This window comes from Hydrogenophaga crocea, from assembly GCF_011388215.1.
GTDB lineage: Bacteria > Pseudomonadota > Gammaproteobacteria > Burkholderiales > Burkholderiaceae_C > Hydrogenophaga > Hydrogenophaga crocea.
Window position 1 is genome coordinate 3,948,930 of the sequence record NZ_CP049989.1, and the last position, 53,571, is coordinate 4,002,500.

43 protein-coding genes and 5 tRNA genes (1 of these 48 cut by a window edge) are annotated in these 53,571 nt (G+C 69.4%); 33 read left to right on the forward strand and 15 right to left on the reverse strand.

The annotated features are described in order from the left end of the window. From trpD to gdhA, 25 genes are all read left to right on the forward strand, one after another. A protein-coding gene (gene trpD, locus G9Q37_RS18765; protein WP_166229669.1) for an anthranilate phosphoribosyltransferase crosses the window boundary here: on the forward strand, window positions 1–450 show its final stretch. It extends 600 nt beyond the left edge of the window; the window shows 450 of its 1,050 coding nt (coding positions 601–1,050); its start codon lies off the left edge, out of view; it ends in the stop codon at window positions 448–450. A 10-nt stretch (window positions 451–460) separates the two neighbouring features. Then, window positions 461–1,261, forward strand: coding sequence for an indole-3-glycerol phosphate synthase TrpC (gene trpC / locus G9Q37_RS18770; protein WP_166229671.1), 801 nt, complete (start codon window positions 461–463; stop codon window positions 1,259–1,261). Then, entirely contained in the window at window positions 1,258–1,947 is a 690-nt protein-coding gene (locus G9Q37_RS18775) for a uracil-DNA glycosylase (protein ID WP_166229673.1), read from the forward strand. Before trpC ends, G9Q37_RS18775 begins: the two co-directional genes overlap by 4 nt. A gap of 56 nt (window positions 1,948–2,003) precedes the next feature. Continuing rightward, window positions 2,004–2,089: transfer RNA gene (locus tag G9Q37_RS18780), tRNA-Tyr, on the forward strand. 29 nt (window positions 2,090–2,118) lie between these two features. Then, window positions 2,119–2,192 (forward strand) — tRNA-Gly (locus G9Q37_RS18785). Between the two features lie 57 nt (window positions 2,193–2,249). Then, window positions 2,250–2,324: transfer RNA gene (locus G9Q37_RS18790), tRNA-Thr, on the forward strand. Window positions 2,325–2,376: 52 nt separating this feature from the next. After that, window positions 2,377–3,567, forward strand: a complete 1,191-nt coding sequence (gene tuf, locus G9Q37_RS18795; RefSeq protein ID WP_166228711.1) for an elongation factor Tu — start codon at window positions 2,377–2,379, stop codon at window positions 3,565–3,567. Window positions 3,568–3,597: 30 nt separating this feature from the next. After that, window positions 3,598–3,673, forward strand: a tRNA-Trp gene (locus G9Q37_RS18800). Between the two features lie 146 nt (window positions 3,674–3,819). Continuing rightward, a complete protein-coding gene (gene secE, locus G9Q37_RS18805) occupies window positions 3,820–4,200 on the forward strand; it encodes a preprotein translocase subunit SecE (RefSeq protein ID WP_166229675.1) in 381 nt (126 codons plus the stop codon). A gap of 4 nt (window positions 4,201–4,204) precedes the next feature. After that, the gene (nusG, locus tag G9Q37_RS18810) at window positions 4,205–4,780 is read left to right on the forward strand and encodes a transcription termination/antitermination protein NusG (protein ID WP_166229677.1); all 576 of its coding nucleotides are present in this window, start codon (window positions 4,205–4,207) and stop codon (window positions 4,778–4,780) included. A 110-nt stretch (window positions 4,781–4,890) separates the two neighbouring features. After that, entirely contained in the window at window positions 4,891–5,322 is a 432-nt protein-coding gene (gene rplK, locus G9Q37_RS18815; RefSeq protein WP_137922451.1) for a 50S ribosomal protein L11, read from the forward strand. Further along, a complete protein-coding gene (gene rplA, locus G9Q37_RS18820) occupies window positions 5,323–6,018 on the forward strand; it encodes a 50S ribosomal protein L1 (RefSeq protein ID WP_166229679.1) in 696 nt (231 codons plus the stop codon). Window positions 6,019–6,267: 249 nt separating this feature from the next. Continuing rightward, the gene (gene rplJ, locus G9Q37_RS18825; protein WP_166229681.1) at window positions 6,268–6,774 is read left to right on the forward strand and encodes a 50S ribosomal protein L10; all 507 of its coding nucleotides are present in this window, start codon (window positions 6,268–6,270) and stop codon (window positions 6,772–6,774) included. A gap of 45 nt (window positions 6,775–6,819) precedes the next feature. Then, window positions 6,820–7,197, forward strand: coding sequence for a 50S ribosomal protein L7/L12 (rplL, locus tag G9Q37_RS18830; protein ID WP_166229683.1), 378 nt, complete (start codon window positions 6,820–6,822; stop codon window positions 7,195–7,197). A 262-nt stretch (window positions 7,198–7,459) separates the two neighbouring features. Beyond that, window positions 7,460–11,578 carry a DNA-directed RNA polymerase subunit beta gene (gene rpoB / locus G9Q37_RS18835; protein ID WP_166229684.1) on the forward strand — a complete coding sequence of 1,373 codons (4,119 nt, stop codon included), beginning with the start codon at window positions 7,460–7,462 and terminating at the stop codon, window positions 11,576–11,578. A 25-nt stretch (window positions 11,579–11,603) separates the two neighbouring features. Then, window positions 11,604–15,818 carry a DNA-directed RNA polymerase subunit beta' gene (gene rpoC / locus G9Q37_RS18840; RefSeq protein WP_166229686.1) on the forward strand — a complete coding sequence of 1,405 codons (4,215 nt, stop codon included), beginning with the start codon at window positions 11,604–11,606 and terminating at the stop codon, window positions 15,816–15,818. A gap of 127 nt (window positions 15,819–15,945) precedes the next feature. Next, window positions 15,946–16,539 (forward strand): LemA family protein, encoded by a 594-nt coding sequence (locus G9Q37_RS18845; RefSeq protein WP_166229688.1) that lies wholly within the window; start codon window positions 15,946–15,948, stop codon window positions 16,537–16,539. Between the two features lie 25 nt (window positions 16,540–16,564). Further along, a complete protein-coding gene (locus tag G9Q37_RS18850) occupies window positions 16,565–17,590 on the forward strand; it encodes a M48 family metalloprotease (protein ID WP_166229690.1) in 1,026 nt (341 codons plus the stop codon). Next, entirely contained in the window at window positions 17,587–18,930 is a 1,344-nt protein-coding gene (gene rsmB / locus G9Q37_RS18855) for a 16S rRNA (cytosine(967)-C(5))-methyltransferase RsmB (protein WP_166229692.1), read from the forward strand. The genes G9Q37_RS18850 and rsmB overlap by 4 nt, the downstream gene beginning before the upstream one ends. Window positions 18,931–18,955: 25 nt before the next feature. Further along, window positions 18,956–19,582, forward strand: coding sequence for a DUF4390 domain-containing protein (locus tag G9Q37_RS18860; RefSeq protein WP_240936432.1), 627 nt, complete (start codon window positions 18,956–18,958; stop codon window positions 19,580–19,582). Continuing rightward, window positions 19,579–21,822 (forward strand): sensor histidine kinase, encoded by a 2,244-nt coding sequence (locus G9Q37_RS18865; RefSeq protein WP_240936433.1) that lies wholly within the window; start codon window positions 19,579–19,581, stop codon window positions 21,820–21,822. The genes G9Q37_RS18860 and G9Q37_RS18865 overlap by 4 nt, the downstream gene beginning before the upstream one ends. A 27-nt stretch (window positions 21,823–21,849) precedes the next feature. After that, entirely contained in the window at window positions 21,850–22,593 is a 744-nt protein-coding gene (locus G9Q37_RS18870; RefSeq protein WP_166229694.1) for a response regulator, read from the forward strand. A 38-nt stretch (window positions 22,594–22,631) separates the two neighbouring features. Beyond that, window positions 22,632–22,707, forward strand: a tRNA-Phe gene (locus tag G9Q37_RS18875). A 106-nt stretch (window positions 22,708–22,813) separates the two neighbouring features. Next, the gene (locus G9Q37_RS18880) at window positions 22,814–23,860 is read left to right on the forward strand and encodes an acyltransferase family protein (protein WP_166229696.1); all 1,047 of its coding nucleotides are present in this window, start codon (window positions 22,814–22,816) and stop codon (window positions 23,858–23,860) included. A gap of 56 nt (window positions 23,861–23,916) precedes the next feature. Next, on the forward strand, window positions 23,917–25,260 hold the full coding sequence (gene gdhA, locus G9Q37_RS18885) for an NADP-specific glutamate dehydrogenase (protein ID WP_166229698.1): 1,344 nt from the start codon (window positions 23,917–23,919) through the stop codon (window positions 25,258–25,260). 17 nt (window positions 25,261–25,277) lie between these two features. On the opposite strand, the gene G9Q37_RS18890 is transcribed toward gdhA, so the two are convergent. Both G9Q37_RS18890 and G9Q37_RS18895 read right to left on the reverse strand, forming a co-directional pair. Beyond that, window positions 25,278–25,736, reverse strand: a complete 459-nt coding sequence (locus tag G9Q37_RS18890; RefSeq protein WP_166229700.1) for a hypothetical protein — start codon at window positions 25,734–25,736, stop codon at window positions 25,278–25,280. Further along, the gene (locus G9Q37_RS18895; RefSeq protein WP_166229702.1) at window positions 25,733–27,796 is read right to left on the reverse strand and encodes an ATP-dependent helicase; all 2,064 of its coding nucleotides are present in this window, start codon (window positions 27,794–27,796) and stop codon (window positions 25,733–25,735) included. Before G9Q37_RS18895 ends, G9Q37_RS18890 begins: the two co-directional genes overlap by 4 nt. 100 nt (window positions 27,797–27,896) lie before the next feature. On the opposite strand from G9Q37_RS18895, the gene G9Q37_RS18900 reads away from it, so the two are divergent. The 3 genes from G9Q37_RS18900 to G9Q37_RS18910 all read left to right on the forward strand — a co-directional run bounded on the left by G9Q37_RS18900 (window position 27,897) and on the right by G9Q37_RS18910 (window position 31,842). Beyond that, on the forward strand, window positions 27,897–28,859 hold the full coding sequence (locus G9Q37_RS18900; RefSeq protein WP_166229704.1) for an AEC family transporter: 963 nt from the start codon (window positions 27,897–27,899) through the stop codon (window positions 28,857–28,859). Between the two features lie 135 nt (window positions 28,860–28,994). Continuing rightward, window positions 28,995–31,154, forward strand: a complete 2,160-nt coding sequence (gene katG, locus G9Q37_RS18905) for a catalase/peroxidase HPI (protein ID WP_166229706.1) — start codon at window positions 28,995–28,997, stop codon at window positions 31,152–31,154. 238 nt (window positions 31,155–31,392) lie between these two features. Further along, window positions 31,393–31,842, forward strand: coding sequence for a DNA-binding transcriptional response regulator (locus G9Q37_RS18910; RefSeq protein ID WP_166229708.1), 450 nt, complete (start codon window positions 31,393–31,395; stop codon window positions 31,840–31,842). On the opposite strand, the gene priA is transcribed toward G9Q37_RS18910, so the two are convergent. After that, on the reverse strand, window positions 31,809–33,881 hold the full coding sequence (gene priA / locus G9Q37_RS18915) for a replication restart helicase PriA (protein WP_166229710.1): 2,073 nt from the start codon (window positions 33,879–33,881) through the stop codon (window positions 31,809–31,811). The genes G9Q37_RS18910 and priA overlap by 34 nt on opposite strands. Window positions 33,882–34,011: 130 nt before the next feature. On the opposite strand from priA, the gene G9Q37_RS18920 reads away from it, so the two are divergent. Continuing rightward, entirely contained in the window at window positions 34,012–34,215 is a 204-nt protein-coding gene (locus tag G9Q37_RS18920; RefSeq protein WP_166229712.1) for a hypothetical protein, read from the forward strand. Window positions 34,216–34,285: 70 nt separating this feature from the next. Here G9Q37_RS18920 and hemE read toward each other — a convergent pair whose 3' ends face one another. The 3 genes from hemE to G9Q37_RS18935 all read right to left on the reverse strand — a co-directional run bounded on the left by hemE (window position 34,286) and on the right by G9Q37_RS18935 (window position 38,354). Beyond that, the gene (hemE, locus tag G9Q37_RS18925; protein WP_166229714.1) at window positions 34,286–35,389 is read right to left on the reverse strand and encodes a uroporphyrinogen decarboxylase; all 1,104 of its coding nucleotides are present in this window, start codon (window positions 35,387–35,389) and stop codon (window positions 34,286–34,288) included. An 81-nt stretch (window positions 35,390–35,470) separates the two neighbouring features. Further along, the gene (locus G9Q37_RS18930) at window positions 35,471–36,091 is read right to left on the reverse strand and encodes a thioredoxin family protein (RefSeq protein ID WP_166229716.1); all 621 of its coding nucleotides are present in this window, start codon (window positions 36,089–36,091) and stop codon (window positions 35,471–35,473) included. 37 nt (window positions 36,092–36,128) lie between these two features. Beyond that, window positions 36,129–38,354 carry a protein-disulfide reductase DsbD family protein gene (locus tag G9Q37_RS18935; protein WP_166229720.1) on the reverse strand — a complete coding sequence of 742 codons (2,226 nt, stop codon included), beginning with the start codon at window positions 38,352–38,354 and terminating at the stop codon, window positions 36,129–36,131. Between the two features lie 171 nt (window positions 38,355–38,525). On the opposite strand from G9Q37_RS18935, the gene G9Q37_RS18940 reads away from it, so the two are divergent. Continuing rightward, entirely contained in the window at window positions 38,526–39,749 is a 1,224-nt protein-coding gene (locus G9Q37_RS18940) for an SAM-dependent methyltransferase (protein WP_205710677.1), read from the forward strand. Window positions 39,750–39,767: 18 nt separating this feature from the next. Beyond that, a complete protein-coding gene (locus G9Q37_RS18945) occupies window positions 39,768–40,592 on the forward strand; it encodes a creatininase family protein (RefSeq protein WP_166229723.1) in 825 nt (274 codons plus the stop codon). Here the strand turns inward: G9Q37_RS18945 and G9Q37_RS18950 are convergent. Continuing rightward, on the reverse strand, window positions 40,583–41,254 hold the full coding sequence (locus G9Q37_RS18950; protein ID WP_166229725.1) for a histidine phosphatase family protein: 672 nt from the start codon (window positions 41,252–41,254) through the stop codon (window positions 40,583–40,585). The two genes, G9Q37_RS18945 and G9Q37_RS18950, sit on opposite strands and share 10 nt — an antisense overlap. Before the next feature lie 237 nt (window positions 41,255–41,491). Between G9Q37_RS18950 and G9Q37_RS18955 the strand changes: the two genes are divergently transcribed. Then, the gene (locus G9Q37_RS18955) at window positions 41,492–43,780 is read left to right on the forward strand and encodes a hybrid sensor histidine kinase/response regulator (RefSeq protein WP_166229727.1); all 2,289 of its coding nucleotides are present in this window, start codon (window positions 41,492–41,494) and stop codon (window positions 43,778–43,780) included. A 6-nt stretch (window positions 43,781–43,786) separates the two neighbouring features. Here G9Q37_RS18955 and G9Q37_RS18960 read toward each other — a convergent pair whose 3' ends face one another. The 7 genes from G9Q37_RS18960 to G9Q37_RS18990 are packed head-to-tail and all read right to left on the reverse strand — an operon-like array spanning window position 43,787 to window position 49,709. Continuing rightward, on the reverse strand, window positions 43,787–44,785 hold the full coding sequence (locus G9Q37_RS18960) for a threonine dehydratase (RefSeq protein WP_166229729.1): 999 nt from the start codon (window positions 44,783–44,785) through the stop codon (window positions 43,787–43,789). After that, entirely contained in the window at window positions 44,782–45,462 is a 681-nt protein-coding gene (locus G9Q37_RS18965; protein WP_166229731.1) for a VOC family protein, read from the reverse strand. Before G9Q37_RS18965 ends, G9Q37_RS18960 begins: the two co-directional genes overlap by 4 nt. After that, a complete protein-coding gene (locus G9Q37_RS18970) occupies window positions 45,459–46,322 on the reverse strand; it encodes a PhzF family phenazine biosynthesis protein (RefSeq protein WP_166229733.1) in 864 nt (287 codons plus the stop codon). Before G9Q37_RS18970 ends, G9Q37_RS18965 begins: the two co-directional genes overlap by 4 nt. A 7-nt stretch (window positions 46,323–46,329) precedes the next feature. Continuing rightward, window positions 46,330–46,947 (reverse strand): glutathione S-transferase family protein, encoded by a 618-nt coding sequence (locus G9Q37_RS18975; protein WP_166229735.1) that lies wholly within the window; start codon window positions 46,945–46,947, stop codon window positions 46,330–46,332. Between the two features lie 4 nt (window positions 46,948–46,951). Further along, window positions 46,952–48,142 carry an aminotransferase-like domain-containing protein gene (locus G9Q37_RS18980; protein WP_166229737.1) on the reverse strand — a complete coding sequence of 397 codons (1,191 nt, stop codon included), beginning with the start codon at window positions 48,140–48,142 and terminating at the stop codon, window positions 46,952–46,954. Further along, a complete protein-coding gene (locus G9Q37_RS18985) occupies window positions 48,139–49,086 on the reverse strand; it encodes a DMT family transporter (RefSeq protein ID WP_166229739.1) in 948 nt (315 codons plus the stop codon). Before G9Q37_RS18985 ends, G9Q37_RS18980 begins: the two co-directional genes overlap by 4 nt. Window positions 49,087–49,094: 8 nt before the next feature. Further along, the gene (locus G9Q37_RS18990) at window positions 49,095–49,709 is read right to left on the reverse strand and encodes a LysE family translocator (protein ID WP_166229741.1); all 615 of its coding nucleotides are present in this window, start codon (window positions 49,707–49,709) and stop codon (window positions 49,095–49,097) included. A 121-nt stretch (window positions 49,710–49,830) separates the two neighbouring features. Between G9Q37_RS18990 and G9Q37_RS18995 the strand changes: the two genes are divergently transcribed. Next, complete coding sequence (locus tag G9Q37_RS18995) at window positions 49,831–51,231, forward strand: aminotransferase-like domain-containing protein (RefSeq protein ID WP_166229743.1); 1,401 nt, start codon at window positions 49,831–49,833, stop codon at window positions 51,229–51,231. 9 nt (window positions 51,232–51,240) lie between these two features. Here G9Q37_RS18995 and abc-f read toward each other — a convergent pair whose 3' ends face one another. Next, window positions 51,241–53,127, reverse strand: a complete 1,887-nt coding sequence (abc-f, locus tag G9Q37_RS19000) for a ribosomal protection-like ABC-F family protein (RefSeq protein ID WP_166229745.1) — start codon at window positions 53,125–53,127, stop codon at window positions 51,241–51,243. Between the last annotated feature and the right edge of the window lie 444 nt (window positions 53,128–53,571).

The window sequence follows — 53,571 nt, forward strand, 5'->3', positions numbered from 1 at the left end:
ATGGGTGTGTTCCACCCCGACCTCGTGGGCATCCAGGTGCGCGCGCTGCAGCGCCTGGGCGCGGAGCATGCGCTCGTGGTGTACGGCCGCGACGGCATGGACGAGGTCTCGCTGGGCGCGGCCACCATGGTGGGCGAGCTGCGCAACGGCGAGATCGTCGAATACGAGATCCACCCCGAGGACTTCGGCATGACCATGGCGGGCAGCCGAGCGCTGCGCGTGGAAACGCCCGAGGCCTCACGCGCCATGCTGCTCGGCGTGCTCGAACGCCGCGACGACCCGGCCCTGAAGGCCGCGAGCGAGATCGTGGTGCTCAACGCGGGCGTGGCGCTGTACGCGGCCAACGTCGCCACCGACATCGGGGCGGGCATTGCGCTGGCGCGCCGCACGCTCGAATCGGGCGCGGCCCTGGCCAAGCTCGAGCAGCTCAAGGCCTTCGCGGCCGCGTGAAGGAGCGGGCATGAGCGACATCCTGAACAAGATCGTGGCCACCAAGCGCGAGGAAGTGGCCGCCGCGAAGAAGAAGAAACCGCTCGAGGTGGTGCGGGCCGATGCCGAGAGTCGTGTGCTCACGCGCGACTTCGTGGGCGCGCTGCGCGCCAAGATCGCGGCGGGCCAGGCCGCGGTGATCGCCGAGGTCAAGAAGGCCAGCCCGAGCAAGGGCGTGCTGCGCGAGAACTTCATTCCCGCCGACATCGCGCAGAGCTACGCCGATGGCGACGGCAAGGTCAGCGCGGCCTGCCTGTCGGTGCTCACCGACCGCCAGTACTTCCAGGGCTCACCCGATTTCCTCAAGCAGGCGCGCGCGAGCTGTGACCTGCCCGTGCTGCGAAAGGATTTCCTGGTCGACGCCTACCAGGTCTATGAGGCGCGCGCGATGGGCGCCGACGCCATCCTGCTGATCGCGGCCTGCCTCGACGACGCGCAGATGGCCGAGTTCGAGGCCATCGCGCGCTCGCTCGACATGGCGGTGCTGGTCGAGGTGCACGATGGCGACGAACTGCAGCGCGCGCTCAAGCTCAAGACACCGCTGGTGGGCGTGAACAACCGCAACCTGCGCACCTTCGAGGTCTCGCTCGACACCACGCTGGGCCTGCTGCCCGAGCTGCCGGCCGACCGGCTGCTCGTGACCGAGTCGGGCATTCTCACGCGCGCCGACGTGCAGACCCTGCGCGCGGCCGGCGTGAACGCCTTTCTGGTGGGCGAGGCCTTCATGCGCGCCGACGAGCCCGGCATGGCGCTGGCCGAACTGTTCGCATGAGGCTGACGCACGCGGATCCCGCGCGCTGGCCGGTGGCCCCGGGCTGGGCGCCCGAGGTGGGCGCCTTCTTCGCCTCGCCGCGCGGCCAGGCGCTCACGCACTTCCTGCGGCAGCGGCTGCAGCAGGGCGCCACCATCTACCCGCCCGAGCCGTTGAGGGCCCTCGCGCTCACGCCGCCCGAGGCGGTGCGCGTGGTCATCCTGGGCCAGGACCCGTACCACGGCCCGGGTCAGGCCGAGGGGCTGGCGTTCTCCGTGGCGCCCGGTGTGCCCTTTCCGCCCAGCCTGCGCAACATCTTCGTCGAGCGCCAGCGCGATCTGGGGCTGCAACCGCCCCTGAGCGGCTCGCTCAGGCCCTGGGCCCAACAAGGCGTTTTGCTGCTCAACACCTGTCTCACGGTCGAAGACGGAAAGCCCGCCAGCCATGCCGGTCAGGGTTGGGAAGCGCTCACTGATGCGATCATCGCCCGGGTGGCCGGGCAGCCAACGCCCACCGCTTTTCTGCTCTGGGGCGCGCACGCCCAGAAGAAGGCCGCGCTCGTTGGCGGCCAGCACCGCGTCTTCATGGCCAACCACCCCTCGCCCTTGTCGGCACGCCGCGGGCCTGTGCCTTTCATCGGCTGCGGGCATTTCGGCCTGGTCAACCAGTGGCTGGCGGGGCAGGGACGGCCCGCGATCGATTGGTAACGTGCGGGATCTGGCCGACCGACATTTTTCCATGGCATAATCGTCGGCTGCGCTACGGAGGGGTGCCCGAGTGGCTAAAGGGGGCAGACTGTAAATCTGTTGGCTTACGCCTACGCTGGTTCGAATCCAGCCTCCTCCACCAAGCGCGATCCGAATGGCATGTCAGCCCGGGCGGGAGTAGTTCAATGGTAGAACCCCAGCCTTCCAAGCTGATGACGCGGGTTCGATTCCCGTCTCCCGCTCCATGCCGGCCGGGTGTTGTTTGAATGGTTTTCGAGCATCGGGCGCGTGCCCGGTGCTTCGCCCATGTGGCTCAGTGGTAGAGCACTCCCTTGGTAAGGGAGAGGTCGCGGGTCCGATTCCCGCCATGGGCACCAGTTGCTTGATCGTTGATCGGTATTTCGGCAATTTCGTTTTTGGAGCTGAAAAATGGCAAAAGAGAAATTCGAGCGGACCAAGCCGCACGTGAACGTGGGCACGATTGGTCACGTGGACCACGGCAAGACGACGCTGACGGCGGCGATCACGACGGTGCTGGCGGCCAAGTTCGGTGGTGCTGCCAAGGCGTACGACCAGATCGACGCGGCTCCGGAAGAAAAAGCGCGCGGCATCACGATCAACACCGCGCACGTGGAATACGAGACGGCCAACCGCCACTACGCGCACGTGGACTGCCCGGGCCACGCCGACTACGTGAAGAACATGATCACCGGCGCCGCCCAGATGGACGGCGCGATCCTGGTGTGCTCGGCCGCTGACGGCCCGATGCCCCAGACCCGCGAGCACATCCTGCTGGCGCGTCAGGTGGGCGTGCCTTACATCATCGTGTTCCTGAACAAGTGCGACATGGTCGACGACGCCGAGCTGCTCGAGCTCGTCGAGATGGAAGTGCGCGAACTGCTGAGCAAGTACGACTTCCCTGGCGACGACACCCCGATCGTGAAGGGCTCGGCCAAGCTGGCGCTCGAGGGCGACAAGGGCGACCTCGGCGAGCAGGCCATCATGCGCCTGGCCGACGCGCTGGACAGCTACATCCCCACCCCGGAGCGTGCCGTGGACGGCGCCTTCCTGATGCCGGTGGAAGACGTGTTCTCGATCTCGGGCCGCGGCACCGTGGTGACCGGCCGTATCGAGCGTGGCGTGATCAAGGTCGGCGAAGAAATCGAGATCGTGGGTATTGCGGCGACGCAAAAGACCACCTGCACGGGCGTGGAGATGTTCCGCAAGCTGCTCGACCAGGGTCAGGCCGGCGACAACGTGGGTATCCTGCTGCGCGGCACCAAGCGCGAAGAAGTGCAGCGCGGCCAGGTGCTGTGCAAGCCGGGCTCGATCAAGCCGCACACGCACTTCACGGGTGAGGTGTACGTGCTGAGCAAGGACGAGGGCGGCCGTCACACGCCGTTCTTCAACAACTACCGTCCGCAGTTCTACTTCCGCACGACCGACGTCACGGGCTCGATCGAGCTGCCCAAGGACAAAGAGATGGTCATGCCTGGCGACAACGTGTCGATCACCGTCAAGCTGATCGCGCCCATCGCCATGGAAGAAGGCCTGCGCTTTGCTATCCGCGAAGGCGGCCGCACCGTCGGCGCCGGCGTCGTGGCCAAGATCATCGAGTAATCGCCTGGGCAACCAGGGCAACAGCCGCGTAGGGGTATAGCTCAATTGGCAGAGCGTCGGTCTCCAAAACCGAAGGTTGGGGGTTCGATTCCCTCTGCCCCTGCCACCTGACAGGAACCGCATCCGTCCGATCCGATCACCTGTTTCGTGGATCACAAGCCCACCGAAGTCGCTGAGACCTCTGGTGGGCTTGCGTGTCTCATGCCCCCGGGGTGCGCACCCCGCGGTCCGAACAACCATCGTCTGAATCTCATGGCCTCCTCCGACGTTCAAACCGTTTCTTCTGGCGCCGACAAAGCCAAGCTGGGCTTGGCCGTGGCGTTGGTGCTGGGCGGTTTCGTGGCCTTCTACCTGCTGGGTGGCCGCGGCGCGTTGGCCCAGTGGGGCGCGCTGATCGTCGCGCTCGCCGCGGGCATCGCGGTGTTCGCGGTGTCCGAGTCGGGCAAGCAGCTGATCGCTTTTGGCCGCGACTCGTGGAAAGAGGTCAAGAAGGTGGTGTGGCCGGCCCGCAAGGAAGCCATGCAGATGACCGCCTACGTGTTCGTCTTCGTGGTGGTGATGGCGATCTTCCTGTGGCTGACCGACAAAACGCTGGAATGGGTCTTCTACGACCTGATCCTGCGCTGGAGATGACCCAATGACCGAACAACAGACGTCCGTGGCCCAGCTGGCCCCCGCCGAAGGCATGCGCTGGTATGTGGTGCATGCCTATTCGGGCATGGAGAAGGCCGCCGAGCGCAACATCATCGAGCGCATCAACCGCGCCGGCATGCAGGACAAGTTCGGCCGCATCCTCGTGCCCACCGAAGAGGTGGTCGAGGTCAAGAACGGCCAGAAGCGCACCACCGAACGCAAGTTCTTCCCCGGCTACGTGCTGGTGGAAATGGTGATGGACGACGACACCTGGCACCTGATCAAGCACACCAACAAGGTGACCGGCTTCGTCGGCGGTGCCAAGAACCGCCCCGTGCCCATCTCGGAAGAGGACGTTCAGAAGATCGTCAGCCAGATGCAGGAAGGCACCGACAAGCCGCGCCACAAGGTGGAGTTCGTGGTGGGCGAGTACGTGCGCGTCAAGGAAGGCCCGTTCACCGACTTCAACGGCACGGTCGAAGAAGTCAACTACGAGAAGAACAAGATGCGCGTGTCGGTGACCATCTTCGGTCGCGCCACGCCGGTCGAGCTCGAATTCAGCCAGGTCGAAAAGACCTGATCGTTTCCGGCGTTCGCGGGTCGGCCCGACGCGAGCGCCTTGATTTTTCCGGGTCCCCAAGCGCGAGGAGGTGGCTGATACCCACCGTTTGAACTCGCAGGAGCTGAAACATGGCGAAGAAAATCGTCGGCTTCATCAAGCTGCAGGTGCCAGCTGGTAAGGCCAACCCCTCCCCCCCGATCGGTCCGGCGCTGGGTCAGCGCGGCCTGAACATCATGGAGTTCTGCAAGGCGTTCAACGCCCAGACCCAGGGCGTCGAGCCCGGTCTGCCGCTGCCCGTGGTGATCACGGCCTTCGCGGACAAGAGCTTCACCTTCATCATCAAGACGCCGCCGGCGACGACCCTGATCAAGAAGGCCATCAAGCTCGACAAGGGCTCTTCGGTGCCCAACAAGAACAAGGTCGGCAAGATCACCCGGGCCCAGCTCGAGGAAATCGCCAAGACCAAGATGAAGGACATGACCGCTGCCGACGTGGACGCCGCCGTGCGCACGATCGCCGGTTCGGCCCGTTCGATGGGCGTGATCGTGGAGGGCGTGTAAATGGCCAAGCTCACCAAAAAGCAGAAACTGTCCGAAGGCAAGGTCGACAGCAACAAGCTGTACCCCCTGACCGACGCCCTGAAGATCGTTCAGGAATTCGCCACCGCCAAGTTCGATGAGTCGATCGACGTCTCGATCCAGCTCGGCGTGGACGCCAAGAAGTCCGACCAGGTGGTGCGCGGCGCCGTCGTGATGCCCAACGGCACCGGCAAGACCAAGCGCGTGGCCGTGTTCGCCCAGGGCGCCAAGGCCGAAGAAGCCAAGGCCGCCGGTGCCGACATCGTCGGCATGGACGACCTCGCCGCTTCGGTGAAGGCCGGCAACATCGATTTCGATGTCGTCATCGCCTCGCCCGACGCGATGCGCGTGGTCGGTACGCTGGGTCAGGTGCTCGGTCCCCGTGGCCTGATGCCCAACCCCAAGGTCGGCACCGTGACGCCCGACGTGGCCACCGCCGTGAAGAATGCCAAGGCCGGTCAGGTGCAGTTCCGCGTCGACAAGGCCGGCATCATCCACGGCACCATTGGCCGCCGCTCGTTCGACGCCGCCAAGCTGCAAGGCAACCTGCTGGCGCTGATCGATGCCCTGAACAAGGCCAAGCCGGCCACCAGCAAGGGTGTGTACCTGCGCAAGCTGGCCGTCTCGTCGACCATGGGTGTGGGCGTCCGCGTGGACACCCAGACGCTGTCGGCCTGATGGTTTGAAGAATTCGGGCGGCCTCGGCCGCCCGGGTGTGGTGGGTCCGGGGCGGGCGGCAACGCCGGCACCGGGGCCATCCAAGACCGTTGGCGTGGGCCTTCACGGGCCCACTTAATTCCCCACCGGGGGCCAACGCAGATGGCGATCCCGCCGCTGAAAGAAATCCCAGGGTTTCGGACATCGGTTGATCGCTGCAATGAGGCGTGTGAAGGGTGGCAACACCCCCGCACATTGAAGGAGTGAACCTTGAGTCTGAATCGCAGTGAGAAAGAAGCGGTCATCACCGAAGTGACCGGCCTCGCCGCCAAAGCTCAAACCCTCGTGATCGCGGAATACCGCGGCATCACGGTCGCTTCCATGGACAAGTTGCGTGTGACCGCCCGCAACAGCGGCGTGAGCCTGAGCGTGTTGAAAAACACCCTGGCCCGCCGTGCGGTCGCCGGCAGCCCGTTCGAGGTCGTGGCCGACAAGATGACCGGTCCGCTGGTCTACGGCTTCTCCGAAGACGCTGTGGCCGCCGCCAAGGTGGTGGCCGAGTTCGCGAAGACCAACGACAAGCTGGTCATCCGCGGCGGTGTCTACGCGGGCAAGGCGCTGGACGTCGAAGGTGTGAAGCAGCTCGCCAGCATCCCCTCGAAAGAGGTCCTGCTCGCGCAGCTTTGTGGCCTGCTCAAATCGCCGATCTCCCGCACCGCGGTGGTCCTCGGCGCGCTGGCCGCGAAAAAAGGCGAAGGCGAAACCGCTGCCGCCTGAGCGCGCGCAGTGTCCCCCCATTCAACCGATTGATAGGAAACCCAAATGGCATTCGATAAAGACGCATTTCTGACCGCCCTGGACAGCATGTCGGTCATGGAACTCAACGACCTGGTGAAAGCCATCGAAGAGAAGTTCGGCGTGAGCGCCGCGGCCATGGCCGCTCCGGCCGCCGCCGGTGGTGGCGCCGCTGCCGCCGCCGCTGAAGAGAAGACCGAATTCAACGTCGTGCTGACCGACGCCGGCGCCAACAAGGTGTCCGTCATCAAGGCCGTGCGCGAAATCACCGGTCTGGGCCTGAAAGAAGCCAAAGACCTGGTCGACGGCGCGCCCAAGAACGTGAAAGAAGGCATTGCCAAGGCCGATGCCGAAGCCGCCGTCAAGAAGCTGGTGGAAGCCGGCGCCAAGGCCGAGCTCAAGTAATCCGCTCGACCCCGCAGGCTGGAGTGCTCGAAAGGGCCTCCAGCCTTGTGTGCTTTCAGAGCACACCTGAAATGGACCTCGGCACGAAGCCCCGGGATCCCTTTCAAGTGTTTTCTGACCCCGACTGCAGAAGACCACTTGGTTCGGGCCCGCGTGCAATGCGCGGGCCGTCCGCCATCGGTTGGTAGAGGCCAGCCACCAAGCTCGTCAGCGCAGCGCGCCGCTGACCGACAGTCGCCAAGACCTCAAGCCCGGAGATCTCATGGCATCGAATTACTCGTACACCGAACGCAAGCGCATCCGGAAAAGTTTCGGCACGCGCGAGAACGTGCTGACCATTCCTTACCTGCTGCAGATGCAGAAGGATGCGTACACGGCCTTCCTGCAGGCCGACACGCCGCCCAAGCAGCGCACCGAAGAGGGCCTGCAGGCCGCGTTCACCTCGGCGTTCCCCATCGTCTCGCACAACGGTTTCGTCGAGATGAAGTTCGTCGAGTACAACCTGGCCAAGCCCGCGTTCGACGTGCGTGAGTGCCAGACGCGCGGCCTGACCTTCGCGTCGGCCGTGCGCGCGCGCGTGCAGCTCATCATCTACGACCGCGAGTCGTCCACCCCGCAATCGAAGGTGGTCAAAGAGGTGAAGGAGCAAGAGGTCTACATGGGCGAAGTGCCCCTGATGACCGACAAGGGCTCGTTCATCATCAACGGCACCGAGCGCGTGATCGTCTCGCAGCTGCACCGCTCGCCGGGCGTTTTCTTCGAACACGACAAGGGCAAGACGCACAGCTCGGGCAAGCTGCTGTTCTCGGCCCGCATCATTCCCTACCGCGGCTCCTGGCTCGACTTCGAATTCGACCCCAAGGACGTGCTGTTCTTCCGCGTCGACCGCCGCCGCAAGATGCCGGTGACCATCCTGCTCAAGGCCATCGGCCTGACGCCGGAATCGATCCTGGCCAACTTCTTCGTCAACGACCACTTCCGCATCATGGACAGCGGCGCGCAGATGGCCTTCGTGCCCGAGCGCCTGCGCGGTGAAGTGGCGCGCTTCGACATCACCGACAAGTCGGGCAAGGTCGTGGTCGCGAAAGACAAGCGCATCACCGCGCGCCACACGCGCGAGCTCGAGCAGTCGGGCACCACGCACATCAGCGTGCCCGAAGACTTCCTGATCGGCCGCGTGGTCGCCAAGAACATCGTCGACCCCGACAGCGGCGAGATCCTGGCCAAGGCCAACGACGAGCTGACCGAAGCGCTGCTCAAGAAGCTGCGCGCCGCCGGCATCCAGGACCTGGCCTGCATCTACACCAACGAACTCGACCAGGGCGCCTACATCAGCCAGACCCTGCGCATCGACGAGACGGTGGACGAGTTCGCCGCCCGCGTGGCCATCTACCGCATGATGCGCCCCGGCGAGCCGCCGACCGAAGACGCCGTGCAGGCCCTGTTCCACCGCCTGTTCTACAACCCGGACACGTACGACCTGTCGCGCGTGGGCCGCATGAAGTTCAACGCCCGCGTCGGCCGCAACGAAGCGACCGGCCCGATGGTGCTGTCCAACGAAGACATCCTGGCCGTGGTCAAGATCCTCGTGGACCTGCGCAACGGCCGCGGCGAGGTCGACGACATCGACCACCTGGGCAACCGCCGCGTGCGTTGCGTGGGCGAACTGGCCGAGAACCAGTACCGCACCGGCCTCGCGCGCATCGAAAAGGCCGTGAAGGAGCGCCTGGGCCAGGCCGAGCAAGACCCGCTGATGCCGCACGACCTGATCAACTCCAAGCCGATCTCCGCGGCGCTCAAGGAGTTCTTCGGCGCGTCCCAGCTGTCGCAGTTCATGGACCAGACCAACCCGCTGGCCGAGATCACGCACAAGCGCCGCGTCTCGGCCCTGGGCCCGGGCGGTCTGACGCGCGAGCGCGCCGGCTTCGAGGTGCGCGACGTGCACGTCACGCACTACGGCCGCGTGTGCCCGATCGAGACGCCTGAAGGTCCGAACATCGGTCTGATCAACTCGCTGGCCCTGTATGCCCGCCTCAACGAGTACGGCTTCATCGAGACGCCGTACCGCCGCGTGGTCGACGGCAAGGTCACGAACCAGATCGACTACCTGTCGGCCATCGAAGAGGGCAAGTACGTCATCGCGCAGGCCAACGCCGTGCTCGACAAGGACGGCCGCCTGACCGAAGAGCTGGTGTCCGCGCGCGAGAAGGGCGAATCGATCCTGACCGGCCCCGACACCATCCAGTACATGGACGTGTCGCCCGCGCAGATCGTCTCGGTGGCCGCCTCGCTCGTGCCCTTCCTCGAGCACGACGACGCCAACCGCGCGCTGATGGGCGCCAACATGTCGCGCCAGGCCGTGCCCGTGCTGCGTCCCGAGAAGCCCTTCGTGGGCACCGGCATCGAGCGCGTGGCCGCGGTCGACTCCGGCACCGTCGTCACCGCGAACCGCGGTGGCGTGGTCGACTACGTCGACGCCACCCGCATCGTGATCCGCGTGAACGACGAGGAGGCGGTGGCCGGCGAGGTCGGCGTGGACATCTACAACCTCATCAAGTACCAGCGCTCCAACCAGAACACCAACATCCACCAGCGCCCCATCGTGAAGAAGGGCGACAAGCTGGCCAAGGGTGACGTGATCGCGGACGGCGCGTCCACCGACCTCGGCGAGATCTCGATCGGCCAGAACATGCTGATCGCTTTCATGCCCTGGAACGGCTACAACTTCGAGGACTCGATCCTCATCAGCGAACGCGTGGTGGCCGACGACCGCTACACCAGCATCCACATCGAGGAGCTGGTGGTGATGGCGCGCGACACCAAGCTGGGCGCCGAAGAGATCACCCGCGACATCCCGAACCTGGCCGAGCAGCAGCTCAACCGCCTCGACGAGTCCGGCATCATCTACGTGGGCGCCGAAGTGCTGCCCGGCGACGTGCTGGTCGGCAAGGTCACGCCCAAGGGCGAGACCACGCTCACGCCCGAAGAGAAGCTGCTGCGCGCCATCTTCGGCGAGAAGGCGTCCGACGTGAAGGACACCTCGCTGCGCGTGGAGCAGGGCTCGCAGGGCACCGTGATCGATGTGCAGGTGTTCACCCGCGAAGGCATCCAGCGCGACAAGCGCGCCCAGCAGATCATCGACGACGAGCTCAAGCGCTTCCGCCTCGATCTGAACGACCAGCTGCGCATCGTCGAGGCCGACGCCTTCGATCGCATCGAGAAGCTGCTCGTGGGCAAGGTCGCCAACGGCGGTCCGAAGAAGCTCAACAAGGGCACCACCATCGACAAGGCCTACCTGGCCGACGTCGAGAAGTACCACTGGTTCGACATCCGCCCCGCGGACGAGAACGTGGCCGCCCAGCTCGAGTCGATCAAGAACTCGATGGAGCAGACCCGCCACAGCTTCGACCTCGCGTTCGAAGAGAAGCGCAAGAAGCTCACGCAAGGCGACGAGCTGCCCGCCGGCGTGCTCAAGATGGTCAAGGTCTACCTGGCCGTCAAGCGCCGCCTGCAGCCTGGCGACAAGATGGCCGGCCGTCACGGCAACAAGGGTGTGGTCTCCAAGATCGTGCCCGTGGAAGACATGCCCTACATGGCCGACGGCACGCCCGCCGACGTGGTGCTCAACCCGCTGGGTGTGCCTTCGCGCATGAACGTGGGCCAGGTGCTCGAAGTGCACCTGGGCTGGGCTGCCAAGGGCCTGGGCCAGCGCATCGGCGACATGCTGCAGCGCGAAGCCAAGGTCGCGGAGATCCGCCAGTACCTCGACACCGTCTTCAACCAGATGGGCAAGAAGGAAGACTTCTCCGCGCTGTCCGACGCCGAGGTGCTCGAGATGGCCGACAACCTGCAGCACGGCGTGCCCTTCGCATCGCCGGTGTTCGACGGTGCGTCGGAAGACGAGATCCGCGCCATGCTCAAGCTGGCCTACCCGGACGACATCGCCGCGCTCAAGGGCCTCACCGAGACCCGCACGCAGGCGCAGCTCTACGACGGCCGCACCGGCGACGCCTTCGAGCGCAAGACCACCGTGGGCTACATGCACTTCCTGAAGCTGCACCACCTGGTCGACGACAAGATGCACGCCCGCTCCACCGGTCCGTACTCGCTCGTCACCCAGCAGCCGCTGGGCGGCAAGGCGCAGTTCGGTGGCCAGCGTTTCGGCGAGATGGAGGTGTGGGCGCTCGAAGCCTACGGCGCCTCGTACATCCTGCAAGAGATGCTCACCGTCAAGTCCGACGACGTGCAGGGCCGCACCAAGGTGTACGAGTCCATCGTCAAGGGCGAGCACACCATCGACGCGGGCATGCCCGAGTCGTTCAACGTGCTGGTCAAAGAGATCCGCTCGCTCGGTATCGACATCGAACTCGAGCGTTCGTGATCCACTGAAGTAAAGGAAAGCTCACATGAAATCCTTGCTCGACCTGTTCAAGCAGTTCACGCCCGACGAGCATTTCGATGCGATCCGCATCGGCCTGGCCTCGCCGGAAAAAATCCGCTCCTGGTCCTTCGGTGAAGTCAAGAAGCCCGAGACCATCAACTACCGCACGTTCAAGCCCGAGCGCGACGGTCTGTTCTGCGCCAAGATCTTCGGCCCCATCAAGGACTACGAGTGCCTTTGCGGCAAGTACAAGCGCCTCAAGCACCGCGGTGTCATCTGCGAGAAGTGCGGCGTTGAAGTCACGCAGACCAAGGTGCGCCGCGAGCGCATGGGTCACATCGACCTGGCCGCGCCCTGCGCGCACATCTGGTTCCTGAAGTCGCTGCCCTCGCGCCTGGGCCTGGTGCTCGACATGACGCTGCGCGACATCGAGCGCGTGCTGTACTTCGAAGCCTATGTGGTGACCGACCCCGGCATGACCCCGCTGAAGAAGTTCAGCATCATGTCCGAGGACGACTACGACGCCAAGCGCAAGGAATACGGTGACGAGTTCGTCGCCAAGATGGGCGCCGAGGGCATCAAGGAGCTGCTGGAGAACATCGATCTCGACGTCGAGATCGAGAAGCTGCGCAACGACCTGACCGGCTCCGAGCTCAAGATCAAGAAGAATGCCAAGCGTCTCAAGGTCATCGAGGCCTTCAAGCGCTCGGGCATCAAGCCCGAGTGGATGGTGCTCGACGTGCTGCCCGTGCTGCCGCCGGACCTGCGTCCGCTGGTGCCGCTGGACGGCGGCCGCTTCGCGACCTCCGACCTCAACGACCTGTACCGCCGCGTCATCAACCGCAACAGCCGCCTCAAGCGCCTGCTCGAACTCAAGGCGCCCGAGATCATCGCGCGCAACGAGAAGCGCATGCTGCAGGAGGCCGTCGACAGCCTGCTCGACAACGGCCGCCGCGGCAAGGCGATGACCGGCGCCAACAAGCGCGCGCTCAAGTCGCTGGCCGACATGATCAAGGGCAAGAGCGGCCGCTTCCGCCAGAACCTGCTGGGCAAGCGCGTCGACTACTCGGGCCGTTCGGTCATCGTGGTGGGCCCGACGCTCAAGCTGCACCAGTGCGGCCTGCCCAAGCTGATGGCGCTCGAGTTGTTCAAGCCCTTCATCTTCTCGCGCCTCGAAGCCATGGGCATCGCGACCACCATCAAGGCCGCGAAGAAGGAAGTGGAAGCCGGCACCCCCGTGGTGTGGGACATCCTCGAAGAGGTCATCAAGGAGCACCCGGTTCTGCTGAACCGCGCGCCCACGCTGCACCGCCTGGGCATCCAGGCCTTCGAGCCCATCCTGATCGAAGGCAAGGCGATCCAGCTGCACCCGCTCGTTTGCGCGGCCTTCAACGCCGACTTCGACGGTGACCAGATGGCCGTGCACGTGCCGCTGTCGGTGGAAGCCCAGCTGGAAGCCCGCACGCTGATGCTGGCCTCCAACAACGTGCTGTTCCCCGCCAACGGCGAGCCCTCCATCGTGCCCTCGCAGGACGTGGTGCTGGGCCTGTACTACGCCACCCGCGAGAAGATCAACGGCAAGGGCGAAGGCATGATCTTCGCCGACCTGCCCGAGCTGCAACGCGCGCTCGACAACGGCGTGGTGGAGCTCACCGCGCGCGTGAGCGTGCGCCTGGTCGAGTGGACCAAGGACAAGGCCACGGGCGAGTTCGTGTCCAACCTCAAGCTGGTCGACACCACCGTGGGCCGTGCGCTGCTGTCCGAGATCCTGCCCAAGGGCCTGCCCTTCTCGGTGCTGGACAAGCCGCTCAAGAAGAAGGAAATCTCGCGTCTCATCAACACGAGCTTCCGCAAGTGCGGCCTGAAGGAGACCGTGGTCTTCGCCGACAAGCTGCTGCAGAACGGCTTCCGCCTGGCCACGCGCGCGGGCATCTCGATCGCCGTCGACGACATGCTGGTGCCGAAAGAGAAGAGCGGCATCATCGAGCGCGCCGAGTCCGAGGTGAAGGAAATCGCCCAGCAGTACGCCTCCGGTCTCGTGACCGCCGGCGAGCGCTACAACAAGGTGGTGGACATCTGGGGCAAGGCCGGCGACGAGATCTCCAAGGTCATGATGGCCCAGCTGGCCAAGCAAAAGACCACCGACCGCAGCGGCAAGGAAGTGGACCAGGAGTCGTTCAACTCCATCTACATGATGGCCGACTCGGGCGCCCGCGGTTCCGCGGCGCAGATCCGCCAGCTCGCCGGCATGCGCGGCCTGATGGCCAAGCCCGACGGCTCCATCATCGAGACCCCCATCACGGCCAACTTCCGTGAAGGTCTCAACGTGTTGCAGTACTTCATCTCCACGCACGGTGCGCGAAAGGGTCTGGCCGACACCGCACTCAAGACCGCGAACTCGGGTTACCTGACCCGCCGTCTCGTGGACGTGACGCAGGACCTGGTGGTGACCCAGCAGGACTGCGGCACCAGCAACGGCACCCTGATGCGCGCCATCGTCGAAGGCGGTGAAGTCATCGAATCGCTGCGCGACCGCGTGCTCGGCCGCACCACGGCCGAAGAGGTGATCCACCCCGAGACGCGCGCGGTGCTCGTGCCCGCGGGCGAGATGCTCGACGAGGACATGCTCGACACGCTGGAAGCGGCGGGCGTGGACGAGGTGAAGGTGCGCACCGCGCTGACCTGCGAAACCCGCTACGGCCTGTGCGCCAAGTGCTACGGCCGCGACCTCGGCCGCGGCGGCCTGGCCAACATCGGCGAAGCGGTGGGCGTGATCGCCGCGCAGTCGATCGGTGAACCCGGCACCCAGCTGACCATGCGCACCTTCCACATCGGTGGTGCGGCCTCGCGTGCGGCGGTGGCCTCGAGCGTGGAAGCCAAGTCCAGCGGCGTGATCGGCTTCAACGCCACCATGCGCTACGTGACCAACTCCAAGGGCGAGCTGGTGGTGATCGCGCGCTCGGGCGAGATCATCATCCAGGACGAACACGGCCGCGAGCGCGAGCGCCACAAGGTGCCGTACGGCGCCATCCTGACCATCAAGGCCGACCAGCAGATCAAGGCCGGCACCATCCTGGCCAACTGGGACCCGCTGACCCGACCCATCATCACGGAATTCGCCGGCACGGTGAAGTTCGAGAACGTGGAAGAGGGCCTCACCGTCGCCAAGCAGGTCGACGACGTGACCGGTCTGTCCACGCTGGTGGTGATCGATCCCAAGCGCCGCGGCGCCACCAAGGTGGTGCGTCCGCAGGTGAAGCTGGTCGACGCTTCCGGCAGCGAGGTGAAGATCCCCGGCACCGACCACGCCGTGACCATCGGCTTCCAGGTCGGCGCGCTGATCCAGGTGCGCGATGGCCAGGACGTGGGCCCCGGCGAAGTGCTGGCCCGCATCCCGGTCGAAGGCCAGAAGACCCGCGACATCACGGGTGGTCTGCCGCGCGTGGCCGAGCTGTTCGAGGCGCGTTCGCCCAAGGACGCTGGCATCCTCGCCGAGATGACCGGCACCGTGTCGTTCGGCAAGGAGACCAAGGGCAAGATCCGCCTGCAGATCACCGACCCCGAAGGCAAGGTCTGGGAAGAGCTCATCCCGAAAGAGAAGAACATCCTGGTGCACGAAGGCCAGGTGGTCAACAAGGGCGAGAGCATCGTCGACGGCCCCGCCGATCCGCAGGACATCCTGCGCCTGCTGGGCATGGAAGAGCTCGCGCGCTACATCGTCGATGAGGTGCAGGACGTCTACCGCCTGCAGGGCGTGAAGATCAACGACAAGCACATCGAGGTGATCGTCCGCCAGATGCTGCGCCGCGTCGTGGTCGAGAACCCGGGCGATTCGTCCTACATCGCCGGCGAGCAGGTCGAGCGTTCGGAGATCCTCAACACCAACGACGCCCTGCGCGCCGACGGCAAGATCCCCGCAACCTACAGCAACGTGCTGCTCGGTATCACCAAGGCCTCGCTGTCGACCGACTCGTTCATCTCCGCGGCGTCCTTCCAGGAAACCACGCGCGTGCTGACCGAAGCGGCCATCATGGGCAAGCGCGACGAGCTGCGTGGTCTGAAGGAAAACGTCATCGTCGGCCGCCTGATCCCCGCGGGCACCGGCATGGCCTACCACGAGGCGCGCCGCGCCCGCGAGAAGATGGACGACGAAGAACGCCGCGCCATCGCCGAAGCCGACGCGCTGTCGCTCGCGGCCGACCAGGCCGATGCGGCCGCCACGGGCGAAGCGGCCGAGTAATCCGCCGCGTTCGTCCGCAAGGCAAGGCCCCCGGTCGCAAGGCCGGGGGCCTTTCTTTCTGCGGCGCCGGGGCTTGCGGCAAGATCGCCGGCGCGCGCATGGCGCGCACACACGAGGAGTGGGAACGATGAGCGTTGCGCAATGGGTCTTGCTGGTGCTGGTGCTGGTCATCGGCTTCTGGGCCGTCGGGGCCTACAACCGGCTGGTGCGCCTGCGCAACGGCATCGCGAACGCCTTTGCGCAGATCGACGTGCAGCTCAAGCGCCGCCACGACCTGGTTCCCAACCTCGTGGAAGTGGCGCGCAAGTACCTCGCGCACGAAGCCCAGACGCTCGAGGCCGTGATCGCCGCGCGCAACCAGGCGCGCACCGCCGAGCAGGCCGCCTCGGGCGCGCCGCTGGCCGCGGGCGTCATGGGCACGCTGTCGGGCGCCGAGCAGCTGCTCGGCGGCGCGATCGGGCGCCTCATGGCGGTGGCCGAGGACTATCCCGAACTCAAGGCCGACGCCACCATGCGCGAGCTCAGCGAAGAGCTCGCGAGCACCGAGAACCGCATCGGCTTCGCGCGCCAGGCCTACAACGACCACACCCTGGCCTACAACGACGCGGTGCAGGAATTCCCGGCGCTGATCGTGGCGCGCCTGTTCGGCTTCACGCCGCAGGCCATGCTCGAATCGACCACCAGCGACGCCGAGCGGCAGCCCGTGCGGGTGCAGTTCTGAGCGGCCGCGGCCGGCCCGGCGCGCGATGCGTTTCTTCGAGTCCCAACGCGAGGCCCGCGCGCGCAGCCGGCGCCTGGTGCTGGCCTTCGGGCTCACGGTGCTGCTGCTGGTGCTCGCGGTCAACCTCGCGCTCGCGCTCGGCTGGTGGCTCAGCGGGGGCTTCTTCTTCTCCGGGCCGCTGCGGTTCCCGCGCCACTTCTGGGCCGTCAACACCGGCATGACGCTGTTCTTCGTGCTCGGGGGCTGGTGGCTCGAGACCTCGCAGCTGCAGCACCAGGGCGCGGTGCGGTTGGCCGAACGCATGGGCGCACGCGCGCTCAGGCCCTCGGGCGAGCCGGCCGAGCAGCGCTTTGCGAACATCGTGGACGAACTCGCCATCGCCTCGGGCCTGCCGCGGCCGCAGGCCATGGTGGTGGCGCGCGACGCCGCCATCAACGCCTTCGCCACCGGCTGGGACGCCGACGGTGCGGTCGTGGCCGTCACCCAGGGCGCACTCGACCAGCTCACGCGCGAAGAGTTGCAAGGCCTGGTGGCGCACGAGCTTGGCCACATCGGCGAGGGTGACACCCGGCTGAACCTGCGCCTCGCCGGCATGGTGTTCGGCCTCGAAATGGTCTACCGGCTCGGGCAGCGCCTGCTCGAACCGGACGAACGCGGCGGCCGCTTCCTGTGGGCCGTGATGGGTTTCTTCCTGATGGTCGCGGGCTGGCTCGGCTGGATCGCGGGCCATGCGCTGCAGGCCGCGGTGTCGCGCCAGCGCGAGTTCCTCGCCGACGCGCGCGCCGTGCAATGGACGCGCAGCCGCGACGGCCTGGGCGGGGTGCTGCGCAAGGTCATGACGCAGCAGCGCGAAGGCGTCGAAGCGCGCGCCATCGGCGCGCCGCTGCAGCACCTGCTGCTGGTCGGCAACGCCCCCGGCCGGCTCGACCGCTGGCTCGATTCGCACCCGCCGCTGGCCGAGCGCGTGCGCCGCATCTATGGCCGGCCCATGGGCCCGTTGCCGCTCGCGCGGCCCGAGCCCGTGGGCGATCCCACCGCCCACCCCGCATGAGCGCTCCGTCCGTTTCCCCCTCAGCCCCCACCCTGGGCCAGCAGCTCGCGCACACGGCCCGCGCCGTGCTCGCGGTGCGCCAGGGCCGCTCGCTCACCGACGCACTGGCCGATGTGCCCGCACCACTGCGCGCGGGCGTGCAGGCGCTGGCCTTTCACACGCTGCGCGAGCTCGGCACCTGCGAAGCCCTGGTCGCACAGCTCGCCGAGCGCGCGCCGCCACCGCCCCTGCGCGCGCTGATGTGCGCGGCGCTGGCGCTGCTGACCGCACCCGACGCGCCCGGCGCGCGCTACGCGGCGCACACCGTGGTCGACCAGGCGGTGCGCGCGGCGCAGCACGAGCCGCGCTGGCAGCGCCAGGCCGGCTTCCTCAACGCCTGCCTGCGCCGCTACCTGCGCGAAACCGAGGCCCTGCGCGCCGCGGTGGCGAGCGACCCGGTGGCGCAGTGGAACCACCCGCGCTGGTGGATCGAACGCGTGCAGCGCGACCACCCCGAGGCCTGGCGGGGCATCCTCACGGCCAACAACCACCCCGGGCCCATGACCCTGCGCGTGAACCGCCGCCGCACCACGCGCGAGGCGCTGGCGCAGGCGCTCGCGCAGCAGGGTGTGGCCAGCCGCGCGGTGGGCGACGACGGTCTGGAGCTTGCGCGGGCCCTGCCCGTGGAGCAGCTGCCCGGCTTCGCCGCCGGCGATTGCTCGGTGCAGGACGAGGCTGCCCAGCTCGCCGTCCCGCTGCTGCTGCAAGGCCTGCCCGCCGGGACGCGCCCGCGCGTGCTCGACGCCTGCGCCGCGCCCGGCGGCAAGACCGCGCACCTGCTCGAGCGCGCCGACGCCGATCTGCTCGCGCTCGACGTCGACCCGCAGCGCTGCCAGCGCATCACCGACAACCTGCAGCGCCTGGGCCTGCAGGCCGACGTGCGCTGCGCCGACGCCGCACAGCCGGCCACCTGGTGGGACGGCCGGCCCTTCGATGCCATCCTGCTCGACGCGCCGTGCACCGCCTCGGGCATCGTGCGCCGCCACCCCGACGTGCGCTGGCTGCGCCGCGACAGCGACGTGGCCGCGCTCGCGCGCACCCAGCGCGCGCTGCTCGACGCCCTCTGGCCGCTGCTGTGCGAAGGCGGTCGGCTGGTGTACGCCACCTGCTCGGTGTTCCGCGCCGAGGGCAGCGAGCAGCTGCAAGCGTTCCTTCAGCGCCACACCGACGCGCTTTCCGCCCCCGCCCCGGGCCACCTGTTGCCAGGGCTTCCCGATACGGTGGGGGAGTTCAACGACAATCGATCGCGTGGACCGGACGGCTTCTATTACGCCTGCATCGACAAGGCCCGCGCCCGCTGAACCCGGCCGAGCCGGCCGTGGCGGCGTGGTACGCACGCTGCATGCCGCGTGGCGCGCACTGGCGCTGGTCCTGCTGCTCGGCCTGCCACTGGCCTGGTCGCAGCCGCCCGAGGTCCGCCAGCTGTCGCTGCAGCGCACCCCCGAAGCCCTCTACCTCAACGCCCGGCTCGGCATCGCGCCGCACGGCGCGGTGCAGGATGCGCTGCTCAAGGGCGTGCCGCTGTACTTCGTGTGGGAGGCCACGGTGCTGCGCGAACGCTGGTACTGGACCGACCGCCGCGTCGCGGCGCAGCGCCGCGTGCTGCGCCTGGCCTACCAGCCGCTGACGCGGCTCTGGCGCGTGAGCCTGTCGACCGACAACGGCGGCGGCACCGGCGGCGCCGGCCTGCAGTACGCGCTGCACCAGAACCACGACACCCTGGAAGAGGCGCTGGCCGCGATCGGCCGCGCCTCGCGCTGGCGCCTGGCCGACGCCGGCCAGCTCGAACCCGGCGCCGAGCACCACGTGCAATTCGACTTCCGCCTCGACCTGACCCTGCTGCCGCGGCCGTTCCAGATCGGCCTGGGCTCGCAGGCCGAGTGGTCCATGCAGTTCAGCCAGGAACTGCAGGTGCCCAACGCGCCCACGGCCGAAACCGCGTCCGATTCGTGAACCCGCTGCACCCCCATTCCCCCAAGCCCGCGGCCCTGCGCTGGGCGGTGGTGGCCGGGCTGATCTTCATGACCGGCCTGGGCATGGTGCTGCTGTTCCTGCTCACGCTGGGCACGCGCAACAGCGCTTTCTACGAGCGCAACTTCGCGTTGCTGGTGTCCATCAACGTGGCCGCGGCCGTCGGCCTGGGCCTGGTGATCCTGTGGCTCGCGGTGCGGCTGTTCGTGCGCCTCAAGCGCGGCAAGTTCGGCAGCCGCCTGCTGGTCAAGCTCGCGGCCATCATCGGCCTGGTGGGGATCCTGCCGGGCCTGCTGATCTACACCGTGTCGTACCAGTTCGTGGCGCGCTCCATCGAGAGCTGGTTCGACGTGCGCGTGGAGAGCGCGCTGGCCGCGGGCCTGAACCTGGGGCGCACCACGCTCGACACCCTGGCCGCCGACGCCGCCAACAAGACCCGCGTGGCCGCCGACAGCCTGGCGCGCCAGAACAACAGCGGCGCCGTGCTCGCGCTCGACCGCGTGCGCGAGCAGCTCGGCGCCACCGATGTGGTGCTGTTCAGTGCCGCGGGCCAGCCCCTGGGCAGCGCCGGCAGTTCGCGCTTCGACATCGCGCCCGAGCGACCCTCGGCCGCCACCTTGCGCAACGTGCGCAGCAACCGCGTGCTGGCCCAGATCGAAGGGCTCGAAGACGCCGACGCGGGCGACCTGCAATCGGCCCTGGCCGCGAACCACGCGCGCGTGAAGGTGCTCGCGCTGGTCAATCCGCCCAGCTTCAGCTTCGACGCCGAGCCGCGCTTCCTGCAGGTGGTGGTGCCCTTGCCCTCGCCACTGATCATCGACGCGCTGGCCGTGCAGGCGGCCAACCGCGAGTACCAGGAACGCGCGCTGGCGCGCGAAGGCCTGCGCAGCATGTACATCGGCACGCTCACGCTCGCGCTGTGCCTGGCGGTGTTCGGCGCGGTGCTGCTCGCGGTGCTGCTGGGCAACCAGCTGATCCGCCCGCTCATCGTGCTGGCCGAGGGCATGCGCGAGGTGGCGGCGGGCAACCTCACGCCCAAGGCCGCGCTGCCCTCGCGCGACGAGCTCGCCGGTCTCACGCGCACCTTCGCCCACATGACGCAGGACCTGGCCGACGCGCGCGAGGCGGTGCAGCACAGCATGACCCAGGTCGACGCCGCGCGCGAAAACCTGCAGACCATTCTCGACAACCTCACCGCGGGCGTGGTGGTGTTCGACGAACAGGGCCGGCTGGTGAGCGCCAATCCCGGCGCCGCGCGCATCCTGCACGCCCCGCTCAACGTGCACCTGGGCGAGCCCATCACCGAGGTGCCCGGGCTCGAGGCCCTGGCCAGCGGCGTGTTGCAGCAGTTCGAGCGCTTCCTGGCCGAAGACACGCCGCACGAGGGTGGCTACTGGCTGCAGTCCTTCGAACTCAGCGCCGACAACCAGACCTCGTTCGACCAGACCATCACGCTGATCGCGCGCGGCGCACTGCTGCCGCACAACGAGCGCCTGCTGGTGTTCGACGACGTGACCGAGGTGGTGTCGGCGCAGCGCGCCAAGGCCTGGGGCGAGGTGGCCCGCCGGCTGGCGCACGAGATCAAGAACCCGCTCACGCCCATCCAGCTCTCGGCCGAGCGCCTGGCCATGAAGCTCGAAGGCAAGCTGCAGCCCACCGAGCAGGCCCTGCTGCAGAAATCGGTGCGCACCATTGGCGACCAGGTGGAGGCCATGAAGCGCCTGGTCAATGAGTTCCGCGACTACGCGCGCCTGCCCGCGGCGCAACTCACCCCGCTCGACCTCAACGCCGCGGTGCGCGACACCCTGGGCCTGTACGACCACGCGGCCGTGCCGGTGCGCTGCGAACTCGCCGACGACCTGCCCCTGGTGAAGGCCGATGCGCAGCAGCTGCGCCAGCTCATCCACAACCTGGTGCAGAACGCGCAGGACGCCATGGCCGGCCTGGCCGGGGCCGAGGTGCTGCTGCGCACCCGCCGCTCGGACAGCGGACAGTGGGTGCGGCTGGTGGTGATCGACAGCGGTCCGGGTTTTGCCGAGAACATCCTCAAGCGCGCCTTCGAGCCCTACGTGACCACCAAGGCCAAGGGCACGGGCCTGGGCCTGGCCGTGGTCAAGAAGATCATGGACGAACACGGCGGACGCGTGGACGTTGCCAACCGGATGACGGATGGACGCGTGATCGGCGCGCAAGTGTCGCTATCATTCGCAGTTGCAAATTGACAACAGGTCCCGAGGGAAAGCGCACGCATGGCAACGATTCTGGTGGTGGACGACGAACACGGCATCCGCGATCTGCTTTCCGAAATCCTCAACGATGAGGGCCATACCGTCGAACTGGCCGAGAACGCCGCGCAAGCGCGCAACATCCGCCAGCAATTGCGCCCCGACCTCGTGCTGCTCGACATCTGGATGCCCGACACCGACGGCGTCACGCTGCTCAAGGAGTGGTCGAGCACCGGCCTGCTGACCATGCCCGTGATCATGATGAGCGGCCACGCCACCATCGACACCGCCGTAGAAGCCACGCGCATCGGCGCCAGCGCCTTCCTCGAAAAGCCCATCACGCTGCAGAAGCTGCTCAAGGCCGTCGACCAGGGCCTGAACAAGGCCGTGCCGCCGCCCAAGGTGGCCGCCACGCCCTTGCTCGCGCCGCAGCGCCTGCCGGGCAGCGAGGTCACCGTGGAAGAGGCCATGACCATGACCCTGTCCGCGCACGCGGTCGGCCTCAATGGCGCAACGACCTTCAACGGCGCCGGCCTGGCCAACCTGCCGCTGGGCCCGCAACCGCAACAGACCTTCAACCTCGACAGCCCGCTGCGCGAAGCGCGCGACGAATTCGAGAAGGCCTATTTCGAGTACCACCTGGCCAAGGAGTCGGGCTCGATGACGCGGGTGGCCGAGAAGACCGGCCTCGAACGCACGCACCTCTACCGAAAGCTCAAGCAGCTCGGCGTCGACCTCGCGCGCGCCAAGCGCGGCCAGCTCGGCTGAGGCAGCTTCGCAAGCTGCTATACTCGCTGTCTTTCCAAGGCCCGGTAGCTCAGTTGGTAGAGCAGCGGATTGAAAATCCGCGTGTCGGTGGTTCGATTCCGCCCCAGGCCACCAGAATCCCCAGAACGCCCAGCCCATCGGTTGGGCGTTTTGTTTGGTGCCGCGGAAACGGGTGTGGACGCGGCGGCATCCCTCCTCCAGCTGTTCCTGTAGTCCTCGCATGGGTCGCTCGCTGTTGATCGACACGGTCAAGGCCGTGGCGTCGCAACTCATCGTGTTGCACCACCTCTCGCTGTACGCGCCCATGGCCGACTGGCTCGCGACGGCCTGGCCCGGCTTCATGGCCTTTCTCCACCAGGAGGGCCGGCTGGCCGTGCAGCCCTTCCTGGTGGTAGGCGGCTTCCTCACCGTGCACTCGCTGCACCAGCGCCACCTGCACTCGCCGCTGCCCCTGGTGTGGCAGCGCTACCTGCGCCTGCTGCCGCAGTTCCTCGTGGCCCTGGTGCTGGTGGTGCTGGCCACCTGGCTCATGGGCCAGGAGCTCGCGCACGAAGACTGGGTCTCGCCCCTGCCCACGGCGGGCGTGCTGATCGCCCATGTGCTGTTCCTGCAGGACGTGCTGGGCATTCCTTCGCTCACCGCTGGCGCCTGGTACCTCGCGATCGACCTGCAGTTGTTCGCGCTGTTCGCCGTGCTGGCCTGGTTCACCGCCCGCCTGGACGCGCCGCTGGCCAACCGCGTCGCGCCCGCGGTGGTGGCCGTGGCCACGGCCTTGTCGCTGCTGCTGTTCAGCCGCCGGCCCGCGCTCGACGAGTGGGCCATCTACCACCTCGCGGCTTACGGCCTCGGGGCGCTGGCCGCCTGGGCGCGCCTGCACCCGCCCGCGCGCGCCTGGTGGTGGGCCGCAATGGCCCTGGTGCTGGTCGACGCGAGCTGGGACCCGCGCCCGCGCCCCTTGCTGGCCATGGCCACGGCCCTGGCGCTGTTCGCGGGCTCGCACCTGCGCTGGACCGCCGTCTCGACGCCGTTGCGCCGCGCCATCGCCCACCTCAGCGACATGTCCTACAGCATCTTCGTCTGCCACTTCGCGGTCATCCTGCTCGTGAGCGGCCTGTGGAATCGCCTGGACCTGCACGGCGTGGGGCCGGCCCTGGCCTGGAGCGCGTTCGCCTGGGCCTTGTCCATCGGCGTCGGCGTGGCGGTGCAGCGGCTGTGCGATCGCTGGATGCTCAGGGGCCGGGCCCCGGCATTGGGCGCGGCCCGCTGAAGCGCGCGTGCAAAAATGGTGCGTTTTTCCTGTCAATGCACCATTTTGGAAATCTCTTGAAGTACGCGAGCGCCCACCAATTCCTGCAACACGTTGCCGCGCGCAACCCCGGCCAGCCCGAGTTCCTGCAAGCCGTCACCGAGGTGATGGAAAGCCTGTGGCCCTTCATCGAGCGCCACCCCAGGTACGCGGAGCACGGCCTGCTCGACCGCCTCGTGGAGCCCGAGCGGGTGGTGATGTTCCGCGTGTCCTGGGTCGACGACCACGGCGCCGTGCAGGTCAACCGCGGCTACCGCATCCAGCACAGCATGGCCATCGGCCCGTACAAAGGCGGCATCCGCTTCCACCCCTCGGTGAACCTGTCGGTGCTGAAGTTTCTGGCCTTCGAGCAGACTTTCAAGAATGCGCTCACCACCTTGCCCATGGGCGGCGGCAAAGGCGGCGCCGACTTCGATCCCAAGGGCCGCAGCCCCGGTGAGGTGATGCGCTTCTGCCAGGCCTTCGTGACCGAGCTGTTCCGCCACGTGGGCGCCGACACCGACGTTCCCGCGGGCGACATCGGCGTGGGTGGCCGCGAGGTGGGCTACATGGCCGGCATGACCAAGAAGCTCAGCAACCGCGCCGACTGCGTGTTCACCGGCAAGGGCCTGAGCTTCGGGGGCTCGCTGATCCGCCCCGAGGCCACGGGCTATGGCACGGTGTACTTCGCCGACGAGATGCTCAAGACCCGCGGCCTGTCGTTCCAGGGCCTGCGCGTGTCGGTGTCGGGCTCGGGCAATGTGGCGCAGTACGCGGTGGAAAAGGCCATGGCCCTGGGCGCCAAGGTGGTCACGGTGTCCGATTCGAGTGGCACGGTGGTCGACGAGCAGGGCTTTTCGCCCGAGAAGCTGGCCGTGCTCATGGACGTCAAGAACCACCACTTCGGCCGCGTGAGCGACTACGCCGCGCGCACCGGTGCGCACTTCGAGGCCGGCAAGCGTCCCTGGCACGTGCCGGTCGACGTGGCGCTGCCCTGCGCCACGCAGAACGAGCTCGACGCACAGGACGCTGCCCTGCTGATCCGCAACGGCGTGAAGTGCGTGGCCGAGGGCGCGAACATGCCTTCGACCATCGAGGCCGCCAAGGCCTTCGAGGACGCGGGCGTGCTGTTCGCGCCCGGCAAGGCCAGCAACGCGGGCGGTGTCGCCACCTCGGGCCTGGAGATGAGCCAGAACGCGCTGCGCCTGTCGTGGCCGCGCGAAGAGGTCGACGCCCGCCTGCTGCAGATCATGCAGGGCATCCACGCGGCCTGCGTGCGCCACGGCCGGCGCGCCGATGGCACGGTGAGTTACGTGGACGGCGCGAACATCGCGGGCTTCGTGAAGGTGGCCGACGCCATGCTCGCGCAGGGCGTGGTCTGAGGCCCGTCTGAGGCCGGTCAGCGCCAGCCCGACGCGCGTTCGAGCCGGAAGCGCAGGGCCGTGCCCTCGCCCCGGCCTTCGGCCGGCCGGCGCGTGCCGGTGATGCTGAGCCGGCCCGCGCAGTCCTGGGCCACGCCGTCCCAGACCGCGCTCATGGTCTTGCCGTCGTCGGATTCGTCGAGGTGGAACTCGCCCTCGGTGACGTCGCCCGACACCACGGCCGTCAGGTCGTTGCCCGCGCCGCTGCGGCGCAGCTCGCCGCGCACGCCCGCGGTGTATTCGGGGTGGCGCTCGAACAGCACGGCGCCGCGCGAGCTCGCCTGCGTTTCCTGAGCGCCTTCGGGCCACAGCGTGAGCGTCCACAGGCCGGCGAGCTGGGCCGGGGGCACGTGATCGGGCACGGTGCAGGCCGGGGCCTGCGCGCCGGCCCACAGCGGCCAGGCCAGTGCCAGCAGGGCGAGGGTGCGCCGCCTCATGCCTGCGCCTTCTGCGTGTCGCTCGCGGCCTTGGCGCGCTGCGCGAATTCCGCGCGCAAGGCCTTGAGCTTCTCGCGCGGGTCTTCCTTCACGGTCTCCTTGTCGAGCGCCATCTCGGCGATGAAGCGGCTCGCGGCGCCGGGCACGCTCTCGCGGCCCTTCTTGCGGCGCTTGAGCCAGCTCACCGCGAGCGTGCGCTGGGCGCGCGTGATGCCCACGTACATCAGCCGGCGCTCTTCCTGGATGCGCTGCTGCTGCACTTCGCCGGGCAGCTCGTCGTCGTCGACCTTGAACGGCAGCAGGCCTTCGTTGACCCCCACCAGCACCACGTGCGGCCACTCCAGGCCCTTGGACGCGTGCAGCGTGGACAGCGTGACCACGTTCTGGTCCTGCTCGCGCTCGGACAGCGTGGAAATCAGCGCGATGGTCTGCACCACCTCGAGCAGGGTCTTGCGCTCGGTTTCGGTGCTGGTGCCGGCCGCGTCCTCGATCTGCCCGCCGCAGCGGCCCGCGACCCAGTCGCAGAACTCCATCACGTTGGTCCAGCGCGCCGCGGCCACCTTCTCGTTGTCCTCGTTGTCGTAGAGGTGCTGCTCGTAGCCGATGTCCTTGAGCCATTCGTTGAGGAAGGCGCGCGCGGCCTCGTGGCCCACCGTGTGGCGGGCGCGGTACTCGAGCTCGTTCACCTGGCGGCCGAACTCGTGCAGCGCGCCGATGGCGCGGTTGGACACCGCACTGGGCAGCGAGTGCGAGAACAGCGCCTCGAACAGGCTGAGCTTGTACTGCGTGGCGAAGCCCCCGAGCTGCTGCAGCGTGGTGTGGCCGATGCCGCGCTTGGGCGTGGTGGCCGAGCGCAGGAAGGCCGGGTCGTCGTCGTTGTTGACCAGCAGCCGCAGCCAGGCGCAGAGGTCGCGGATCTCGGCCTTGTCGAAAAAGCTCTGGCCGCCCGACACCTTGTAGGGGATCTGCGCGCGGCGCAGCGATTGTTCGAAGGCGCGCGCCTGGTGGTTGGCGCGGTAGAGGATGGCGAAGTCGCGCCACTCCTTGTGCGCCGAGTTCGCGCGCAGGCTCTGGATGCGTGCCACCGCGCGCTCGGCCTCGTGCTCTTCGTTGTCGCAGTCCACCACGCGCACCGGCTCGCCTTCGCCGAGCTCGCTCCACAGCGTCTTGGGAAACAGCTTGGGGTTGGGGCCGATGACGTTGTTGGCCGCGCGCAGGATCGCGCTGGTGGAGCGGTAGTTCTGCTCGAGCTTGATGACCTTGAGCTGCGGGTAGTCCTGGGGCAGCCGCTTGAGGTTGTCGAGCGTGGCGCCGCGCCAGCCGTAGATCGACTGGTCGTCGTCGCCCACCGCGGTGAAGCGCGCGCGCTCGCCCACCAGCAGCTTGAGCAGTTCGTACTGCGTGGCGTTGGTGTCCTGGTATTCGTCGACCAGCACATGGCCCATCTTCTGCTGCCAGCGCTCGCGCACCGCGTCGTGCTCGCGCAGCAGCTTGAGCGGCAGCGCGATCAGGTCGTCGAAGTCCACCGCCTGGTAGGCCACCAGGCGCTCTTCGTAGCGCTGCATGATGAGCGCGGTGCTGCGCTCGGCCTCGTCGCGTGCCTGCGCGAGCGCGGCCGCGCCGTTGAGTCCCGCGCTCTTCCAGGCGCTGATGGTCCACTGCCACTGGCGCGCGGTGGCCGCGTCGGTGGTGCTGCCGCAGTCTTTGAGCAGGCTGGTGATGTCGTCGGTGTCGAGGATGCTGAACTGCGGCTTCAGGCCCAGGGCCGCGCCGTCCTCGCGCAGCAGCCGCACGCCCAGCGCGTGGAAGGTGCAGATCAGCACCTTGCGCGCGTCGCGACCCACCAGGTGGCCCGCGCGCTCGCGCATCTCGGCCGCCGCCTTGTTGGTGAAGGTGATGGCCGCGATGCGGTTGGCCTCGAGACCGGCCTGGATCAGGCGCGCGATCTTGTGCGTGATCACGCGCGTCTTGCCCGAGCCCGCGCCCGCCAGCACCAGGCAGGGGCCGCCCAGGTGGTTCACGGCTTCGAGCTGGGCGAGGTTCAGACCGGCGGACGACATGGAAGGCGGCGGGGCAAAGCCCGGGATCATAGCGAGCGGGTGTGTCGCCCAGGGCTCAGGCCGGCTGGTGCGGTGACCTCGGGCTGACACAATGCCGCCCGTGCTGCAGGTCCTGCTGGTTACCTTTCCGTTCTTCGCGCTCGTGCTCGCCGGTTACGTGGCGGCGCGCCGGCGCATGCTGCCGCTCGAGGCCATTCCCGGCCTCAACGGCTTCGTGCTGTTCTTCGCGCTGCCCTGCATGCTGTTCCGCATGGGCTCGACGACGCCGATCGCGCAACTGCTCGACGCGCGCGTGATCGCGGTCTACCTGCTGTGCGGTCTGCTCATCGTGGCCTTCACCATCGCCATCTCGCTCAACCGGCGCATCCGCTGGAACGACGCTTCGCTGGGCGCGCTGGTGGCGGCCTTCCCCAACTCGGGATTCATGGGCGTGCCCCTGATCGTGGCCTTGCTGGGCCCGGTCGCGGGCGGCACGGTGATCCTCACCATGGTGGTCGACATGGTGGTCACCACCTCGCTGTGCATCGCGCTCTCGCGCCTGGACGGCGCGGGTGGCGAAGGGCGCGCGGCCGTGTTCGCGGCCGGCCGCAAGGCCTTGCGCGGCGTGCTCACCAACCCCATGCCCTGGGCCATCACGCTCGGCGGCGTGGCCTCGGCCTGGGCATTCCGCCTGCCGGGGCCGGTCGAAAAAACGGTCTGGCTGCTCGCTGACGCGGCCTCGCCCGTGGCGCTGTTCACCATCGGCGCGGTGCTCGCGCGCGCGCAGATGACGGCCAACCACCCCATGCCCTTGTCCGACTACCTGCCGGTGTCGGTGATCAAGCTGGTGGTGCACCCGCTGCTGGTGCTGGTCGTGGGCCTGCTCGCGCAGCGGCTCGGCCTGGGCCTGTCCGAGACCGCGCTCACGGTGATGGTGCTCACGGCGGCCTTGCCCGCCGCGAGCAACGTGTCCTTGCTGGCCGAGCGCTTCGGCGCCGACAACGGGCGCATCGCGCGCATCATCCTGGTCACCACCGCGGCGGCCTTTCTCACGTTCTCGGCCGCCGTCACCTGGCTGACTTGAGCGTCTGCCCCGCTGTGGGGGCTGGTAAATAGCCACTGGCTATTGGTTTCATCCGGACAATTGGTTGGACTGCCGCGTTCCACCTCTCTACAGTCCGGTGTCTCCCCTCCCACACAGCCCCCGAAAGGAGACCCCATGTCAGAAGCCAAATGCCCTTTCCACGGCGCCGCCGGCAGCGGCACGCAGAACAAGGACTGGTGGCCCAACCAGTTGCGCCTCGATCTGCTGAGCCAGCACTCCGAAAAGTCCAACCCCCTGGGCAAGGCCTTCAACTACCGTGAGGCCTTCCAGTCGCTCGACTACGCGGCGCTCAAGGCCGACCTGAACAAACTCATGACCGATTCGCAGGACTGGTGGCCTGCCGACTTCGGCAACTACGCGGGCCTGATGATCCGCATGGCCTGGCACAGCGCCGGCACCTACCGCGTGGGCGACGGTCGCGGCGGCGCGGGCCGGGGCCAGCAGCGCTTCGCCCCGCTGAACTCGTGGCCCGACAACGTGAGCCTGGACAAGGCGCGCCGCCTGCTGTGGCCGATCAAGCAGAAATACGGCCAGAAGATCTCCTGGGCCGACCTCATGATCCTCGCCGGCAACGTGGCGCTGGAAAACGCGGGCTTTCGCACCTTCGGTTTCGCGGGCGGCCGCGAAGACGTGTGGGAACCCGACCAGGACGTGTACTGGGGCAAGGAAACCACCTGGCTGGCCGGCAGCAACACGCCCAACAGCCGCTACAGCGACAGCAAGCCGGGCGAGCGCACGCTCGAAAACCCGCTGGGCGCCGTGCAGATGGGCCTGATCTACGTGAACCCCGAAGGCCCCGACGCCAACGGCGATCCGCTCGCGGCGGCGCACGACATCCGCGAGACCTTCAAGCGCATGGCGATGGACGACGAGGAAACCGTGGCGTTGATCGCGGGCGGCCACACCCTGGGCAAGACCCACGGCGCCGGCCCGGCCAGCCACGTGGGCGCCGACCCCGAGGCCGCCACGCTCGAAGCGCAGGGCTTCGGCTGGACCAGCACCTACGGCTCCGGCAAGGGCAAGGACACCATCACCTCGGGCCTGGAAGTCACCTGGACCAGCACGCCGGCGCGCTGGAGCAACGACTTCTTCCAGTTCCTGTTCAAGTACGAATGGGTGCAGACCCGCTCGCCCGCGGGCGCCATCCAGTGGGAAGCGAAAGACGCCGAGGCCATCATCCCCGGCCCCACGCCCGACTCGCCCAAGCGCAAGCCCACGATGCTCACGACCGACCTGTCGCTGCGCTTCGACCCGGCCTACGAGAAGATCTCGCGCAAGTTCCTCAACGACCCGCAGGCCTTCGCCGACGCCTATGCCCGCGCGTGGTTCAAGCTGACCCACCGCGACCTGGGCCCGAAATCGCGCTACCTGGGCCCCGAGGTGCCGAAGGAAGACCTGATCTGGCAAGACCCGCTGCCCGCGCCGGTGCACCGGCCCACCGCGGCCGACATCGCCGACGCGAAAGCGAAGATCGCGGCCGCCGGCATCCCCGTGGCCGAGCTCGTGGCCACGGCCTGGGCCTCGGCCTCGACCTTCCGCGGTGGTGACAAACGCGGCGGCGCCAACGGCGCGCGCATCCGCCTCGCGCCGCAGAAGGACTGGGCCGTGAACCAGATCGCCGCCAAGGTGCTGCCCAAGCTCGAAGTGATCCAGAAGGCCAGCGGCAAGCTCTCGCTGGCCGACGTGATCGTGCTTGCGGGCGGTGTGGGCATCGAACTGGCGGCCAAGGCCGCGGGCCGCACGGTCGAGGTGCCCTTCGCCCCGGGCCGCGTCGATGCCACGGCCGATCAGACCGACGTCGAGTCGTTCCAGTACCTCGAGCCCTTCGCCGACGGCTTCCGCAACTACCAGAAGGCGAAGTCGGCGATCCCGGCCGAGCACCTGCTGGTCGACAAGGCGCAGCTGCTCACGCTGACCGCGCCCGAGATGACCGCGCTCGTGGGCGGCCTGCGCGTGCTGGGCGCCAACTTCGACGGTGGCCGCCACGGCGTGTTCACCGCCCAGCCGGGCCGGCTCACGAACGACTTCTTCGTGAACCTGCTCGACATGAGCACCGAGTGGAAGCCGGCCGGCGAGCTCTTCGAAGGCCGCGACCGCCAGAGCGGCGCGGTGAAGTGGACCGGCACCCGCGTCGACCTGGTGTTCGGCTCGAACTCGGTGCTGCGCGCGCTCGCCGAGGTGTACGCCAGCGCCGACGGCCAGGACAAGTTCGTGCAGGACTTCGTGGCCGCCTGGACCAAGGTCATGAACCTGGACCGCTTCGACCTCGCCTGAGCGCCGACCGGCTCCGGCTTTTGGAAACCCCGCGTGGCCCCGGCCCGCGGGGTTTCTGCTTTTGGCCTACCGGCGGTGGTCGGTGCCGTCACGAAAGGCTTAAGTTGTAACATGTAACTGTCGATGGAAAGACATTCGGGTGGATCCACCACCGCCAGGGAGAGAACATGATCGTTGCGCCTGAGCCTGCCGGCGAAGACCGTCGGCCCCGGGCGTTCGTGCGGCCGGAGGACGTTGCATGAACGGGGTGAGTCTGCAGGTGATGCCGCCGCAGCTGCTGTTGGTGGAGCCCGACAACCTGGTGCGCAACACCGTGGCCGGCGTCTGCCGCGAGCTCGAACTCGCGCAGGTGCACCAGGCGGCCAGCTTGTCGGTGGGGGTGCAGATGCTGCAGGCGCAGGCGATGGACCTGCTGCTGCTGTCGCTGTCCGAGGCGGATGCCGCGATCGACCTGATCGCGCGCCTGCGCGCCGGCGGTTTCTCGAGCGCGCCCGACGCGCCCGTGGCGGTGATGGCCGTGGCGACCGATGCGACCACGGTGCAGCGCCTGAAGGCGCTCAAGATTCGCCGCCTGCTGTTGCAGCCCTTCAAGATCCACGACGTGGTGCACACCGTCGAGGCGCTGTGCGCGCACGTGGTGCCGCCCGCGTCCGCTCAGACGCTCAGCGGGTCCACGTCCACCGCGTAGCGGATCAGGCCGCGCGCCTCGGGCGCGCTGCGCGCCTGCAGCAGCAGCGGCTGCCACGCGGTGAGGAAGCGCTGCAGCGCCGCGCGCGAATCGCTTTCCACCAGCAGCTGCGCGCGCTCCACGTTGGCCACGCGCTGGATGGTCAGCGGCACCGCGGGGTAGAGCGTCACCGCTTCGCGCTGGGGCAGCGCTTGTGCCGCGCGCGACGCGGCCTTGAGGAAACCCTGCGCGGCCTCCTGGGTGCGCGCGTCGGCGCGCAGCAGCGCCTGGTGCGCGAACGGCGGCATGGCCGCGGCCTGGCGGTCGGCGAGTTCGGCCTTGGCAAAGCCCGGGTGGTCGTGCGCGCGCAGGTGCGCGAACAGCTTGTGTTCGGGGTGCCAGGTCTGAACCCAGAGCTCGCTCGCCGCGCTGTGGGCCGCGTCGCGGCCGGCACGGCCCGCGGCCTGCAGCAGCAGCGCGAACAGGCGCTCGGGCGCGCGGTGGTCGCTGGCGAACAGCGAGGCGTCGGCGTTGATCGCGGCCACCAGCGTGATGCGGCGGAAATCGTGGCCCTTGGCGATCATCTGCGTGCCCACGAGCACGTCGACCTCGCCGGCGTGCAGCGCCGCGAGCTGGGCTTCGAGGCTGCCTTTGGCCTTGGTGGTGTCGGCGTCCATGCGCGCCACGCGCGCGGGCCCGCCATCGGGGCGGCGCGCCTCGGCGAGCAGGCGCGCGAGCTGTTCTTCCACCTGCTCGGTGCCGCGGCCGATGGGCTCGATGTCGAGGTTGCCGCAGTCGGGGCAGGCGCGCGGCACGCGCTGCGTGAAGCCGCAGTGGTGGCAGCGCAGCGTGCGGTCGAGCTTGTGGAACACGCGGTAGGCGCTGCAGTGCGGGCAGCCGCTTTTCCAGCCGCAGGCGTGGCAGGCGAGCACCGGCGCGTAGCCGCGGCGGTTGATCAGCACCAGGCACTGCTCGCCGCGCGCCACGCGCTCGGCCATGGCCGCGAGCAGGGGCGGAGCGATCAGTGCGCCCTTGGGCTGGTGGTTCATGTCGACCAGGCGCAGGCGCGGCAGCGCGCCGCCGCCGATGCGCGAGGGCATGTCCAGTCGCCGGTAGCGGCCCTGCTCGCTCGCGTGCCAGCTCTCCAGCGAGGGCGTGGCCGAGCCCAGCACCACGCGCGCGCCGGCGACCCTGGCGCGGTAGATGGCGAGGTCGCGCGCCGAGTAGCGCGCGCCGTCCTGGCTCTTGTAGCTCGGGTCGTGTTCCTCGTCGACCACGATGAGCCGCAGACCCGGCAGGCTGGCGAACACCGCAAGACGCGTGCCCAGCACGATGCGTGCACGCCCGGTGTGGGCCGCGATCCAGGCCGCCAGGCGCTGGGGCGGCGTCATGCCGCTGTGCAGGCTCACCACCGCGTCGTGGCCGTGCACCGTGGCGAAGCGCGCGCGAAAGCGCTCTTCGAGTTGCGGGGTGAGGTTGATCTCGGGCACCAGCACCAGCACCTGGGCCGTGGTCTCGCTGGCCAGGGCGTGCGCGCAGGCCTGCAGGTAGACCTCGGTCTTGCCGCTGCCGGTGGTGCCGAACAGCAGCACCGGGGCGGTCGCGCCGTCGATGGCGGCCAGGGCCCCGGCCTGCTCGGGGCTGAGGGCGCGTTCGTGGTCGGGAGCGATCTCGGCCGCGGCGGCCTTGGCCGGCCGCTTGAGCCGGCGCGCCAGTTGCTCGGGCGTGAGATCGCGCAGCGGCGGCGGCAGCGCGGCCAGCGCCACCTCGCCCAGGCCGCGCTGGTAGTAGCGCGCGGCAAAGGCCACCAGTTCGCGCCAGCCGGCGTCCAGCGGCGGCAGGGCGTCGAGCACCTGGGCCACGTCGCGCGCCTGGCCGGGCGCCAGGCCTTCGGGCGGTGCGTCGTCACAGCGCCACACGATGCCCAGCACCTCGCGCGCGCCCAGGGGCACGCGCACCAGCGTGCCGGCCGCCAGCGCCGCGCCGCTGCGGTAACTCAGCAGGTCGCCCACCCCGCTGTGCGCCGGGGTGGCCACGACGACGGCGGGCCAGTGGTACATGTTTATGCGAAGTTCCTCACGTTCGTCGGCGAAATCGGCGCTAAGTGCTTGATGTCAAAGGGCTGACGGACATATCCAGAGCTTCTGTGGATAACTTTGTTGATAGTTGGCTTTCCTGTTCCCCCGGCCCTTGAAAATCAAGGCCTTGCTTAATTTGCTCAGAAAACAGGCAATCCACAAAGCCTATATGAATCAAGCACTTGCGCAACTGTTCAGGGGAGAAGCTGGGCCTGGTCGCGGCCCGGGAGGGATGGCGCACCGCAGCACAAATTTTGTGCATAACTGGCGCTTGTCAAGTGCGTTTTCCGCCGGTTTTTGTGCTATGGCCGCATGAGTGACGACCGTGTGACAGGGGCCGGCCGTCCATCGCGCTGCGGATTCCGCAGCGCGCAGCCCTCAGACCACTAGGCCGGCTGGCGCAGGCGCCGCGAATGCGCATGCACCGCCTCGACCAGCGCGGTGACGTGCTCGGGCGGGGTGTGCTGGCTGATGCCGTGGCCCAGGTTGAACACGTGCGTGGGGCCGGTGCCCGGGCCCGTGTGCGGTCGGCCGAAGCTCTCGAGCACCTTGACCACCTCGGCCTCGATCGCCGCGGGCGGGGCGAACAGCACGTTGGGGTCGATGTTGCCCTGCAGGGCCTTGGCGTTCGGGCCTTCGCCCACCAGGGCGCGCGCGCGGGCCAGCGAGATGGTCCAGTCCAGGCCCAGCACGTCGCAGTCGAGCGGCTTCATCTCGTCGAGCCAGAGCCCGCCGCCCTTGGTGAACACGATGCGCGGGATGCGCGCGCCCGCGTGTTCGCGCTTCAGTTGCGAGAGCACGCGCGCGGTGTAGGCGAGGCTGAAGGCCTGGAACGCGCCGTCGGCGAGCACGCCGCCCCAGCTGTCGAACACCATCACGGCCTGCGCGCCGGCCTCGATCTGCGCGTTGAGGTAGGCCGCCACCGCGTCGGCGTTGACCGCGAGGATGCGGTGCATCAGGTCCGGACGCGCGTACATCAGCGACTTCACGTGGCGGTAGTCGTCCGAGCCGCCGCCTTCCACCATGTAGCAGGCCAGGGTCCAGGGGCTGCCCGAGAAGCCGATCAGGGGCACCCGGCCGTTCAGGGCCTTGCGGATCGAGGTGACGGCGTCGAACACGTAGCGCAGCTTCTCGAGGTCGGGCGCGGCCAGCGCGGCCACGTCGGCCTCGGTGCGCACGGTCTTCTCGAACTTCGGGCCCTCGCCGAGTGCGAACGACAGGCCCAGGCCCATGGCGTCGGGCACGGTGAGAATGTCGGAGAACAGGATGGCGGCGTCGAGCGGGTAGCGATCGAGCGGCTGCAGCGTGACCTCGGTCGCGTAGTCGACGTTGGTGGCCAGCCCCATGAAGCTGCCGGCCTTGGCGCGCGTGGCGCGGTATTCGGGCAGGTAGCGGCCGGCCTGACGCATGAGCCACACGGGCGTGTGGTCGGTGGCCTGGCGCAGGCAGGCGCGCAGGAAGCTGTCGTTCTTCAGGGGGGCAAAGGACATGGGTCGCGCGGGCGCCTGGGGCACCGGGGAGTATCGGCCGGACGATTATCCATGCGCCCCCCGGCGTGCGCCGGGCGCGGCTCAGGCCGCGCCGCCCTTGAGCTTGAGCGAGCAGCCGTAGGGGCGGCTGGTGGTCACCGAGATCGGCTTGCCGGCCGCGATCTCGTTCAAGGCCTGGCGGATGTAGGGCGTGGCCTGGGCGATGTCTTCCACCCGCGCCGAGGCGATGCTGTCGATGCCGCCCGCGTAGGCGAGGCGGCCCTGCGGATCGACGATGTACAGGTGCGGCGTCACGCGCGCGGCGTAGGCGCGCGCCACCGTGCCTTCTTCGTCCATCAGCGTGGCGGTGGGCGCGGCCTGCTTCTCGCCCATCCAGCGCGCGAGCTGCGGCGGGCTCAGGTAGTCGGCGCTCGCGTCCTCGGTGGAGTTGATGGCCAGCCACACCACGCCGCGGGCCGCGGCCTCTTTCTGCAGCGCCTGCATGTTGCCCTGGTAGTGCTTGCGCACGAAGGGGCAACCCGGGTTGGTCCATTCGAGCACCACGTGCTTGCCGCGGAAGTCCGACAGGCGCACGGTCTTGCCCCCGGTGTCGGGCAGGCTGAAGTCGGGCGCGCTCTGGCCCACCGCGGCCGCGTGCGCCGCGGGCAGGAAGGACGTGAGCGGCGACAGGGCGCCGAGGGCGAGCAGGGGACGGCGTTTCATGGCGGGATCTCCTGGACGGTGGTTGAAAAACGGGGCCTCAGCGCCCGGCGAGCGCGGCGCGCACCTCGTCCACGCTGAGCACCTCGGACAGCACCTTCACGGGCTGTCCTGGCCGGTGCACGGCGTACACCGGCACGCCGTTGCGGCCGAGCGCGGCGAGCGCCTGGGTCACGGCGGGGTCGCGGCGCGTCCAGTCGGCGCGCAACAGCGCCACCTGGCGTTCGGCCACGTCGCCGAGCACGCGCGCATCGGCCAGGGTGGTGCGCTTGTTGTACTGGCAGGTCACGCACCAGGCGGCGGTGAAATCGACGAACACGGTGCGGCCCTGCGCGCTGAGCTCGGCCTGGCGCTGCGGGCTCCAGGGCTCCCAGGCCACGCCCTGCACACCCGTGGGCGCGGAGGTGCTCGCGGTGGGTGCGTCCTGCAGCTTCACCACCTGCGGGCCAATGGCCACGCCCAGGGCGAGCAGGACCAGCAGCGAGAGGCTGCCGAGCACCGCGCGGCCCTTGCCGCCCAGGCCCCAGGCCCAGATGGCGAGCGCGAGCCCCACCAGCAGCATGAGCAGCGCGGCCGCGCCGTCGATGCCGCTTTGCTGGCCCAGCACCCAGAGCAGCCACACCACGGTGGCGAACATCGGGAACGCCATGAACTGCTTGAACCCTTGCATCCACGGGCCGGGGCGCGGCAGCCGCTGCGCCACCGCGGGCACCCAGCTCGCGAGCAGGTAGGGCAGGGCCATGCCCAGGCCCAGCACCGCGAAGATCGCCAGCGCCTGCGCGGGCGGCAGAGCGATGGCCAGGCCCAGCGAGGCGCCCATGAAGGGCGCGGTGCAGGGCGAGGCCACGGCGGTGGCAAGCACCCCGGTGAGGAAGGCGTCGGCCGTGGGGTGGCGCGCCTGCAGGCCGGCCACGCGCGAGGGCAGCAGGTTGCCGAACTCGAACAGGCCCGCGAGGTTGAGGCCGATCACGGTGAACAGCACCGCGAGCGCGGCCACCACGGCCGGGCTCTGGAGCTGGAAGCCCCAGCCCAGTTGCTCGCCCGCGGCGCGCAGGCCGAGCAGCAAGGCGCCCAGGGCCAGGAAGGACAGCAGCACGCCCGCGGTGTAGGCCAGGCCGGCCGCGCGGTGCGCGCGGCGGTCGTCGGCGTGGCGCGCGAAGGCCACCACCTTGATCGCCAGCACCGGGAACACGCAAGGCATGAGGTTCAGGATCAGGCCGCCGATGAGCGCGCCGAGCAGCGCCGCGCCAAAGCCGATCGACGAGGCAGGCGCCACCGCGGGCGGTGCGTTGCGCGCCGCGTTGGCGTCGAGGGCGGCCTGCAGCGCGTCGGGCACGGCGGCCGGCAGCGGCGCGGCCGCGGGCCAGGCGCCTTGCACCGGCACCTCGAGCCGCACGCCCGCGGCGCCTGCGCCCTGGCCGGGCGGGTTGGCCGGCGCCACCACCAGGGCCATCTGAGTGGGCGCCTCGAAGCGGTGCGGCGAGAGCGGGATGCGCGCGGTCCAGCGCGCGCCGTCCCAGGCCTGGGTCCAGGCCGCGCCGGGCTCGATCACGCCCGTGAGTTCGGGGAAGAACTCCAGCGGGCGCTGGCGCCAGTCGGCGGGCAGGCCGTCGAGGGCCACGCGCAGAAAGCCGTCTTCGGGCTGGAGCTGGCTTGCGCCCGCGGGGATCGCGCGCGGCTGCGCGGCGCGCATGGCCTCGAACAGCGCGGCGTGGCCCGCGGTGGAGCCGTTGGCCGGCAGGTTCAGCGTGAAGCTGGCCTCTTCGGGAATGCATTCCTTGCGGCAGACCAGCCAGGCCGCATCGAGCTTGACGGGCAGGGCGCTGCCGCGGAAGTTGTCGCTCACCTGAAGCGGCACGGGCAGCACCACGCTGCCGTCGTAGCCGTAGTTCGCCAGGGTGCCGATGGGGAATTTGCGCGGCGTCGGCCAGGCGATCTCGCCCGCGCTCACGCCCTCGGGCAGGGTCCAGCGCAGTTCGGTGGGCAGGCCGGAATCGCCCGCGTTTTTCCAGTAGGTGTGCCACTCGGGCGCGTGGTCCAGGCGCAGGCCGACCCACAGCGTCTGGCCAGGGCGCACGCCGTCGGGAGCGTGCGCGACGAGCTCGGCGCGCGTCTGGGCCGACTGGAACACGCCGTTGGTCACACCGCCGGGCAGGCCGGTCTGGGCCGCGGCCAGCGGGGCGAACGAAGCCAGCGGCGCCAGCAGGGCCACCGAGAGCAGGCACAGGGTTTGCCGCGCGCGGGCGGCCAGCAGGGACAGGTTCATGGCGCAGCGATTGTCGGCCCGCGCGGGCCGCCGGGGGTATGAGGGGCCATGGGCGCCCGAGTTCCGCGCGGGGGTGCCCCGTCCGCCCCGGGGGCTTCACGCGGCCAGCGCTTTTTCGGTACAACCGCTCTTCTGGCTCAACACCGTCATCACCATCTGGGGGGATACCACATGGGAGCGATCGTGGAAATGGCGCTGATGCCCTGGGCGCGTCGCATGCAGGACAAGGTCAACCTGCCGGTGCGCCTGTACTGGCGCGACGGCGGAACGCCGCTGGACCTGGGGCACTTCGAGCAGCCGGCCGTGACCATCCGCGTGAAGGACGCGAGCGGCCTGCCCCTGCTCATCGACCCCAACCTGGACACGCTGGGCCGGGCCTACGTGGAGGGCCTGATCGACGTCGAGGGCTCGCTGCCCGACGTGCTCGAGATCGCGCACGCGCTGGCCGAACACGCCCAGCCCGAAAACGGCCTGATCGGGCGCATCAAGCGCAGCTTCTCGCACACGCGCGAGAGCGATGCCCAGGCCATCCAGTACCACTACGACGTGTCCAACGCCTTCTACCGCGAGTGGCTCGACGAGAACATGGTGTATTCGTGCGCCTACTTCGAAGAGGGCAACGAGTCGCTCGATCAGGCGCAGCTCGCCAAGATCGACCACATCCTGCGCAAGATCCGGCTGCAGCCCGGCCAGCGCCTGCTCGACATCGGCTGCGGCTGGGGCGCGCTGGTGCTGCGCGCGGCGCAGCACTTCGGCGCGCGCTGCGTGGGCATCACCTTGTCCAAGAACCAGCACGAGCTCGCGACCGAGCGCGTGAAGCGGGCCGGGCTGCAGGACCGCATCGAGATCCGACTGCAGGACTACCGCGACGTGAGCGATGCGCCCTTCGACCGCATCACCAGCGTGGGCATGTTCGAGCACGTGGGCCTGAACCACCTGGTGCCGTACTTCGCGCAGATCCGCAAGCTGCTGCGGCCCGAGGGCTGGGCCATGAACCACGGCATCACCAGCACCGACCCCGACGACGGCGAAACCGCCCAGGGCGGCGGCAGCTTCATCGACCGCTACGTGTTCCCGCAGGGCGAGCTGCCCCACATCGGCACCGTGCTGAGCACGCTGCAGGAGGGCGGGCTCGAGGCCTTCGACATCGAGAACCTGCGGCGCCACTACGCGCGCACCTGCACGCTGTGGAGCGAGCGCTTCGAGGCCCGCGCCGAGCGGCTGCGCGCCATGGTCGACGAAAAGACCTGGCGCATCTGGCGCGTCTACCTGGCCGGCTGCGCCTGGGCCTTCGAGCACGACCAGATCGCGCTGTTCCAGGTGCTGTGCCGGCCCTCGGGCCGCGTGGCCGGCGAGCTGCCCTGGTCGCGCCGCTGGCTCTACGAAGGGCATTGAGCGCCGTAAGATCGCGCGATGCCGCAAGCCCTGCCGTCGCGTTTCTGGAGCGACCTCACCACCGCCGATTTCAGCGCCCTCGACCGCGAGCGCACGATCGCCGTGCTGCCCGTGGCCGCGATCGAGCAGCACGGCCCGCACCTGCCGCTGTCGGTGGACGCCGACATCGCGCAGGGCGTGATCGCGGCGGCGCTGCCGCACCTGGCCCCCGAGCTGCCCGTGCTGTTCCTGCCGCCGCAGGTGGTGGGTTTCTCGCCCGAGCACACCGCGTTCGCGGGCACGCTCACGCTCAAGGCCGACACCCTGATCCGCGTGTGGACCGAGCTCGGCGACTGCGTGGCCGATGCGGGCGTGAAGCGCTTCGTGCTCTTCAACACCCATGGCGGCCAGGTGGGCCTGCTCGACCCGGTGGCGCGCGAGCTGCGCGCGCGCCGCGGCCTCATGGCCTTCAGCACCAGCTGGTTCCAGTGGCCCCTGCTCGACGCCCGGGGCGAGGACGTGAACGCGCGCTTTTCGGCGCACGAACACCGCTTCGGCATCCACGGCGGTGAGGTGGAGACGGGCCTGATGCTGGCGCTGCGCCCCGAGCGCGTGCGCATGGCGCTCGCGCAGCACTTCCGCTCCACCAGCGAAGACCGCGCCGCGGCCTACCCGCTGCTGGGCAACGGCCGCAGCGCGCGCTTTGCCTGGCAGACGCAGGACCTCAATCCCGCGGGCGCGGTGGGCAATGCGGCCGCCGCCACCGTTGACAACGGCCAGGCCCTGCTCGACGCGGCCGGCCGCGCGCTGGCCCGGCTGCTCGCCGAGATCCACCAGCTGCCGCCCGAGACGCTTCAGGCGTAGGTGATCCAGTCCCGGTGCTCGGGGTGGTCGAGGTGCGGCAGCGTGTTGTAGGTGAGCAGGCTGTGCCGCTTGGGATTGAACTGGAACTCGCTCACCGCGCTGTTGCGGATGCGCAGGTTGAGCTCGATCGTGGCCTCGGGGCTCAGGCCGAGCACATGGCCCACGGCGGTCGAGATCGGCCCGCCGCTGGACACGATCAGCACGTTCTGCCCCGCGTGCTGCTGGCGCACGTGGTCGAGCGCGCCGGTGACGCCTTTGACGAAGTCGTCGTAGCTCGGCATGCCGCGCGGGCTCACCGTGCCCGCCATCCACTGCGTGAGGCCGTCGCGCAGCAGCCGGAAGTGGTGCCGGTACAGCTCGGGGGTGTCGGGGCGCGCCAGCGGCTGCGGGTGGATGGCGCGGATCACGGCCTCGCTGTCGTATTCATTGAGGCCAGGCCACACCAGGGGCTGCAGATCCAGACCAGCGCCTTCGGCGATGCCCGCGAAGGTCTGCGCATGGCGCTTGAGCGAGCCGGTGATCACCGCGTCGAAGCGCAGGCCGCGCTCGGCCCAGTAGCGGCCCAGCCGCACCGACTGGCGCTGGCCGAGCTCGCTGAGCTGGTCGTAGTCGTCGGCGCCGAACGAGGCCTGGCCGTGCCGAACGAGGTAAAGCATTCCCATGCGCACGATTCTCGGCGCTGGCCGGTGGCGGGTTTTGTCCCCGCAGCGACTGCTTGCCGCCGCGCTGTCACCTGCGCGAAAGCCCATCACGCCGGGATCACGCGCGGCGCAGGAATGCATGCTTTTGGCCCCGCTTTTCCGCCCGCCAGGGCGGGTGGGCCCGTGTTGAAATAGGTCCAACGGTGTCCCCCGAAGGGCCGCTGAACGGCCCTCTCTGATCCCCGCCAAGACAACGACATGTGGTACGACCTGCAAACGCTGCTGGCCTTGTGGATCGGTGTGGACATCGTGGTGGCGCTGGCCTTCCTGCTGCAGCACCGGCGCGTGCGGCACATGGCCGGCTCGGGCTGGTGGTCGCTGGCCTGCGGCGTGCACCTGCTCGCGCTGCTGTCGGTCGCGGTGCGCCCCTGGCTGCCCACCTGGGTCGCGCTACCGCTGACCAACCTGCTGTTCACCAGCGCGTTCACGCTGCTGTGGACCGGCCTGCGCGCGCACCTGGGCCTGCCGACGCGGCGGCTTCTGCAGACCATGGCCCTGGTGATCGCCGCAGAGGCCCCGCTCTACGTGTACTTCATCGTCGGGTTCGACAGCCTGGGTGCGCGCCACCTGCTGTGGGCGGCGACCAACCTCACGCTGGTGGGACTGATCATGCGCGACGTGCGCCGCCACGCGCCGCGGCCCCTGCCCATGGAGTGGCGGGCCGTGCGCTGGGCGCTGCGCGCGCAGGCCAGTCTCATGGTGGCCTCGCTGGTGCTGGCGCAGGCGCTGAAGCTGCAGCCGCAGCAGGTCGTCGGCCTGATGCTGTTCTGCTTCTTCTTCGTTTTCCTCTTCAATTCGCTCGCCTACTACGGCCTGGTCACGCTGCGCCTGCGCGACGACGCCGACACCGCGCGCGCGGAGCAGCGCCAGCGCGAGGCCGACCTGCGCCGCCTGGTGGACAACCTCGACGCCGGCGTGATGGTGTTCCACCCCGACCAGACGCTGTGGCGCGTGAACACCGCGGCGCGCCGCCTGCTGGGCTGGTCCGTCACCGGTGGCAGCAGCCTGCTGCCCGAGCCGGTGCGCGTGGACTGGAAACTGCTCGGTGAAGACGGCCAGCCGCTGCGCCGCCACGACATGCCTTTCGAGCGCGTGCTGGTCACGGGCCAGCCGGTGCGCGACGTGATCGTGGGCCTGCCCGGCGAGGCCGGCCAGCCGCCGCGCTGGGCGCTGTGCAGCGGCTATCCCGAAAGCGATGCGCACGGCGGCCTGCGCAGCGTGGTGCTGACCTTCATCGACATCACGGCCATGAAGGCCGCGCAGTCCGAACAGAAGGCGCTGCAGGCGCGGCTGGCGCAGTCGCAGAAGATGCAGGCGCTGGGCACGCTGGCCGGCGGCGTGGCGCACGATTTCAACAACATCCTCGCGGCCATCCTGGGCAATGCCGACATCGCGCGCGAAGACCTGCCACCGGCGGCGCGCGCGCACGAGAGCCTGGCCGAGATCGGCACCGCGGCGCGGCGCGGGCGCGAGCTGGTGCGGCAGATCCTGGCCTTCAGCCGCCAGCAGCCCCTGGCGCGCGAACGCCTGCAGCTGGCCGCGATGGTGAGCGAGTCGTGCGCCCTGCTGCGCGCGGCGCTGCCGCCGCGGGTGCAGCTGGTGCAGTCGCTGGCCGACCCGGTGCCCGACATCGAGGGCGACGCCACGCAGCTGCAGCAGGTGCTGGTGAACCTCGGCACGAACGCGCTGCATGCCATGCAGACCCGCAGCGGCCGTGTGAGTTTCGTGCTCGACACCGTCGCCGCCGACGCCCCCGAGCTGCCGCCCGAGCTGGCCCAGGCCTGCCGCGCGGTGGACCAGCCCGCGCTGCGCCTGCGCGTCATCGACGAAGGCTGCGGCATGGACGAGACCGTGCTGCGCCGGGTGTTCGAACCCTTCTTCACCACCAAGCCGGTGGGCCAGGGCACGGGCCTGGGCCTGCCGGTGGTGATGGGTATCGTGGAGGCCCATGGCGGCCACATCGCGCTGCGCAGCAGTGTGGACGCCGGCACCACCGTCACGCTGCTGTTTCCCCCCGTCGCTCCGGCCTTGGCCGCACCCGCTCCCAAACCCGTCACAATGACCCGCGTGGAAAACCCTGCCCCGCCCCGACCGCTGGCCGACGATGGTCAGGCCCCGCACGTCCTGTACCTCGACGACGACGACACGCTCGTGTTTCTGGTGCGCCGCCTGCTCGAGCGCCGCGGCTACCGCGTGACCGCGGTGGGTCTGCAGGAAGAAGCGCTCGCGCTGGTGCGCGAACGCCCGGGCCATTTCGCGCTGCTGCTCACCGACTACAACATGCCCGGCCTGTCGGGCCTGGACGTGGCGCGCCAGGCGCTCGAGGCCGACCCCACGCTGCCCGTGGCCGTGGCCTCGGGCTACATCACCGACGAACTGCAGGCCCAGGCCAAGGCCGCGGGCGTGCGCGAGGTGGTGTTCAAGACCGACGCGGTCGACCAGTTCTGCGAGATCGTGGCGCGCCTGATCAAGCCGGCCGCGGCCTGAGTCCGGTCAGGCGGTGGCCTCGGCCGCCAGCGGCGTGGCCGCGGGCGCAAGCACCTGCGCCAGGCGCGCGCTGTCGACGTTGCCGCCGCTGAGCGTGGTGCCCACCACCCGGCCGCGCAGCTGCGCGCGCTCCTTCCAGACCGCCGCGAAGCCCGCGGCGCCCGCGCCTTCGGCCACGTTGTGCGTGTCGGCGAACAGCATGCGCATGGCCTGCGCCACCTCGGCGTCGCTCACGTGCACCAGGTGGTCCAGGCCCTCGGCCATGACCGCCAGGGCCTGGGCGTCGGCCACCCGGCAGGCCATGCCGTCGGCGAGTTCGGTGCTCACCGCCGCCTCCACCACGCGGCCGGCCGCGAGCGAGTCGGCGTAGGTGGTGGCGTGGGCGCTCACCACGCCCACGATGCGCACCGCGTGGCCCAGCGCGCGCTTGGCCGCGATGGCCGAACACACGCCCGAGCCCAGGCCGATCGGTACGTAGAGCACCTCGAGGTGCGGCGCGGCGCGCAGGAATTCCCACCAGGCCGTGGCCACGCCACTGAGCAGGTCGGCGTGGAAGCTGGGCACCATGTGAGCGCCCTGTTGCGCCGCGAGCTCGACCGCGTGCTCGCGCGCGGTCTGGAACTCGTCGCCGTGCTCGACCAGCCGAGCGCCCAGGCTGCGCATGGCCGCGTTTTTCTCGACCGAGTTGCCGTGCGGCACGACGATGGTGCAGGGCACGCCGTGCGCGCGCGCGGCCCAGGCCACGCTCTGGCCGTGGTTGCCGCGCGTGGCGCTGATCACCGCCCGGGGCAGCGCGCCGCGCCGGGCCAGCGCGTGGAAGTAGGTGAGGCCGCCGCGGATCTTGAACGCACCCACGGGCGTGTGGTTCTCGTGCTTGAGCCAGCACTCGGTGCCCAGCCGCGCGCTCAGCGTGGCCCAGCGGTACTGGGGCGTGGCGCCGAAGGCGCGGTAGACGACGGCGGCGGCGTCTTCGATGTCGGTGAGGCTGGGCAGGACAGGGCTCATGGCGGCGTGTGCAAAGTGAGGGCGGGCAGGTCGGCGGCGTGAAGCTGCGCACCGATGGCGGGTGCGCCGTGGCGCACCGCCACCGTGTGCAGGCCGATGGCGTCGAGCGCGGCCCGCACGGTGGTGGCTTCGGTGTGTGCAAGCGACAGCCCCTGCAGTTGCAGACCGCACGGCGGCAGGGTGCTCGTGGGGTGCAGCCCGCCCCACTGGATCAGCGTGGGCAGCACGCCGTCGAACAGGCGCGCGCCGTCGTCGCGCACGGTGATGCGCCATTGCAGCAGGCCGCGCGGCGTTTCGCGCGAGGCGGTGAGCACCGGGCCCGGGTCGATGCCGAGTGCGAGCCAGGTGCGCCGCGCGGCTTCGATGTCGGCCACGCGCGCGACCCAGTGGATGGCCTGCGGACCGTGGGCCGCCAGGCGCCGGGCCATGGCGGGCTGGTCGAGGTCGAACCAGCGCTTGAGCGGGGCGGCGCGCGTGGGTCGGGCCGCCGGGTTGACCGCGATCAGCTCGAGGTAGGCGCGTTCGCAGCCGTCGAGCCGCAGCAGCCGGTTGTGGGTGCCGAACAGCGGGTGTGCGCCGCCAGGGTCGGGCGTGCGCCGCAGCGTGCGTTCGCACCAGGCCACGGCTTCGTCGAGCGTGGCCGCACCGACCACGAGGTGGTCGAAGGCCGCGGTCACAAGCGCACCGTGCCTTCGATGCAGGTGACGGTTTCGCCGCCGATCCACACGGTGCCGTCGGCCGTGCGGTCCACGTGCACCCGGCCCGCGCGCTGCAGCGCCGTGCCTTGCGAGGCCACGTACCGCTCGGGCGCCATGCCCGCGCCGATCAGCCACTGCGCGAGCGCGGCGTTCAGGCTGCCGGTCACCGGGTCTTCGGTGAGGCCGTTGTTGCCGGGGAAGAAGGCGCGCACCTCGAAGGCGATGCCTTCGCCGTCGCTGGCCCCGACCACGCCGACCTTGCCGCGCGGGCCGACCACGCCGACGTCCAGGCCCGCGAGCACCGCGGCGTCGGGCTGGAGCGCAAGCACCTGTTCGGCGCTGCGCAGCATCACGCCGCGCCAGCCCGGGCCGTTGTCGCACCAGCTGTGCGCCACGATGTCGCCACGGGCCACGCCCAGGCCGCGCGCGATCAGCGCCACGTCGGCCTCGTCGAGCGGGCCCGAGCGGCGCAGCGGCGGCGCGGCGAAGGCCAGGCGCGCGCCGTCGCGGCGGATCTTCACCAGGCCCACGCCGCATTCCTGCACCAGGTGTTCGCCCGCGGGCCGGCCACCCGCGGCGAGCCAGGTGTGGGCCGTGCCCAGCGTGGGGTGGCCGGCGAACGGCAGCTCGCGGCCGGGGCAGAAGATGCGCACGCGGTAGTCGGCGCCGGCCTGCGTGGGCGGCAGCAGGAAGGTGCACTCCGACAGGTTGGTCCAGTTCGTGAAGTGCTGCATCTGCTCGGTGCTCAGGCCGCTGCCGTCGAGCACCACCGCGAGCGGGTTGCCGCGGTAGGGCGTGGCGGTGAAGACGTCGACCTGGGCGAAGGGGCGGGTTTTCATGGCGGGTTCATTGCAGGGGAAGGTCGAGCACACCGCGGCTGCAGGGCTGCGCGAGCCAGTGCTCGAAGTAACGGTCGAGGTGCGGCCGCGCGCGCCGCGGCTGCGGCAGGCCGAACCAGCGGTGCAGCTCGCAGACGATGGGGAAGTCGGCCATGGTGGCCTCGGTGCCGGCCATGAAGGCGCGTTGCGCCAGGTGGGCGTCGAGCCAGTCGAGCAGCGGCTCGGTGGCGCGCACCGAGGACTCGATGGCGGCGTGGTCGCGCCGCTCGGCCGGGGTGCGTATCCATTGCACGAAGGCCGGCCCGCCCGCGCGGTTGAGCGTGGTCTGCTGCCAGTCCATCCAGCGGTCGGCGTCGGCGCGCTGGCGCAGGTCGGCCGGGTAGCCGCGGCCTTCGCGCGCGCACAGGTGGCGCACGATGGCGTTGCTCTCCCAGAGCGCGAAGTCGCCGTCCTGCAGCAGCGGCACGAGGCCGTTGGGGTTCAGCGCGCGGTAGCCCGGCGTGTCGACCACGCCGTGGGCCATGCCGGCGTCGGTGCGCGGCAGCGCCAGACCCAGCCACTGCGCGCACAGCACCACCTTGCGCACATTGATCGAGCTCAGGCGGCCCCAGAGGTGCAGGCCCATGGGGTCAGGCGGCCACGGGGCTGGGCAGGTGCTCGCGCACGGTCTGCGCGAGCGCGGCGATGCCGCGGTCGATCTGCTCGGTGCTCGCGGTCACGAAGGACAGGCGCAGCGTGCGCGCGTCGGGCAGGTCGGTGTAGAAGGGCGCGCCCGGCACGAAGGCCACGCCGCGCTCGACCGCGTGCGGCAGCAACGCGGTCGCGTCCATGCCCTCGGGCAGGCGCAGCCACAGGAACATGCCGCCCACCGGCGCGTTCCAGCGCACGTCCATGCCGGCCATGTCGCGCTCGAGCGCGGCCAGCATGTGGCGGCATTGCGCCTGGTACAGCGCGCGGATCGTGGGCACGTGGCGCTCGAGGAAGCCGCCCTCGAGCACGCGGCTCACCAGGCGCTGGTTGAACCCGGGCGTGTGCAGGTCGGCCGCCTGCTTGGCCTGCAGCAGCTTGGGGTAGATGGCCTTGGGCGCCACCAGAAAGCCCAGGCGCAGTCCGGGTGCGAGCACCTTGGAAAACGAGCCCAGGTAGATGCTGCCCTCGGGGTTGCGCGCGGTCAGCGGCGCGGGCGGCGGGGCGTCGAACCACAGGTCGCCATAGGGGTTGTCTTCCACGATCGGCAGGCCGGTGTCGAGCGCGGCCTGGGCCACCGCGGCGCGGCGCGCTTCGCTCATGGTGCGGCCCGTGGGGTTCTGGAAGTTGGGCAGCAGGTAGACGAAGCGCGCGCCCGGCGCCTGGCGGCGCAGGTCGTCGGGGTCCACGCCCTCGGCATCGCCGGCCACGCCATTGAACACCGGCTCCATGGGCGAGAAGGCCTGCAGCGCGCCCAGGTAGGTCGGCGTTTCCACCAGCACGCGGCTGCCGCTGTCGATCAGCACCTTGGCCACGAGATCGAGGCCCTGCTGGCTGCCCGTTGTGATCAGCACCTGCGACGGGTCGACGTTCCAGGGCAGTTGCTGCGCCACCCATTCGCGCAGCGGCACATGGCCTTCGCTGGCCGCGTACTGCAGCGCGGCCGAGGCGTCGCGGCCCAGCACATCGGCGCAGGCCTCGGCGAAGGCGCTGACCGGGAAGGTCCGCGGCGAGGGCAGGCCGCCCGCGAAGCTGATGATGCCAGGGCGCTCGGTGACCTTGAGGATCTCGCGCAGCACGGAAGGGTTCATGCGCTCTGCGCGGCGCGACAGGGTCCAGGAGGGCTTGTTCATGGCGTGGCCTTGGCGGTGGGACGGGGCGTGGTGGCGGAAGGGGCGCCGCCGAAGCGGCGGCCGAGGAACACGCTGGCCACCACGGCCAGCGCGAACACGAGCGTAAGGGTTTCGAGCGATTCGCCCAGCAGGGGAACCGCTACCACGATGGCGATGAAAGGCTGGATCAACTGCAACTGGCTCACGCGCAGCGCCCCGCCCAGGGCGAGCCCGCGAAACCACGCGAAGAAGCCGGCCCACATGGAGAACACCGCGACGTAAGCCAGGCCGATCCAGGCGCCGGCGCTCACCGCCTGCGTGGGCCAGGTGAGCAGCGCGCCAGGCAACGTGATGGGCAGGGCGAGCGCGCACACCCAGCTGATCACGCGCTCGGCGCCCAGTGCCGGCGTGACCTGCGTGCCGCCCACGTAGCCCAGCGCGGCCGCGAGCACCGCGCCCACGAGCAGGGTGTCGGCCCAGGTGAAACCGAAGCCGTGACCCATCTGGTGGGCGCGCAGCAGGCTGAACGCCACCACCAGTGCGCTGCCCAGGCCCGCGAACAGCCAGAAGCCGATGCGCGCGCGCTGGTGCATGAGCCAGGCCGCCGTGGCCGCGGTGGCCAGCGGCAGCAGCGCGATGAACACCGCGGCATGGCTGGCCGTGACGTGGCGCAGCGCCCAGCCCAGCAGCAGCGGAAAGCCCAGCACGTTGCCCAGCGCCGCGAGCGCCAGCGGACCGCGGTGCGCGCGCTGCGGCCACGGCGAGCGCGTGAGCCCGAGGTAGGCGATGGACAGCAGGCCCGCGATGGCCGCGCGCGCCCAGGTCACGAACCAGGGCGAGAGCTGCGGCGCGTCGGCGCTGCCGGTGGCCAGGCGCGTCATGGGCAGGGTGAGGCCGAACACCGCCACACCCAGCAGGCCGAGCAGCAGGCCGCGCGTCTCGTCGCTCATCAGGCCACCCTTCATGCCGCGCCTCATACGGTGAGCATCCACAGCGCGGTGGCCACGAGCACGGCGGCCAGCACGCGGTTGAACCACAACAGCCGCCGGCCCTGCGCCAGCCAGGCACGCAGCAGCGAGCCGATGAGCGCGTAGGCGAAGTTGCTCGAGAAGGCGAACAGCACCATCACCAGGCAGACCAGCAGCAGCCGCTCGCCCGGGTTGGGCGCGGGCGCGCCGGCGGCGCTGACCACCCAGCCGGCGCTGAGCGTGAGCGCGAGCATCCAGGCCTTGATGTTGAGGAACTGCAGGCCCACCCCCTGCCAGAAGCCCACCTGCAGCCGCGCCGGGTCGGCCTGCGCCAGGCTGCCTGCCCGGGCCAGCTGCCAGGCCAGCCACAGCATGTAGGCGACACCCCCCAGCTTGACCGCCCAGCGCAACAGCGGCACGCCGGTGATGAGGGCGCCCAGGCCGAGGCCGGTGACGAGCATGAGCAGGGTCCAGCCCGTGGGCACGGCCAGGCAGAAGCGCAGCGCGCGCCGCAGACCGAAGTTGGCCGCGAGCGCGGTGGACAGCGTGGTGTTGGGCCCGGGCGAAAAGCTCATCGCGGTGCAGAAGAGCAGCAGGGCGGTCAGTTCGGTGGCGGACATGGGGGCTGGCGGTGTCGGGGCGATCAATGTACCCTTGCCCATCAATACACAAGCAATACAGTTCACCGGCTCAGATGTGAATCTGTACTGCCCGTGCCGTCCATACAGCCGAGGGCTTCCCATGCTCATGAAGAGCGCGACACAGTCGCTCACCGAACAACTGGCCGAGCGCTACGCCGAACGCATCCGGCAGCGGCTGCTGGCGCCTGGCGCGCGGCTGCCCTCGGTGCGCGAATGTGCGCGGCTGCATGGGGTGAGCCCGTCCACCGTGGTGGCCGCCTACGACCTGCTGCTGGCGCAAGGCCTGGTGCAGGCGCGCAAGCAGCGCGGCTTTTTCGTGCGCGAGGCCGTGTCGCCGCGGACCGATGCGCGCAGCCCCTCGGCCGCACCGCAGAACATGGGGCCGATCAATGCGACGGCGCTGATCCGCGGCATGTTCCACCGCGTGAGCGACAAGCCCCAGCCCGGCATGGGCGCCTTCCCGCCCGATTGGCTGGAGTCGGAGTTCATGCCCGCCGCGGTGCGCCGCGTGGTCGCCACGCGGGCCCTCAACGACGCGTCCTTGCACTACGGTGAGCCCATGGGCGATCACGGGCTGCGGCGTGTGCTGGCGCAAAAGCTCGCGTCCATCAACGTGAATGCGGGCGCCGAGCAGATCATCACCACGGTCGGCGCCACGCACGCGCTCGACATCGTGAGCCGCACGCTGCTGCGCCCGGGCGACCCGGTGCTGGTGGAAGAGCCGGGGTGGTCGGTGGAGTTCGCGCGCCTGACCGCGCTCGGCATGCGCGTGCTGCCCGTGCCGCGCGGCCCCGAAGGCCCCGACCTGGGTGTGATGGAGCGGCTGGCCGAGGCGCACCGGCCCAAGCTGTTTGTGAGCGTGAGCGTGCTGCACAACCCGACCGGCTACAGCCTGTCGCCCGGCAGCGCGCACCGCCTGCTGCAGCTCGCGCAGCGCTTCGGCTTTCACATCGTCGAAGACGATACCTACGGCCACATCGCGCCCGAACACGCCACGCGGCTGTGTGCGCTCGATGGCCTGCAGCGCACGATCTACGTGAGCGGCTTTGCGAAGATCCTGGCGCCCAACTGGCGCATCGGCTTCATGGCCGCGCCGCCTGGCCTGGTGGAGCCGCTGCTCGACACCAAGCTGCTCAGCACGCTGACCACGCCGGCCCTGCTCGAAAAGGCGTTGGCCCATTGCATCGAACAAGGGCAGTTGCGCCGGCACGCCGAGCGCATCCGCGCGCGGCTCGACGGCGCCCGCGCGCGCAGCGTCAAGCTGGCGATGGCGGCCGGCTGCCGCTTCGTGGCCGAGCCCATGGGCCTGTTCGGATGGCTCGACACCGGCGTGGACACCGATGCGCTGGCGCAGCGGCTGATCGACGATGGCTACCTGATCGCGCCCGGCGGCCTGTTCCACGCCGTGCGCCAGCCAAGCACGCTGATGCGCATCAACTTCGCCACCGCCCAGGACGCAGCCTTCTGGCGCGTGTTCTCGCGCCGCGTGGCCGAGGCCTGAGCCGCGGCGTCAGCGCACGCCCAGTGCTTCCTGGCGTTCGAGCGCGGCCATCCAGGCCTCTTCCACCGCCACCAGGCGCTCGGCGATCTCGGCGGCGCGCGCCGGATGGCTGGCGTACAGGCTGCCATCGCCGAGTTCGGCCGACAGCGCGGCCTGCTCGGCCTCGAGCGCCGCGATCTGACCGGGCAGCGCGTCCCACTCGCGCTGCTCCTTGTAGCTCAGCTTGCGCCGGGACGGCGCGGCCTCGGCCGGCGCGGGGGCGGCGGGTCGAGCCGCGGACTTGGCCACGGGCGCCGCAGGGGCGCTCGCGGCCGCGCGGGCCGACTGGGTGAGCCAGTCCTGCACGTCGCCCACGTACTCGCGCCAGCGGCCTTCGCCCTCGGCCACCAGCGTGCTGGTCACCACGTTGTCCAGAAAGCGGCGGTCGTGGCTGACCAGGAACACGGTGCCGTCGTATTGCTGCAGCAGCTCCTCGAGCAGCTCCAGCGTGTCGATATCAAGGTCGTTCGTGGGCTCGTCGAGCACAAGCACGTTCGCCGGGCGTGCGAACAGGCGGGCCAGCAACAGCCGGTTGCGCTCGCCACCCGACAAGGTCCGCACCGGTGCGTTCGCGCGCGCCGGTGAGAACAGGAAGTCGCTCAGGTAGCTTTTCACGTGCGTGCGCTTCTCACCGATCTCGATCCATTCGCTGCCCGGGCTGATGAAGTCCTCGAGCGTGGCGTCCAGGTTCACCTGCTCGCGCATCTGGTCGAAATAGGCCACCTGGACGCGGCTGCCCTGGCGCACGCTGCCGCTGTCGGGCGCCAGTTCGCCCAGGATGAGTTTGAGCAGGGTGGTCTTGCCGGCGCCATTGGGGCCGATGAGGCCGATCTTGTCGCCGCGCAGGATGGTGGCTGAAAAGTCCCGAACGACCGTCTTGTGGCCGCCGTCGGGCAGGGCGAACGATTTGCTCACCCCCTGCAGTTCAGAGACGATCTTGCCGCTCGCCGAGCCGCTGTCGATCTCCAGCTTGACGCGGCCCACGGCGTCGCGGCGGCTGGCGCGCTGCTCGCGCAGCCGTTCCAGGCGCACGATGCGGCCCTGGGCGCGCGTGCGGCGCGCCTCCACGCCTTTGCGGATCCAGACCTCTTCCTGGGCCAGCAGCTTGTCCGCCTTGGCGCTGATCACCGCCTCCTGCGCGAGCTGTGACTCCTTCAGCACCTGGTACTGCGCAAAGTTGCCCGGGAAACTGAGCAGGCGGCCGCGGTCGAGTTCGACGATGCGGGTGGTCACGCGATCGAGAAAGGCCCGGTCGTGGCTGATGACCACCACGCTGCCCGGGAAATCCAGCAGCAGGTCTTCCAGCCAGGTGATGCTGTCGAGGTCGAGGTGGTTGGTGGGCTCGTCCAGCAGGAGCACGTCGGGCCGGCTCACCAGTGCCTGCGCCAACGCCACGCGCTTGCGGTTGCCGCCCGAGAGCGCGCCGATGCGAAGCTGCGGATCAAGGTGCAGACGGTCCAGGGTCTCCGACACCCGGCTTTCCCAGTTCCAGGCATCCAGCGCTTCAATGCGCGCCTGCAGCTGGTGCAGATCGGCCCCGTCGCCGCCGCGTTCGAACTGCTCGCGGGCCAGGATGGCATCTTTGAGCCCGGCGCTGGCTGCGGTGAATACGGTGTCCTCCTCGGACAGCGCCGGTTCCTGGGGCACATAGGTCACCCGCACCCCGCCCTGTACCTGGAGCGCGCCATCATCGGGCCGTTCCAGGCCACCCAGGATGCGCAGCAGCGACGACTTTCCAGCGCCGTTGCGGCCGATCAGGCCCACGCGCTCCTTGGGCTCAAGAGAGAAGTCTGCATGGTCCAGCAGTGGCCAGTGCCCGTAGGCCAGTTGTGCGTCCTGCAGCGTGATGAGTGCCATTGCTTGCCGTGAGCCCTTATATAGAGAGACATGTGCAGGCCGCCCTAGGGGCGGCCTTGGGTCGATTATCGAGGGCGGACAGATTTTTTCCTGCGAGTGTTGACCCGGGCCAAAAATCTGACGTATACTGGGAGGCTCCGCTGAACACAGCGCCTTGTTTCAAGGAGCAGCTCAGCGGATCGCTTCAGACGAAGCGGCCACAAAAAACTTTCAAGTTTTTTGACAGACCGCCAAAATCTGTGTCATAATGCGAGGCTCTGCTGATCGCGGCGGAGCAAGAAGACAAGACAGTAAGTGCTGTGTTGTTTTGGCAGTTGGATCGTTAACAAGATACAGCCGATAAGCGTGGGCGTTTGAAGGCGAGGGCTCTTGACTCTGATGAGTCGAGTCTTATGGACTTTAAACGCTCATGAGAACTGAAGTGAAGTTCACTTCAATTCCGTT

Coding starts and splice junctions, on each gene's coding strand:
- G9Q37_RS18895 (WP_166229702.1), bottom strand. CDS start 27,796: ATGTCGTCCGCCGGTCTGAACCTCGCCCAGCTCGAAGCCGTGAACCAC.
- rplK (WP_137922451.1), top strand. CDS start 4,891: ATGGCGAAGAAAATCGTCGGCTTCATCAAGCTGCAGGTGCCAGCTGGT.
- G9Q37_RS18850 (WP_166229690.1), top strand. CDS start 16,565: ATGCGTTTCTTCGAGTCCCAACGCGAGGCCCGCGCGCGCAGCCGGCGC.
- G9Q37_RS18935 (WP_166229720.1), bottom strand. CDS start 38,354: ATGAACCTGTCCCTGCTGGCCGCCCGCGCGCGGCAAACCCTGTGCCTG.
- trpC (WP_166229671.1), top strand. CDS start 461: ATGAGCGACATCCTGAACAAGATCGTGGCCACCAAGCGCGAGGAAGTG.
- G9Q37_RS18940 (WP_205710677.1), top strand. CDS start 38,526: ATGGGAGCGATCGTGGAAATGGCGCTGATGCCCTGGGCGCGTCGCATG.
- G9Q37_RS18980 (WP_166229737.1), bottom strand. CDS start 48,142: ATGAACAAGCCCTCCTGGACCCTGTCGCGCCGCGCAGAGCGCATGAAC.
- rplA (WP_166229679.1), top strand. CDS start 5,323: ATGGCCAAGCTCACCAAAAAGCAGAAACTGTCCGAAGGCAAGGTCGAC.
- secE (WP_166229675.1), top strand. CDS start 3,820: ATGGCCTCCTCCGACGTTCAAACCGTTTCTTCTGGCGCCGACAAAGCC.
- G9Q37_RS18945 (WP_166229723.1), top strand. CDS start 39,768: ATGCCGCAAGCCCTGCCGTCGCGTTTCTGGAGCGACCTCACCACCGCC.
- G9Q37_RS18880 (WP_166229696.1), top strand. CDS start 22,814: ATGGGTCGCTCGCTGTTGATCGACACGGTCAAGGCCGTGGCGTCGCAA.
- nusG (WP_166229677.1), top strand. CDS start 4,205: ATGACCGAACAACAGACGTCCGTGGCCCAGCTGGCCCCCGCCGAAGGC.
- G9Q37_RS18985 (WP_166229739.1), bottom strand. CDS start 49,086: ATGAAGGGTGGCCTGATGAGCGACGAGACGCGCGGCCTGCTGCTCGGC.
- G9Q37_RS18775 (WP_166229673.1), top strand. CDS start 1,258: ATGAGGCTGACGCACGCGGATCCCGCGCGCTGGCCGGTGGCCCCGGGC.
- rsmB (WP_166229692.1), top strand. CDS start 17,587: ATGAGCGCTCCGTCCGTTTCCCCCTCAGCCCCCACCCTGGGCCAGCAG.
- G9Q37_RS18950 (WP_166229725.1), bottom strand. CDS start 41,254: ATGGGAATGCTTTACCTCGTTCGGCACGGCCAGGCCTCGTTCGGCGCC.
- rpoC (WP_166229686.1), top strand. CDS start 11,604: ATGAAATCCTTGCTCGACCTGTTCAAGCAGTTCACGCCCGACGAGCAT.
- rplL (WP_166229683.1), top strand. CDS start 6,820: ATGGCATTCGATAAAGACGCATTTCTGACCGCCCTGGACAGCATGTCG.
- abc-f (WP_166229745.1), bottom strand. CDS start 53,127: ATGGCACTCATCACGCTGCAGGACGCACAACTGGCCTACGGGCACTGG.
- G9Q37_RS18870 (WP_166229694.1), top strand. CDS start 21,850: ATGGCAACGATTCTGGTGGTGGACGACGAACACGGCATCCGCGATCTG.
- G9Q37_RS18990 (WP_166229741.1), bottom strand. CDS start 49,709: ATGTCCGCCACCGAACTGACCGCCCTGCTGCTCTTCTGCACCGCGATG.
- rpoB (WP_166229684.1), top strand. CDS start 7,460: ATGGCATCGAATTACTCGTACACCGAACGCAAGCGCATCCGGAAAAGT.
- G9Q37_RS18930 (WP_166229716.1), bottom strand. CDS start 36,091: ATGAAACGCCGTCCCCTGCTCGCCCTCGGCGCCCTGTCGCCGCTCACG.
- G9Q37_RS18975 (WP_166229735.1), bottom strand. CDS start 46,947: ATGGGCCTGCACCTCTGGGGCCGCCTGAGCTCGATCAATGTGCGCAAG.
- G9Q37_RS18970 (WP_166229733.1), bottom strand. CDS start 46,322: ATGAAAACCCGCCCCTTCGCCCAGGTCGACGTCTTCACCGCCACGCCC.
- tuf (WP_166228711.1), top strand. CDS start 2,377: ATGGCAAAAGAGAAATTCGAGCGGACCAAGCCGCACGTGAACGTGGGC.
- G9Q37_RS18890 (WP_166229700.1), bottom strand. CDS start 25,736: ATGAGGCGGCGCACCCTCGCCCTGCTGGCACTGGCCTGGCCGCTGTGG.
- G9Q37_RS18910 (WP_166229708.1), top strand. CDS start 31,393: ATGAACGGGGTGAGTCTGCAGGTGATGCCGCCGCAGCTGCTGTTGGTG.
- G9Q37_RS18960 (WP_166229729.1), bottom strand. CDS start 44,785: ATGAGCCCTGTCCTGCCCAGCCTCACCGACATCGAAGACGCCGCCGCC.
- G9Q37_RS18845 (WP_166229688.1), top strand. CDS start 15,946: ATGAGCGTTGCGCAATGGGTCTTGCTGGTGCTGGTGCTGGTCATCGGC.
- hemE (WP_166229714.1), bottom strand. CDS start 35,389: ATGTCCTTTGCCCCCCTGAAGAACGACAGCTTCCTGCGCGCCTGCCTG.
- G9Q37_RS18995 (WP_166229743.1), top strand. CDS start 49,831: ATGCTCATGAAGAGCGCGACACAGTCGCTCACCGAACAACTGGCCGAG.
- katG (WP_166229706.1), top strand. CDS start 28,995: ATGTCAGAAGCCAAATGCCCTTTCCACGGCGCCGCCGGCAGCGGCACG.
- G9Q37_RS18955 (WP_166229727.1), top strand. CDS start 41,492: ATGTGGTACGACCTGCAAACGCTGCTGGCCTTGTGGATCGGTGTGGAC.
- priA (WP_166229710.1), bottom strand. CDS start 33,881: ATGTACCACTGGCCCGCCGTCGTCGTGGCCACCCCGGCGCACAGCGGG.